Source organism: Luteimonas arsenica, assembly GCF_004352825.1.
GTDB lineage: Bacteria > Pseudomonadota > Gammaproteobacteria > Xanthomonadales > Xanthomonadaceae > Luteimonas > Luteimonas arsenica.
In genome coordinates this window covers 511,353-567,770 of the sequence record NZ_SJRW01000002.1, presented here as the reverse complement: position 1 = coordinate 567,770, position 56,418 = coordinate 511,353, and the positions used below count along the sequence as shown (strand labels likewise).

50 protein-coding genes and 1 other RNA gene (2 of these 51 running past the window's edge) are annotated in these 56,418 nt (G+C 71.7%); 21 read left to right on the top strand and 30 right to left on the bottom strand.

All coding sequences use genetic code 11. The features are described from left to right. Positions 1-848: the 5' portion of a site-specific tyrosine recombinase XerD gene (gene xerD / locus E2170_RS10095; protein ID WP_133000528.1), read on the bottom strand. The gene continues 100 nt to the left of window position 1, outside the view; the window shows 848 of its 948 coding nt (coding positions 1-848); its start codon is at positions 846-848; its stop codon lies off the left edge, out of view. 46 nt (positions 849-894) lie between these two features. Between xerD and E2170_RS10090 the strand changes: the two genes are divergently transcribed. Both E2170_RS10090 and E2170_RS10085 read left to right on the top strand, forming a co-directional pair. Continuing rightward, positions 895-1,395: an RDD family protein gene (locus tag E2170_RS10090; protein WP_133000527.1), complete on the top strand. Its 501-nt coding sequence runs from the start codon at positions 895-897 to the stop codon at positions 1,393-1,395. Positions 1,396-1,400: 5 nt separating this feature from the next. Beyond that, entirely contained in the window at positions 1,401-2,114 is a 714-nt protein-coding gene (locus E2170_RS10085; RefSeq protein WP_133000526.1) for a DsbA family oxidoreductase, read from the top strand. Positions 2,115-2,135: 21 nt separating this feature from the next. Here E2170_RS10085 and E2170_RS10080 read toward each other — a convergent pair whose 3' ends face one another. Beyond that, positions 2,136-4,859 carry a DUF2339 domain-containing protein gene (locus E2170_RS10080; protein ID WP_133000525.1) on the bottom strand — a complete coding sequence of 908 codons (2,724 nt, stop codon included), beginning with the start codon at positions 4,857-4,859 and terminating at the stop codon, positions 2,136-2,138. A 122-nt stretch (positions 4,860-4,981) separates the two neighbouring features. Continuing rightward, positions 4,982-5,986, bottom strand: a complete 1,005-nt coding sequence (gap, locus tag E2170_RS10075; protein WP_133000524.1) for a type I glyceraldehyde-3-phosphate dehydrogenase — start codon at positions 5,984-5,986, stop codon at positions 4,982-4,984. 171 nt (positions 5,987-6,157) lie between these two features. Between gap and E2170_RS10070 the strand changes: the two genes are divergently transcribed. The 6 genes from E2170_RS10070 to modC are packed head-to-tail and all read left to right on the top strand — an operon-like array spanning position 6,158 to position 10,703. Next, complete coding sequence (locus tag E2170_RS10070) at positions 6,158-6,802, top strand: OmpW/AlkL family protein (protein ID WP_133000523.1); 645 nt, start codon at positions 6,158-6,160, stop codon at positions 6,800-6,802. A 45-nt stretch (positions 6,803-6,847) separates the two neighbouring features. Further along, positions 6,848-7,678 (top strand): S1/P1 nuclease, encoded by an 831-nt coding sequence (locus tag E2170_RS10065; RefSeq protein ID WP_243708138.1) that lies wholly within the window; start codon positions 6,848-6,850, stop codon positions 7,676-7,678. 10 nt (positions 7,679-7,688) lie between these two features. Then, positions 7,689-8,561 carry an MBL fold metallo-hydrolase gene (locus E2170_RS10060; RefSeq protein WP_243708182.1) on the top strand — a complete coding sequence of 291 codons (873 nt, stop codon included), beginning with the start codon at positions 7,689-7,691 and terminating at the stop codon, positions 8,559-8,561. A 10-nt stretch (positions 8,562-8,571) separates the two neighbouring features. Continuing rightward, positions 8,572-9,360, top strand: a complete 789-nt coding sequence (gene modA / locus E2170_RS10055) for a molybdate ABC transporter substrate-binding protein (protein WP_133000521.1) — start codon at positions 8,572-8,574, stop codon at positions 9,358-9,360. Positions 9,361-9,378: 18 nt separating this feature from the next. Continuing rightward, positions 9,379-10,083, top strand: coding sequence for a molybdate ABC transporter permease subunit (gene modB, locus E2170_RS10050; RefSeq protein WP_133000520.1), 705 nt, complete (start codon positions 9,379-9,381; stop codon positions 10,081-10,083). Next, positions 10,083-10,703 (top strand): molybdenum ABC transporter ATP-binding protein, encoded by a 621-nt coding sequence (gene modC, locus E2170_RS10045; protein ID WP_133000519.1) that lies wholly within the window; start codon positions 10,083-10,085, stop codon positions 10,701-10,703. Before modB ends, modC begins: the two co-directional genes overlap by 1 nt. 9 nt (positions 10,704-10,712) lie before the next feature. On the opposite strand, the gene E2170_RS10040 is transcribed toward modC, so the two are convergent. Then, positions 10,713-12,179 (bottom strand): TonB family protein, encoded by a 1,467-nt coding sequence (locus E2170_RS10040; RefSeq protein WP_133000518.1) that lies wholly within the window; start codon positions 12,177-12,179, stop codon positions 10,713-10,715. Continuing rightward, complete coding sequence (locus E2170_RS10035; RefSeq protein ID WP_133000517.1) at positions 12,166-12,537, bottom strand: BlaI/MecI/CopY family transcriptional regulator; 372 nt, start codon at positions 12,535-12,537, stop codon at positions 12,166-12,168. The genes E2170_RS10040 and E2170_RS10035 overlap by 14 nt, the downstream gene beginning before the upstream one ends. Positions 12,538-12,705: 168 nt before the next feature. Here E2170_RS10035 and E2170_RS10030 point away from each other — a divergent pair, with 168 nt between their 5' ends. Beyond that, entirely contained in the window at positions 12,706-14,706 is a 2,001-nt protein-coding gene (locus tag E2170_RS10030) for an acetyl-CoA hydrolase/transferase C-terminal domain-containing protein (RefSeq protein WP_133000516.1), read from the top strand. Positions 14,707-14,782: 76 nt separating this feature from the next. Here E2170_RS10030 and E2170_RS10025 read toward each other — a convergent pair whose 3' ends face one another. The 14 genes from E2170_RS10025 to E2170_RS09960 form a co-directional block, all read right to left on the bottom strand. Further along, a complete protein-coding gene (locus E2170_RS10025) occupies positions 14,783-15,886 on the bottom strand; it encodes a PLP-dependent cysteine synthase family protein (protein ID WP_133000515.1) in 1,104 nt (367 codons plus the stop codon). A 23-nt stretch (positions 15,887-15,909) separates the two neighbouring features. Beyond that, positions 15,910-17,898, bottom strand: a complete 1,989-nt coding sequence (tkt, locus tag E2170_RS10020; protein WP_133000514.1) for a transketolase — start codon at positions 17,896-17,898, stop codon at positions 15,910-15,912. Between the two features lie 88 nt (positions 17,899-17,986). Continuing rightward, positions 17,987-19,318: a dicarboxylate/amino acid:cation symporter gene (locus tag E2170_RS10015; protein WP_133000513.1), complete on the bottom strand. Its 1,332-nt coding sequence runs from the start codon at positions 19,316-19,318 to the stop codon at positions 17,987-17,989. A gap of 60 nt (positions 19,319-19,378) precedes the next feature. Continuing rightward, positions 19,379-21,052, bottom strand: coding sequence for a BatD family protein (locus tag E2170_RS10010; protein WP_165942216.1), 1,674 nt, complete (start codon positions 21,050-21,052; stop codon positions 19,379-19,381). Positions 21,053-21,056: 4 nt separating this feature from the next. Next, entirely contained in the window at positions 21,057-22,859 is a 1,803-nt protein-coding gene (locus tag E2170_RS10005; protein ID WP_133000511.1) for a VWA domain-containing protein, read from the bottom strand. After that, a complete protein-coding gene (locus tag E2170_RS10000; protein ID WP_133000510.1) occupies positions 22,856-23,869 on the bottom strand; it encodes a vWA domain-containing protein in 1,014 nt (337 codons plus the stop codon). The genes E2170_RS10005 and E2170_RS10000 overlap by 4 nt, the downstream gene beginning before the upstream one ends. Further along, the gene (locus E2170_RS09995; RefSeq protein WP_133000509.1) at positions 23,866-24,321 is read right to left on the bottom strand and encodes a DUF4381 domain-containing protein; all 456 of its coding nucleotides are present in this window, start codon (positions 24,319-24,321) and stop codon (positions 23,866-23,868) included. Before E2170_RS09995 ends, E2170_RS10000 begins: the two co-directional genes overlap by 4 nt. Next, positions 24,321-25,289 (bottom strand): DUF58 domain-containing protein, encoded by a 969-nt coding sequence (locus E2170_RS09990; RefSeq protein ID WP_133001166.1) that lies wholly within the window; start codon positions 25,287-25,289, stop codon positions 24,321-24,323. The genes E2170_RS09995 and E2170_RS09990 overlap by 1 nt, the downstream gene beginning before the upstream one ends. A gap of 23 nt (positions 25,290-25,312) precedes the next feature. Then, a complete protein-coding gene (locus E2170_RS09985) occupies positions 25,313-26,305 on the bottom strand; it encodes an AAA family ATPase (protein ID WP_133000508.1) in 993 nt (330 codons plus the stop codon). Positions 26,306-26,442: 137 nt separating this feature from the next. Continuing rightward, positions 26,443-28,404: a type IV pilus secretin PilQ gene (locus E2170_RS09980; protein WP_133000507.1), complete on the bottom strand. Its 1,962-nt coding sequence runs from the start codon at positions 28,402-28,404 to the stop codon at positions 26,443-26,445. Between the two features lie 14 nt (positions 28,405-28,418). Continuing rightward, positions 28,419-28,952, bottom strand: coding sequence for a pilus assembly protein PilP (locus tag E2170_RS09975; protein ID WP_133001165.1), 534 nt, complete (start codon positions 28,950-28,952; stop codon positions 28,419-28,421). A gap of 7 nt (positions 28,953-28,959) precedes the next feature. Then, complete coding sequence (locus E2170_RS09970; protein WP_425477875.1) at positions 28,960-29,637, bottom strand: type IV pilus inner membrane component PilO; 678 nt, start codon at positions 29,635-29,637, stop codon at positions 28,960-28,962. 11 nt (positions 29,638-29,648) lie between these two features. After that, positions 29,649-30,386, bottom strand: a complete 738-nt coding sequence (locus tag E2170_RS09965) for a PilN domain-containing protein (RefSeq protein WP_133000505.1) — start codon at positions 30,384-30,386, stop codon at positions 29,649-29,651. Beyond that, entirely contained in the window at positions 30,386-31,444 is a 1,059-nt protein-coding gene (locus E2170_RS09960) for a pilus assembly protein PilM (protein ID WP_133000504.1), read from the bottom strand. Before E2170_RS09960 ends, E2170_RS09965 begins: the two co-directional genes overlap by 1 nt. Positions 31,445-31,690: 246 nt before the next feature. On the opposite strand from E2170_RS09960, the gene E2170_RS09955 reads away from it, so the two are divergent. Both E2170_RS09955 and E2170_RS09950 read left to right on the top strand, forming a co-directional pair. Continuing rightward, on the top strand, positions 31,691-34,171 hold the full coding sequence (locus E2170_RS09955) for a penicillin-binding protein 1A (protein ID WP_133000503.1): 2,481 nt from the start codon (positions 31,691-31,693) through the stop codon (positions 34,169-34,171). Between the two features lie 46 nt (positions 34,172-34,217). Further along, on the top strand, positions 34,218-34,868 hold the full coding sequence (locus E2170_RS09950) for a hypothetical protein (RefSeq protein ID WP_133000502.1): 651 nt from the start codon (positions 34,218-34,220) through the stop codon (positions 34,866-34,868). Positions 34,869-34,937: 69 nt separating this feature from the next. Here E2170_RS09950 and E2170_RS09945 read toward each other — a convergent pair whose 3' ends face one another. The 9 genes from E2170_RS09945 to E2170_RS09905 all read right to left on the bottom strand — a co-directional run bounded on the left by E2170_RS09945 (position 34,938) and on the right by E2170_RS09905 (position 44,565). Next, complete coding sequence (locus tag E2170_RS09945) at positions 34,938-36,212, bottom strand: citrate synthase (protein WP_133001164.1); 1,275 nt, start codon at positions 36,210-36,212, stop codon at positions 34,938-34,940. A 297-nt stretch (positions 36,213-36,509) separates the two neighbouring features. Beyond that, complete coding sequence (locus E2170_RS09940) at positions 36,510-36,752, bottom strand: type B 50S ribosomal protein L31 (protein WP_133000501.1); 243 nt, start codon at positions 36,750-36,752, stop codon at positions 36,510-36,512. Between the two features lie 68 nt (positions 36,753-36,820). After that, the gene (locus E2170_RS09935) at positions 36,821-37,753 is read right to left on the bottom strand and encodes a nucleoside hydrolase (protein WP_133000500.1); all 933 of its coding nucleotides are present in this window, start codon (positions 37,751-37,753) and stop codon (positions 36,821-36,823) included. Between the two features lie 17 nt (positions 37,754-37,770). Then, complete coding sequence (gene recG, locus E2170_RS09930) at positions 37,771-39,891, bottom strand: ATP-dependent DNA helicase RecG (RefSeq protein ID WP_425477853.1); 2,121 nt, start codon at positions 39,889-39,891, stop codon at positions 37,771-37,773. Positions 39,892-39,895: 4 nt separating this feature from the next. Continuing rightward, positions 39,896-40,279 carry a RidA family protein gene (locus E2170_RS09925; protein WP_133000499.1) on the bottom strand — a complete coding sequence of 128 codons (384 nt, stop codon included), beginning with the start codon at positions 40,277-40,279 and terminating at the stop codon, positions 39,896-39,898. Between the two features lie 79 nt (positions 40,280-40,358). After that, positions 40,359-42,515 (bottom strand): RelA/SpoT family protein, encoded by a 2,157-nt coding sequence (locus E2170_RS09920; RefSeq protein WP_133000498.1) that lies wholly within the window; start codon positions 42,513-42,515, stop codon positions 40,359-40,361. A gap of 139 nt (positions 42,516-42,654) precedes the next feature. Beyond that, positions 42,655-42,954 carry a DNA-directed RNA polymerase subunit omega gene (gene rpoZ, locus E2170_RS09915; RefSeq protein ID WP_133000497.1) on the bottom strand — a complete coding sequence of 100 codons (300 nt, stop codon included), beginning with the start codon at positions 42,952-42,954 and terminating at the stop codon, positions 42,655-42,657. A 119-nt stretch (positions 42,955-43,073) separates the two neighbouring features. Continuing rightward, complete coding sequence (gmk, locus tag E2170_RS09910; protein WP_133000496.1) at positions 43,074-43,691, bottom strand: guanylate kinase; 618 nt, start codon at positions 43,689-43,691, stop codon at positions 43,074-43,076. A 13-nt stretch (positions 43,692-43,704) separates the two neighbouring features. After that, the gene (locus E2170_RS09905) at positions 43,705-44,565 is read right to left on the bottom strand and encodes a YicC/YloC family endoribonuclease (protein ID WP_133000495.1); all 861 of its coding nucleotides are present in this window, start codon (positions 44,563-44,565) and stop codon (positions 43,705-43,707) included. 73 nt (positions 44,566-44,638) lie between these two features. Here E2170_RS09905 and rph point away from each other — a divergent pair, with 73 nt between their 5' ends. The 6 genes from rph (at position 44,639) to pepQ (ending at position 51,367) form a co-directional block, all read left to right on the top strand. After that, positions 44,639-45,370: a ribonuclease PH gene (gene rph, locus E2170_RS09900; RefSeq protein WP_133000494.1), complete on the top strand. Its 732-nt coding sequence runs from the start codon at positions 44,639-44,641 to the stop codon at positions 45,368-45,370. A 3-nt stretch (positions 45,371-45,373) separates the two neighbouring features. Further along, positions 45,374-45,967: an RdgB/HAM1 family non-canonical purine NTP pyrophosphatase gene (rdgB, locus tag E2170_RS09895; protein ID WP_133000493.1), complete on the top strand. Its 594-nt coding sequence runs from the start codon at positions 45,374-45,376 to the stop codon at positions 45,965-45,967. Positions 45,968-45,971: 4 nt separating this feature from the next. Continuing rightward, positions 45,972-47,123, top strand: coding sequence for a radical SAM family heme chaperone HemW (hemW, locus tag E2170_RS09890; RefSeq protein ID WP_133000492.1), 1,152 nt, complete (start codon positions 45,972-45,974; stop codon positions 47,121-47,123). 102 nt (positions 47,124-47,225) lie between these two features. Next, positions 47,226-49,616, top strand: a complete 2,391-nt coding sequence (locus E2170_RS09885) for a DUF1631 family protein (RefSeq protein WP_133000491.1) — start codon at positions 47,226-47,228, stop codon at positions 49,614-49,616. Continuing rightward, on the top strand, positions 49,613-49,963 hold the full coding sequence (locus E2170_RS09880) for a PilZ domain-containing protein (RefSeq protein WP_133000490.1): 351 nt from the start codon (positions 49,613-49,615) through the stop codon (positions 49,961-49,963). Before E2170_RS09885 ends, E2170_RS09880 begins: the two co-directional genes overlap by 4 nt. A gap of 66 nt (positions 49,964-50,029) precedes the next feature. Further along, positions 50,030-51,367, top strand: coding sequence for a Xaa-Pro dipeptidase (pepQ, locus tag E2170_RS09875; protein ID WP_133001162.1), 1,338 nt, complete (start codon positions 50,030-50,032; stop codon positions 51,365-51,367). Between the two features lie 48 nt (positions 51,368-51,415). Here the strand turns inward: pepQ and E2170_RS09870 are convergent, their stop codons facing one another. Next, positions 51,416-52,732: an aminopeptidase P N-terminal domain-containing protein gene (locus E2170_RS09870; RefSeq protein ID WP_133000489.1), complete on the bottom strand. Its 1,317-nt coding sequence runs from the start codon at positions 52,730-52,732 to the stop codon at positions 51,416-51,418. Positions 52,733-52,740: 8 nt separating this feature from the next. Then, a complete protein-coding gene (locus tag E2170_RS09865) occupies positions 52,741-53,286 on the bottom strand; it encodes a UPF0149 family protein (RefSeq protein WP_133000488.1) in 546 nt (181 codons plus the stop codon). Positions 53,287-53,401: 115 nt separating this feature from the next. Here E2170_RS09865 and E2170_RS09860 point away from each other — a divergent pair, with 115 nt between their 5' ends. From E2170_RS09860 to ssrS, 4 genes are all read left to right on the top strand, one after another. Continuing rightward, positions 53,402-55,627: a putative bifunctional diguanylate cyclase/phosphodiesterase gene (locus tag E2170_RS09860; RefSeq protein WP_165942214.1), complete on the top strand. Its 2,226-nt coding sequence runs from the start codon at positions 53,402-53,404 to the stop codon at positions 55,625-55,627. A gap of 32 nt (positions 55,628-55,659) precedes the next feature. Beyond that, complete coding sequence (locus E2170_RS09855; protein ID WP_133000486.1) at positions 55,660-55,881, top strand: TIGR02449 family protein; 222 nt, start codon at positions 55,660-55,662, stop codon at positions 55,879-55,881. After that, on the top strand, positions 55,878-56,171 hold the full coding sequence (locus E2170_RS09850) for a cell division protein ZapA (RefSeq protein WP_133000485.1): 294 nt from the start codon (positions 55,878-55,880) through the stop codon (positions 56,169-56,171). The genes E2170_RS09855 and E2170_RS09850 overlap by 4 nt, the downstream gene beginning before the upstream one ends. 108 nt (positions 56,172-56,279) lie before the next feature. Then, positions 56,280-56,418: non-coding RNA, 6S RNA (ssrS, locus tag E2170_RS09845), on the top strand; it runs 47 nt beyond the window's last position.

Here is a 56,418-nt window from a genome sequence, read left to right as displayed (position 1 = left end):
ATCTGCAGCGAACGCAGATCGGCGCCGTGGTTGAGCAGGTGGGTGGCGAAGCTGTGGCGGAGGCCGTGCGGACTGATCCGCCGCGGGTCGATGCCGGCGGCCGCCGCGTGGCGCTTGACCAGGACCCAGAAGGCCTGCCGGGTCAGCGGCTGGGCGCGGGCGGTCAGGAACAGTTCGTGCGGGGCCTGGCTGCCGGCCAGCGCCGGCCGCGAGCGGGCGAGGTAGCGTTCCAGCCAGTCCTGCGCCTCCTCGCCCAGCGGCACCAGCCGCTCCTTGCCGCCCTTGCCGAGCACGCGCAGCACGCCCTGGCGCAGGTTCACCGCCACGGCCGACAGGCCCACCAGTTCGCTCACGCGCAGGCCGCAGGCGTACATCAGCTCGAGCATGGCGCGGTCGCGCAGGCCTTCCGGGGTGTCGACGTCGGCGGCGGCGAGCAGCCGGTCGATGTCGGCCTCGGCCAGGGCCTTGGGCAGCAGGCGCGGCAGCTTCGGCGGCTCCAGCAGGGCGGTGGGATCGTCGGCACGCAGGCCCTGGCGCAGCCGCCAGCCGTAGAAGGCACGCAGCGCCGAGAGCAGGCGCGAATTGCTGCGCGGCGAATACCCTTCCCGGCTGCGCCAGGCCAGGTAATCGAACAGGCCGGCACGATCGGCGGCGGCGATGTCGCCGCGGTCGCGCCAGCGGGCGAAGCCCTGCAGGTCACGGCGGTAGCTGTCCAGGGTCGGCCGGGCGGCGCCCGACTCGGCCCACCAGGCATCGATGAAGCTGTCGATCGCGCGCGCATCGGCATCGCGCAGCGGTGGCAGCCGCATCGCGCGCGTGCGGCGCTCGGCGGGCGTGGACGCGGTCATCGGCCCAGCTTAGCGGCGCGCGGGTCGCGGCGGCTATCCTGTGGCGATGACCACCGACGCGCCGCGCGACTCCCCGCCACCCGCCACCGCAAGCAACGCGCGCCCCGGCGCGCACATCGGCAAGCGGATGCTGGCGATGCTGTACGACCTGCTGCCGGTGTTGTCGCTGTGGTTTCTGCTGGGCTTCGTGTTCGCGCTCGGCTACACCCTGGCCGGGCATGCCCCGCGCGAGAACATCGAACCCTTCAGCCTGCTGCAATGGCTGCTGTGGCTGTGCTGCTGGGCCATCACCGGCGCCTACGCCACGGTCAGCTGGCGGCGCGGCGGGCAGACCCTGGGCATGCGCCCCTGGCGGCTGCGCGTGGTGTCCGCCGACGGCCAGCCACCGACCCGGTCCGCGCTGTGGCGCCGCTACGCGGTGGCCACGCTGTCGCTGGCGGCCGCCGGGCTCGGCTTCTGGTGGGCCTGGTTCGACCGCGACCGCCTGACCTGGCACGACCGCGCGGCAGGCACGCGCGTGCTCCACGAACCGAAAAGGAAGGAATGAAGGCCATGCGCATCGACATCTGGTCCGACCTGGTCTGCCCATGGTGCTGGATCGGCAAGCACCGCCTGCTTCGCGCCCTGGAATTGCTGGGCGACGACGCGCCGGCGGTCGACATCCACTGGCGCCCCTTCCTGCTCGACCCCGAGGCCGACGCCACCCCGGTGCCGCTGCGCGAGGCCTATGCCGCGAAGTTCGGCGGCGCCGACCAGGCCGCGCAGATGCTCGCCCGCACCGCGGACGCCGCGCGCGCCGAAGGCCTGCCGATGGACTTCGACCGCGGCCAGGTCCGGGTCACCACCCTGCCCGGCCACCGCCTGATGTGGCTGGCCGCGCGCGAGGGCGATGCCGCCGCGGTCGGCGAAGCCCTGTTCCGCGCGCACTTCACCGAAGGCCGCAACCTGGCGGACCCCGAAGTGCTGGTCGAAGCCGGCGCGGCCGCTGGCCTCGACGCCGCACGGGTTCGGGCGATGCTGGACTCCGACGAAGGCCTGTCCGAAGTGCAGGCCGGACTGGACCAGGCCCGCGAGCTGGGCATCCGCGCGGTGCCGACCTTCGTCATCGACGGCCGCCACGGCATCCAGGGCGCGCATCCGCCGGAAGCCCTGGCCCAGGCGCTGCGCGAACTGGCGGCAGCGTCCGCCGTGGACGACGCAGGCGACACTGGCGACGCCTGCGGCCCGGACGGGTGCCAGGTCCCGGATCACGCCCCCCGACAGTAAGCGCCGGCCTGGCGGCCTGACTCAGCCTGCCGTCGCCGTGCTCCCGCCTGCCGCCCGCGGCGGCGCAGGCGCGAACCAGCCGACCACGGTGCAAAGCAGGCCGTAGGCCATGAACGAGCCGATGCCCAGCAGGTTGCCCAGGTGCTGGCGATCGACCAGCACCAGCTTCGCCAGCACCAGGCCCATCAGCACCGCGCCGGCCAGCCACAGCACGCGCTGGCCACGGCGCGAGCCTGCGATCCAACCCGCCACGCCGAGCACGCTCCAGACCACCGTCAGCGCCGTCTGCGCGAGGCTGGTCGACCACATCGCCTCGCCCCAGGGCAGGCCGCCCCAGTGGTGGACCGCGCGCAGGGTGATGCAGGTGACCAGCAGGAAGCCGGACGCCGACAGCAGCGCGACCCGCCGCTGCGCGAACGCCAGCGGTGCCTGCGCCGACCACAGCCAGCCGCCGAACAGCGCCAGCGCCGCCAACTGGGCCAGGTCGAGCGGATTGAGCAGGGGCAACCAGGGCAGAGGCGCGCTGCCGCCGGCGTCGCGCAGGGCGCGCAGCCAGCCGAGGCCGACCACGAGCAGCAACACCGTGGACAGGGGCACGCGCATGGCGTCGAAGGCCGCACCCAGCGGCAGCCTCAGCCAGCGCCAGCGAAGCTGCGCGACGGCCAGCAACACCAGCCACGGCAGCGCGGGCGCCGCCAGCCGCCAGCCGCTGCCGAAGGCCTGCCCGCGAACCGCCTCCCAGGCCGACAGCGACAGCACCAGCGCCCACAGCAGCCACCACGCGAACTGCGCCCAGCCCGCAGCGCGCGCGCCCTCCGTGCGCAGGCCGGCGAGGCTGCGCAGGCCGCAGGCCGCGAACAGCAGCCAGGCCACGCCGCCCCAACCCGCGAACGGCTGGCCGTGCGCGTCCATCTGCGCGATCGCCAGCGGCGCGGCCAGGACGAATGCACCCAGCACCGTCATCACCAGCGCCGGCGCCGCCCGACGGCGCTGCACCTCGCCCGCCAGCAGTGCCGTCACCGCGACCACGGCGAGCAGCGCATCGGCACGCAGGCCGGCGGCGACGTGCTCCAGCACCTCGCTCAGCGCGCCCGCGCACCACCAGGCCAGGCCCCAGCCGTAGTACAGCGCAGCCATGCCCTGGCGCCCGGCCGCGCGGTACCACCAGGCGCTGGCGAAGCCCGCCAGCGCCAACAGCAGGAACCCGGCGAAGTACGGGTTGGCCAGCACACGGACGGTCGCCGGCATGTCCACGTAGCCGATGAGGAAGGCCACCGCGGCGGCGGCCTGCAGCGCGGCGCCCGCCCAGCGCGGCAGCCGCCGTCCCGTGCGCAGGCCCAGCCACGCCAGCCCCGCGCCCTCGACCGCGAACACCGCTGCGGTGGCGCTGGCCGACAGCGCCAGCGGCACCGCCAGCGTGGCGAAGCCGGCGGCCAGCAGCACGTAGGACTCTGCCAGCACCGCGTGCGGCCCGCGCCGCTGCCACCAGGCCAGCGCGGCATAGACCGCCGCCAGCCCCAGCGCGCACATCGCCAGCGGCATGCGCGCGCCATCCAGGAGCGTGGCCTGCAGCACGAAGGCCACCAGCGGCGTGCCGAACAGCAGGCCACCGTCGACCACATCGCGCCGCCCCGGAGGCCGCTTGCGCGCATACAGGATCGGCAGTGCCAGGTAGAAGGCGAAGAACAGCAGCAGGAACGGCTGCGTGCTGGCGAACTTCGAAGGCTCGTAGGCCAGTACGCCCCAGGCCACGCCGATGCCCCAGGTGAACGCCCAGCCGAGCAGGTTGAGCTCGCGCCAGGGCCGCAGCCAGGCGATGGCGAAGATCGCCGCGTTGAGCAGCGCGTAGTACGAGAACAGCACCACGTGGTTGCCGCTGCCGGTGGACAGCCAGATCGGCGCCATGAAGCCTGCAAGGATCCCGAACACGGCCAGGGTGCGCGAATCCTGCAGCACCGCCAGCACGCCCAGCGCCGCGACCAGGGCGACGCTGGCGGCGAAGGCGACGCCGGCCGGCAGCAGGCCGTGGAGCTTGAACGCCGCGAACACCACCAGCAGCAGCACGCCGATCGCGCCGCCCTGAACCGCCAGCGCGAAGCTGCGGTGGCGTTCGCGCTTGCGCCACGCGAAGGCCAGCGCCGCCAGCGCCGCCGCGGCGATGGCCGCCAGGCGCAGGCTCATCGGCAGGCTGAGCCAGCCCTGGTCGCTGGCGTACTTCAGCAGCGCGGCCACGCCGGCCAGCAGCACCAGCACGCCGACCTTGACCGGCACGTTGCCCTCGGTGAACCAGCGCTTCACCGCGACCACGAGGCGATCGGCCGCGCCGGGTTCAGACGGCGCCCGGCGGGCAGCGGCGGGCACCGGCTCGATGCGGGAGCGCAGCGGGGCCGACGCGGACGCGGACGCGGCGCGGCCGGGCGCTGGCTGTGGCAGTGGGTGCTGTTGCTGCTGCGGCGGCTGCGGCGGCTGTTGTGGCTGTTGTGGCTGTTGTGGCTGCTTCGGCGGCTGCGCGGACACGGACGCTGGCGCTGGCGCAGGTCCGGATGCGTGCGAAGGCGAAGCCGCCGGCATCGTGCGTGCGACCTGTACCGCTCCCCGCGACGCGGCTTCCGCCCGTAGCCGCCCCACTTCGTCCTCGAGCACCGCCACGCGCTGCTTCAGCTGCCCCAGTCCGACCAGCGCCAGTACCAGCAGCACCGGCACCGCGAGCACCGCCAGCCCCAGGAGCATCAGGATCGATTCCATTCGCCGGCTTCCACAGTCCGCCGCGCCCGCGGCCCAGGCGGCACCTTAGCCCGGAAATCAGCCCGGAAACAGGAAGCCCCGCACGCGGCGGGGCTTCCATCGATCCAGCGTTGGCGTGGCGCCTACTTCGCGGCCACGACCTTGACCAGCTCCAGGCACTTGTTGGAGTAGCCCCACTCGTTGTCGTACCAGCTCACCAGCTTGACGAAGGTGCTGTCGAGCTGGATGCCGGCCTCGGCGTCGAAGATCGAGGTGCGCGCGTCGCCGCGGAAATCGGTGGCGACCACCTTGTCCTCGGTGTAGCCGAGGATGCCCTTCAGCGCACCTTCCGACTGCGCCTTCATCTCGGCGCAGATCTCGGCGTAGCTGGCGTCCTTTTCGAGTTCGACGGTGAGGTCGACCACCGACACGTCCGAGGTCGGGATGCGGAAGCTCATGCCGGTCAGCTTGCCGTTGAGCTCCGGGATCACCTTGCCCACGGCCTTCGCGGCGCCCGTCGACGACGGGATGATGTTCTCGAGGATGCCGCGGCCGCCGCGCCAGTCCTTGTTGGACGGACCGTCGACGGTCTTCTGGGTGGCGGTGGCGGCGTGCACGGTGGTCATCAGGCCGCGCTTGATGCCCCACTTGTCGTTGAGCACCTTGGCGACCGGCGCCAGGCAGTTGGTGGTGCACGAGGCGTTGGAGACGATGGCCTCGCCGGCGTACTTGTCGTGGTTCACGCCGAACACGAACATCGGCGTGTCGTCCTTCGACGGCGCCGACTGGATCACCTTCTTCGCGCCCGCGTCGAGGTGCTTCTGGCAGGTCTCCTTGGTCAGGAACAGGCCGGTGGATTCGATCACCACCTCGGCGCCGACCTCGTCCCACTTCAGGTTGGCCGGGTCGCGCTCCTGGGTCAGGCGGATGCGCTTGCCGTTGACCACCAGGGTGTCGCCGTCGACCGAGACCTCGCCGTCGAAGCGGCCGTGCACGGAGTCGTACTTCAGCATGTAGGCCAGGTAGTCCGGCTCCAGCAGGTCGTTGATGGCGACGACCTCGATGTCGCCGTCGAAATTCGCAAGCGCCGAACGCAGGACGTTGCGCCCGATGCGGCCGAAACCGTTGATGCCTACCTTGATCGCCATGGGATGCTGACTCCGTAGTGCCGCGCTCCGGCGGCAAAGGGTGGGTGGAACACGCGGAACGCCCATTTTAGCAGGCCCGGCGAGGCCCGGCCGGGCGCTTGATCGCGGTCAATGCGGTGGCGAATGGCGGCGCGCACCATGCCGCCATCCTCCCCACGAGAAAACCCCACCATGTCCCGCAAGCCCCTCCTCCTGCTCGCCCTGGCCCTGGCCGGTGCCCTCGCCGCCCCGGCCGCCCTCGCCCAGTCCGCTGGCGACTGGACGCTGGGCATCGGCGTCCACAACGTCGACCCGAAGTCCAGCAACGGCAGCCTCGACGCCACCGCGCTCGGCCTCGGCCCGCTGCCGCCGACCGAAGTGGACGGCAGCGTCCGCCCGACCATCACCGCCGAATACTTCATCCGCGACAACCTCGGCATCGAGGTGCTGGCTGCGCTCCCCTTCCAGCACGACATCAGCATCCGCGGCGTCGGCAAGGTCGGCAGCACGAAACAGCTGCCGCCAGTGGTGTCGCTGCAGTACCACTTCACCAACGGGAGCCAGGTGACGCCCTTCGTCGGCGTCGGCCTGAACTACACCACCTTCTTCAGCGAGGACACCACCGGCGCGCTGGCCGGCACCCGCCTGGAGCTCGAGGACTCCTGGGGCCTGGCGGCGCACGTGGGTCTGGATTTCGCCATCGGCGAGCGCAGCGCCCTGCGCGTGGATGCGCGCTGGGCCGACATCGGGACCGACGTCAAGGTCAACGGCATCAAGCTCGGCAAGGCCGACATCGACCCGCTGGTCTACGGCGTGGCCTACGTCTGGCGCTTCTGAACCACGGCGCGGCGGGCACGGGCGCATGCGGGCTAGAATCGCCGCATGCGCCCGAACAGGAACCGCCCGATGCCACGAACCTTTGCCGTATTCGCCCTCGCGTTCGCATTCTTCGCAGGCGACGCCTTCGCCTGGAGCGCGGAGGGCCACCGCATCGTGGCCCGCATCGCCGAGGCCGGGCTCACGCCCGCCGCCCGCGCCGAAGTCGACCGCCTGCTGGCCGGCGAAGACGATCCGACGCTGGCCGGCGTGTCCACCTGGGCCGATGAACTGCGCGAGACCGATTCCGTGCTCGGCAAGCGCACGGCGAAGTGGCACTACATCAACTTCGACGGCCGCTGCGGCTTCGAGCCGCCGCGCGACTGCCCCGGCAACAACTGCGTGGTCACCCAGACCAACCTGATGTACCGCGTGCTGGCCGACGCCAGCCAGGCCCCCGAGGACCGCGCCAAGGCGCTCAAGTTCGTCGTCCACCTGGTCGCCGACCTGCACCAGCCCCTGCACGCCAGCCCGCGCGACGACAAGGGCGGCAACGACTACCAGGTCAACCTCCACGGCGAAGGCGGCAACCTGCACCGGATCTGGGACGGCACCATCATCAAGCGCCGCGGGCTGGGTTTCGACGACTACGCCCAGGAACTCCTGCAGACCCCACTACCCGACGACCCCACCCTGGCCTCGGACCGCCCGGTGCTGGAGTGGGCGCTGGAATCCTGCCGCCTGGTCGAGGCGGGCGAGGTCTATCCGCCCGAGGGCGAACACGTGATCGACGATGCCTTCCTCGACGCGCGCCTGCCGCTGGCCGAACGCCGCCTGCGCGAGGCCGGCTACCGCCTGGCGATGCTGCTCAACCACGCGCTGGCACCTCCGCGGTAAAGCAGTGAGCATCGCCGCGCCCGTCGTCCACCCGTTCCACCACGCCGGCACCGGCACCTGGAGCTACGTGGTGGCGGACGCGGCCAGCGGCGGGGCCGCGATCGTCGATCCGGTGCTGGACTTCGACATGGCCTCCGGGCGCACCGGCACGGCCTCGGCGCAGGCCCTGGCCGACTGCGTGCAGGCGCACGGCTACGTGGTGCGCTGGCTGCTCGAGACCCACGCCCACGCGGACCACCTTTCCGCCGCGCAGTGGCTGAAGGCGACCTTCTGGCCACGGGTGCCGGTGGCGATCGGCGAAGGCATCCGCAGCGTGCAGGCGCGGTTCCGCGAGGTTTTCGACCTGGGGCCGGGCTTCGCCGTGGACGGCTCGCAGTTCGACCACCTGTTCGCGGCCGGAGAATCCTTCGCGCTCGGCGGCCTCGCCTGCCGCGCGATCCCGGTGCCCGGGCACACCAGCGACAGCAACGCCTACCTCGTCGGCGACGCATTGTTCAGCGGCGACTCGCTGTTCATGCCTGACGGCGGCACCGCGCGCTGCGACTTCCCCGGCGGCAGCGCGGCGACGCTGTACCGCTCCATCCGCCGCCTGTTCGACGAACTGCCCGACGACACCCGCGTCTTCATCTGCCACGACTACGGTCCCGGCGGCCGCGAGCCGGCCTGCGAAACCACGATCGGCGCGCAGAAACGCGACAACATCCACGTCCGCGACGGCATCGACGAAGCCGGCTTCGTGGCCACCCGCGAGGCGCGCGACGCCACCCTGGCCATGCCCGCGCTGATCATCCCCTCGGTGCAGGTGAACATCCGCGCCGGCGCCCTGCCCGCGCCGCGCGGCAACGGCATCCGCTACCTCGATTTCCCGCTGGACACGCTCTAGGCCCCGCTCGATGAATCCCTCCCGCCGCCATGCCCTGGTCCTGTGCGGCCTCGCCGCGATCGCCGCGCTGTGGGGGCCGCGCACGGCGCTGGCCGCCGATGCCCCGCTGACGGTGTTCGCCGCGGCCAGCCTCAAGGAATCGATGGACGAGGCCGCGCGCGCCTACGAGGTCGCCAGCGGGCAGCCGGTGCGGGTGTCCTACGCCGCCAGTTCGGTGCTGGCGCGGCAGATCGAGCAGGGCGCGCCGGCGGACGTCTTCGTCTCCGCCGACCTGGACTGGATGGACGAACTGCAGGGCAGAGGCCTGGTCGACGCCGATACGCGCAGCGAACTGCTGGGCAACACCCTGGTGCTCATCGCGCCCGCAGCCTCGCGCTCGCCGCCGGTCGCGCTGCAGCAGGACCTCGACCTGCGACCACTGCTGGGCGAACGCGGCCGCATCGCCCTGGGCATGGTCGACAGCGTGCCGGCGGGCAAGTACGCCAAGGCCGGCTTCCAATCGCTGGGCCTGTGGGAAGCGCTGGCGCCACGCGTGGCCGGCGTGGAGAACGTGCGCGCGGCGCTCATGCTGGTGGCGCGCGGCGAAGCGCCGCTGGGCGTGGTCTACGGCAGCGACGCACGGGCGGAGCCGCGCGTGCGCGTGCTGGCGACGTTCCCGGCCGGCTCACATCCGGAGATCGTCTACCCGGCCGCGCGGGTGGCCGCCAGCCGCCACCCGCAGGCCGCGGCCTTCGTGCGCTGGCTGCAGGCGCCCGCGGCGCGCGACATCTTCCGCCGCCACGGCTTCAGCCTGCGCTGAGGCGCCGGTCCGCCGCAGATGCCCGACTTCAGCCCCGCCGAACTCACCGCCATCGCGCTGAGCCTGAAGGTGGCGTTTGCCGCAGCGCTGGCAAGCCTGCCGGCCGGCATCGCGGTGGCCTGGCTGCTGGCGCGCAGGCGCTTCCCCGGCAAGGCCCTGCTCGATGCCCTGGTGCACCTGCCGCTGGTGCTGCCGCCGGTGGTGGTGGGCTATGCGCTGCTGGTGGTGTTCGGCAGCCAGGGCGCGGTCGGTGCCTTCCTCGCCGAACGCTTCGGCATCACGTTCGCGTTCCGCTGGACCGGCGCGGCCCTGGCCAGCGCGATCATGGGCTTCCCGCTGATGGTGCGCACGATCCGGCTGTCGATCGAAGCGGTCGACCGCCGCCTGGAGCAGGCCGCGGCCACGCTCGGTGCCAGCCCGTGGCGGGTGTTCGCAACAGTCACCCTGCCGCTGGCCTGGCCGGGCATCGTCGCCGGCGGCGTGCTCGCCTTCGCCAAGGCCCTGGGTGAATTCGGCGCCACCATCACCTTCGTGTCCAACATTCCCGGCGAGACCCAGACCGTGTCCTCGGCGATCTACGAGCTGATGCAGGTCCCCGGCGGCGAGCTGGGGATCTGGCGGCTGGCGCTGGTGGCGGTGGCGATCTCGCTGCTGGCGCTGCTGGCCTCGGAGTGGCTGGTGCGCCGCCAGCACGGCCGCCGCGACGACGGGGACGAGGCCTGATGCTGAGCCTCGATGTCCAGCTCAGGCGCGGCCGCTTCGAGCGCCAGGTGCGCATCGAGGATGCCGCGCGCGTGGTCGCGCTCACCGGGCCCTCGGGTGCCGGCAAGACCACCGTGCTCAACGCGATCGCAGGATTGGTGAAGCCACGCGCGGGGCGCATCGAAGTCGACGGCCGGGTGCTGTTCGACAGCGCGCGCGGCATCGACCTGCCGGCGCACCGGCGGCGCGTGGGCTACGTGTTCCAGGACGCGCGCCTGTTCCCGCACCTGGACGTGCGCGGCAACCTGCTCTACGGCCGCCATGCGGCGGCGGGGGCCGGCCCGCGCTTCGACCTCGAGACCGTGGTCGCGCTGCTCGGCATCGAGGCGCTGCTGCAGCGGCGCACCGCCAACCTGTCCGGTGGCGAGGCGCAGCGCGTGGCCATCGGCCGCGCCCTGCTGTCGCAGCCGGCGATCCTGCTGTTCGACGAACCGCTGTCCGCGCTCGACCAGGCCCGGCGCGAGGAGCTGATCCCCTGGCTGCAGCGCGTGCGCGACGAGGTGCGGCTGCCGATGCTCTACGTCAGCCACCACCCGGAGGAAGTGCACCGCCTGGCCGAGGCGGTGCACCACCTCGACTAGTCGCAGTGGTCAGTTCCGCGGCGCGGACGCCGTGGCCACGCCGCAGTACACGGTCGAGGAGTCCAGCTCTTCCATCGCCAGTGTGTCGCAGGTGAGTTCCTTGACCGGCATGTCGGCTTCCATGTCCAGCTTGATCCAGCCCAGGTCCTTGCCCTCGGCAGGTCGGGGCACCGGCACGGGCGCCTCGAAGTCGACCGGCACGCGTACCCAGCCCTCCACCGGCCGGCCGTCCTCGATCGCGGGCTTGAGCACCCACTTCCTCGCGGCCTCGACGGTGGCGACGTCGAATACGCCCGCGGGCTCGGACTGTTCCACCACGACGTCCTTGACGCTGCCGTCGGTCGCGACCAGGAGCTTCAGCACCACCCGGCCACTCTGTCCCGCCGCGGCCGCATCGGCGGGATAGCGCGGCGGCGGCATGGCGGGCGGCGCGGGTGGGGCAGGAGGCACGGGCACAGTGCCTGAGGGAGGCGCGGGAGGTGCTGGCGGCGCGGCCGGGGCCGGCTGCGCCTCGGGGGCTGCAGGCACCGCGGGTGCCGGCGGCGCAGGCGGGGCATCAGGGGCCGCGGCGGGGCGCACAGCCCAGGCGGCATAGCTGCACGCGGACAGCGCCAGGCCCAGCGCCGCGAGGCCGGCCCGCCGGCGACCCGCGCCGGGTTGCGGTTGCTTCAACATGAGGATTCGCTCCTTGAGGGATTGGCTGGACTGCCAATGGCAGCCGACCGGCAGTCCAGGGACGGCCAGCTGCACGTTCAACATCGCGTCCGCATAGCGGCGGCGGGCGTGGGGATGGCGCGCGAGCACGGCGGCGTCGCAGGCCAGTTCCTGGTCGAGGCGGAAACGGCGTTCGGCCAGGTGCAGGAGCGGGTTGAACCACTGCAGGCAGCGCAGGGCGACCGCGAGCAGGTTGGCGCGGGTGTCGCCGCGGGCGAGGTGCGCGCGCTCATGGGCCACGATCAGGGCGACCTCCTCCGGCGCGTGGCGCGCTTCGAAATCGGCGGGCAGGACGATGCGCGGGCGCAGGGCGCCGACCACGGCCGGGCCTTCCACGCGATCGCCGCGCCAGTGGCCTCCGGCATCGCGTTCCAGCCGGCCCATCCGCGCGAGGTAGCGACGCTGCTGGCGCACGAAGCCCAGCGCCGCGAACACGGCACCGAGCAGCCACAGGCCGGCCAGGGCCGGCATCCAGTCGATGCCCCCGCCCGCAGCCGGGTCCGGCAGCGACTCGGCCGCCGCGGTGACCAGCAGGCCCGGGTGCAGCGCCACCAGCTCCGGCGCCAGCATCCGTCCGGCCTCCGGTCGCGGCAGCGCGGCCGCGAGCAGGGCCAGCGGCACCAGCGCCCAGGCCGCATAGGCCACCTGCGCACCGAAGGCCCGGCGCAGCGGGCGCCGGAGGGCCAGCACCAGCAGCAGCGCCGCGCTGGCCGCCAGGCTGCCGTCGACCAGCCAGCGCAGCAGGGCCTCAGCGCTGCCCATCGTCGAGCTCCCCGATCAGGCGGCGCAGTTCGTCGATGTCGGCCTGGCTGAGCTTGCCGCGCTCGCTGAAGTGCGCCACCAGCGGCGCCACGCGGCCGCCGAACAGGCGCTCGACGAAGCCCTCGCTCTGCCGCGCCACCCAGGCCTCGCGTTCGAGCACGGGCGAGTACAGGTAGCGGCGGCCGTCGCGCTCGGCGCGGATCGCGCCCTTGTTCAACAGCCGGTTGAGCAGGGTCTTGACCGTGGGTTCGGCCCAGTCGCTGCGCTCGGCCAGGAGCGCGACCACCTCGTCGGCGCCCAGCGGGTGGCGCTGCCAGAGGACCTCCATCACCATCGCCTCGGAATCGCTGATCGACATTTCGATTACGCCTGTAATTTTTATTGATTACATGCGTAAACGATTCGACTGTCAAGCCCGCGATCATCGGCCATGCGTGAGCCGTCCCGGCCACGGTCCAGGCCAACCAGGTCGCCATCGCCGCCTCCACAGGCACGGCCTTAACGGCGCGGTCCCTACCCTGCCGCGATGCCTGAAATCATCCAGTCGCTGGACCTCGCGGTCGACCGCATGCTCGCCGCCATCGACGGGCCGCTGCACGTCGGCGCGCCGCTTGGCCTGGGCAAGCCGCACCGGCTGCTCAACGCCCTGTACGGCCGCATCGGGCGCGACCCGGGACGCCGCCTGCACCTGTACACCGCGCTGTCGCTGGACCCACCCGATGCCGGCAGCGACCTCGAGCGCCGCTTCATGGCACCGTTCGTCACCCGCCACTTCGGCGAGGACTTCCCCCGGCTCGACTACGTGCAGGCGCTCAAGCGCGACGCGCTGCCCGCCCACGTCGAGGTCGAGGAGTTCTACCTGCAGTCCGGCGCGATGCTGCGCTCGAAGCAGGCGCAGCGCCGCTACGCCAGCCTCAACTACACCCACGTCGCGCGCGCGCTGGCCGACCGCGGCCTCAACTGCATCGTGCAGAAGGTCGCGGCCAGCGGGGACGGCACGCGGCTCTCGCTGTCGTCGAACACCGACCTGAGCTTCGACGCCATCGATGCGCTCGCCGCCGCCGGCCGGCCGCGGCCGCTGATGGTGGCCGAGATCGACCCGCGGCTGCCATGGCTGGGCGGCGAGGCGGCGGTCGACGCCGGCTTCTTCGACCTGGTGGTGCTGCCCCCGGCGCCCTACCCGCGGCTGTTCGCGCTGCCGCGGCAGCCGGTGGGCGATGCCGAACACGCCATCGGCCTGTACGCCAGCGCCCTGGTCCGCGACGGCGGCACCCTGCAGATCGGCATCGGCGCGCTGGCCGATGCGCTGTGCCACGCCCTGGCGCTGCGGCACACCGACAACGCTGCCTACCGGCGCGTGCTGCAGGCGCTCGATCCGGGGCTGGAGCAGCATCCGGCCGTGGTCGCCAGCGGTGGCCTGGGCCCCTTCGAAGCGGGACTGTACGGCTGCAGCGAGATGATCAACGAAGGCTTCAAGCGCCTGGTCGAAGCCGGCGTCATCCGCCGCAAGGTGGTCGACAAGCTGCCGCTGATGCAGCGCATGAACGATGGCAGCGCCAGCGCGCTCGACCACGAACTGCTGGAGCGCGACGGCGAGTTCCTGCACGGCGCCTTCTACCTCGGCTCCGGCGAGTTCTACGACTGGCTTCAGGGGCTCGACGACGACACCCGCCGCGGCATCGGCATGAAGCGCGTCGGCGAGATCAATCAGCTCTACGGCGGCGACGAGGGCCTGGAGCGCGCGCAGCGCCGCGAAGCGCGCTTTTTCAACAGCTGCATGATGGCCACCGCGCTCGGCGCGGCGGTGTCCGACGGCCTGGACGACGGCCGCGTGGTCTCCGGGGTCGGTGGCCAGTACAACTTCGTCGCCATGGCGCACGCCCTGCCCGATGCGCGCTCGGCTCTGATGCTGCGCGCCACCCGCGATGCCGGCGGCCAGGTGGAATCCAACCTGCGCTGGAACTACGGGCACACCACGATCCCGCGGCACCTGCGCGACCTCTACATCAGCGAGTACGGCATCGCCGACATCCGCGGCAAGGTGGACGAGGACTGCGTAGTGGCGATGGCAGGGATCGCGGACGCGCGATTCCAGGGCGAACTGCTCGACGCCGCGCGCGGCGCGGGCAAGCTCGGCGACGGCAAAGCGACCCCTCGCCCGAGTGGCATGCCCGGCGCATCCGACGCGTCCGACGCGTCCGGCGAGCAGGCCGCCACACCCAACACGCCACGACACCTGCGCGAGGCACTGGCGCCGTTCCGCGCCGACGGCACCCTGCCCGACTTCCCGCTGGGCAGCGATTTCACCGAGGTCGAACAGCGGCTGCTGAAGGCGCTGGGCTGGCTGAAGACGAACACCTCGACCACCACGAAGAAGCTGCGCACCCTGGCCGCCGCGCTGGCGTCGCGCGGCACGCCCGACGACGAGGCGATGGCGCGGATGGACCTGGCGCAGCCGCGCGGCCTGAAGGAGGTTCTCGCCGCGAGGCTGGTGGGCCACGCCCTGGCGCGAGCGGGCAAGCGCTAGCGCAGGCGCGCCGACGACGCAGTCGCGTCACGCGCGCAGTCGCAGCGACGCGGCCGTCGCGACGCGACTTCCTCGCTCAGGCCTCGCCGAGCGGATCCAGCCCCTGGATATCACCGCCGGCGACGGCCGCGGCGATGGTGGCATCGGAGTCCACGGTGTCGATGCCGTTGGCGGCATACCAGGCCGGCGCGTAGTAGCTGTGCGCGTAGCGCCCGCCGCTGTCGCAGAGGATGGTCACGATCGAGCCATCCTGCCCGGCTTCGTGCATCCGCCGCGCCGCGTGCAGCACGCCGACGAAGTTGGTGCCGGTCGAACCGCCCACTCGGCGGCCAAGCGTCGCGCTGACGTGGCGCATCGCCGCCAGCGCCAGCGCGTCGGGCACCTTGACCATGCCGTCGATGCAGCTGGGGATGAAGCTCGGCTCCACCCGCGGACGGCCGATGCCTTCCACGCGCGAACCGCAGGGGTGGGTGAAGCCGCGCCAGGGCTCGCCCGCCAGCGCCGCGCGGTAGGCGTCGTGGAAGACGGACTCCTGCGGGTCGGCGCAGAGCACGCGGGTGTCGTGGCGGCGGTAGCGCGCGTAGCGGCCAAGCGTGGCCGCGGTGCCGCCGGTGCCCGGGCTACAGACGATCCAGGCCGGCACCGGGTGCGGCTCCTCGGCCATCTGCCGGAAGATCGATTCGGCGATGTTGTTGTTCGCACGCCAGTCGGTGGCGCGCTCGGCGTAGGTGAACTGGTCCATGAAGTGGCCGCCGGTCTCCGCGGCCACGCGGTGCGATTCGGCGTCGAGGTCGCAGGCGCGCTCGACCAGGTGGCAGCGGCCGCCGTGGAACTCGATCGCGGCGATCTTCTCCGGCGAGGTGCTGGCCGGGATCACCGCGATGAAGGGCAGCCCGAGCAGGCGCGCGAAATAGGCCTCCGACACCGCGGTCGAACCGCTGGACGCCTCCACCACCGGCCGCCCCTCGCGCAGCCAGCCGTTGGCCAGCGCGTACAGGAACAGCGAGCGCGCCAGCCGGTGCTTGAGGCTGCCGGTGGGGTGGCTGGACTCGTCCTTGAGGTAGACGTCGATGCCCGCGTAGCCGGGCAGCGGCATCGGGATCAGATGCGTGTCGGCCGAACGGTTGAAGTCCGCCTCGATGGTGTGGATGGCATGCGCCACCCACTCGCGCTGTGCCATGTCGCCCGCCCTCCCCGCGCGCCTTACAGCGCGCGCGCGGCGTCGACCACCGCGTCGACGGTGAAGCCGAAGTGCGGGAACAGCACCTCCGCCGGCGCGCTGGCGCCGAAGCGGTCGATGCCGACCACCGCGCCGTCGAGGCCGACGTACTTGCGCCAGAAGTCGCTGATGCCGGCTTCGATGGCGACGCGCTTGCGGCAGGCGTTGGGCAGCACGGATTCGCGGTACGCGGCGTCCTGGCGGTCGAAAACGTCGGTCGAGGGCATCGACACCACGCGCACGGTGTCGCCAAGCTGCGCGGCGGCGTCCATCGCCAGGCCGACTTCGGAGCCGGTGGCGATCAGGATGATCTCCGGCGCGCCGACCGAATCCTTCAGCACGTAGCCGCCGCGGGCGATGGCCGCGACCTGGGCCGCGTCACGCTGCTGCGGGGCCAGGTTCTGGCGCGAGAACACCAGGCAGCCGGGGCCGTCGCGGCGCTCGATGGCGGCCTTCCAGCACACGGCGGATTCGACCGCGTCGCAGGGACGCCAGACGTCGTTGCCCGGGATCGCGCGCAGGCTGGCCAGGTGCTCGATCGGCTGGTGGGTCGGGCCGTCCTCGCCCAGGCCGATGGAGTCGTGGGTGTAGACGTGGATCGCGTGCGCGCCCATCAGCGCGCTCATGCGCACGGCGTTGCGCGCGTAGTCGCTGAACACCAGGAAGGTGGCGTCGTAGGGAATGAAGCCGCCGTGCAGCGCGAGGCCGTTGGAGATCGCGGTCATCGCGAACTCGCGCACGCCGTAATAGACGTAGTTGGCGTCCGGATCGTCACCGGCGACCGACTTGCTGCCGCTCCACAGGGTGAGGTTGGAGCCGGCGAGGTCGGCCGAACCGCCGACGAGTTCGGGCAGGTGCGGCGCGAAGGCCTCGATCGCCATCTGCGAGGCCTTGCGCGAGGCGACCTTGGGGCTGTCGGCCTGCAGCTTCGCGATGTACGCGTCGGCTGCGGCGGCGAAGCCGTCCGGCAGCTCGCCGTGCGAGCGGCGGGTCAGCTCCGCGGCCAGCTCCGGATGGCGCTGCGCATAGGCGTCGAACAGGCGGTTCCACTGGTCCTCGCGCACGGTGCCGGCGTTGTTGGCACGCCAGCCGTCGTAGATGGCCGCGGGAATCTCGAAGTCGCCGTGCTCCCAACCCAGCGCCTTGCGGGTGGCGACGATCTCGTCACGGCCCAGCGGCGCGCCGTGCGAGGACTCGCTGCCCGCCTTCGCCGGCGAACCGAAGCCGATCGTGGTGCGGCAGCACAGCAGCACCGGCTTGCTGTCGTCCTGCATCGCCTGGTCGATCGCGGCCTTGATCGCCTTGGCGTCATGGCCGTCGACGCCGCGGATCACGCGCCAGCCGTAGGCTTCGAAGCGCGCCGGGGTGTCGTCGGTGAACCAGCCCTCGACGTCGCCGTCGATCGAGATGCGGTTGTCGTCCCAGAACGCCACCAGCTTGCCCAGGCCCCAGGTGCCGGCCAGCGAGGCGGCCTCGTGGCTGATGCCCTCCATCAGGCAGCCGTCGCCCAGGAACACCCAGGTGCGGTGGTCGACCACGGCGTACTCGGGGCGGTTGAAGCGCTGCGCCAGCAGCTTCTCGGCCAGCGCGAAGCCCACCGCGTTGGCGAAGCCCTGGCCGAGCGGGCCGGTGGTGGTCTCGACGCCGTCGGTGACGAAGTTCTCGGGATGCCCCGGGGTGCGGAAGCCGAGCTGGCGGAAATTCCTGAGCTGCTCGATCGGCAGGTCGTAACCGGCCAGGTGCAGCAGCGCGTACTGAAGCATCGAGCCGTGGCCGTTGGAGAGCACGAAGCGGTCGCGGTTGAACCACTTCGGATTGCCCGGGTTGTGGTTCAGGTAGTCGTTCCACAGCACCTCGGCGATGTCGGCCATGCCCATGGGCATGCCCGGATGCCCGGAATTGGCCGCCTGGACGGCGTCCATGGCGAGGATGCGGATGGCGTTGGCGAGGTCGCGGCGGCTGGGGCTGGTCATGGTCTCGGGGCTGGGGACGGCGGGCGAAGCCGCCATTGTCCCACCCCTCGCCCGCGGAGTCTCCCGCGGCGGCGACGGATTCCCGGCCTCAGGCCACGGTTCCGGGCTCCGGCCCGAGCTCGGTCGGCGCATCCACCTCGCCCTTGGACACGATCGCCGCGATGCCCAGGTCGCCGGTCACGTTCACCGTGGTCCGGCACATGTCGAGGAAGTGGTTCACGCCCAGGATCAGGCCGATGCCCTCCGGCGGCACCCCGACCATGGCGCAGATCAGCGCCACCACCGGCAGCGAGCCCGAAGGCACGCCGGCGGTGCCGATGCCGCCCAGGATGCAGACCAGCATCACCATGAACTGCTGGCCCAGGGTCAGGTCCACGCCGAAGAACTGCGCCAGGAAGATCACCGTCACGCCCTCGAACAGCGCGGTGCCGTTCTGGTTGGCGGTGGCGCCGATGGTCAGCACGAAGCGCGAGACCTTGCCCGGCAGCCCCAGCTCCTCGTCGGCGACGCGGAGCGCGGTGGGCAGGGTCGCGTTGCTCGACGCGGTGGAGAAGGCCATCAGCATCGCCTCCTGCACGCCGCGGAAGAACTTCGCCGGCGAATAGCCGCCGACGAACTTCAGCGCCAGCGAATACGTCACCACCATGTGCAGCACCAGCGCACCGACCACCACCAGCACGTACATGCCCAGCTTCATCAGCAGGTCCCAGCCGAACAGCACGGCCAGGTTGAACATGAAGCAGAACACCGCCGCCGGCGCGAGGCGGATGATCAGCCCGATCAGGGTCATCGAGATCTCGAAGATGCCCTCGATGCCGCGGCGCAGGGTGCGGACCGGAGCGGTGTCCGGGCTCATCACGATGCCTACGCCGAACATCAGCGCGAAGAACATCAGCGCCAGGATGTTGGCGTTGTTGGCCGCGGCGCCGACCACGTTCTGCGGCACGATGTCGAGCAGCATCTGCATGCCCTTGGGCTGCTCGCCGCTGTCGCGGACGATGGCGGCGGTGCGCTCGGCGCCCTCGGCCAGCAGCTGCTGCGCCAGCACCGGGTCGACGCCGGCGCCGGGCTTGAACAGGTTCACCATCACCAGGCCCAGCAGCACCGCGATGCCCGACAGCACCACCGTGCAGGCCAGGGTCTTCCAGCCGATGCGCCCCAGCGACTTCACGTCGCCCATCTCGGACACGCCGACCACCAGCGCCGAGAACAGCAGCGGCACGATCATCATGAAGATCAGGCTGAGGAACAGGGTCGACAGCGGCTGGGTGAGGTACTGCGTGAGGCCCTGCACCCAGGCCGCCTCGCGGCCAATGCCGTAGTGCACGAACAGGCCCAGGACCAGGCCGGCGACGAAGCCGATGGCGATCTTCCAGTGCAGCGGCATGCGCTGCCGGGTGGGCGCGGTCGGCTCGGTCATGCGGTCTTCCCGGGTGCGGTGTGAGGGGCGGAGCTTAGCAAAGCGGCCCAGGGCGACCGCTCAGCGCGGATAGTGCGGCGGTATCGGGCCCGCTTCGTCGTCGGCGGTGACGAGCCAGTCAGGGCCCTTCGCGAAGGCCTCGCGCACGGCGGCACGCGCAGCGGCCGCCCCGCCCTCGTCCTGGCCCCAGCGCGCGCGCTGCAGGGCCGCGACCGCGGCGCGCTGCGGACCCGGGGCCAGCAGCGCCGCGAACGCCTCGAGGTCGCGGGCCGGTGGCGAAGCCAGCGCGCACAGCGCCGCGGCCACGTCGCCCAGGTCGCCGGTGTCGAGCGCCCGGCGCAGGCCACGGTCGGGTCCGGATCGACGCTGCGGCGCCACCCCTTCCGGCACGCCGCCCTTGCCCACCGGGGCCGGCGGACCGGCTTCGTTCGCGCGCTGCCGCCAGCGCAGCGCCCAGGCCAGGGTCAGCAGCCACAGCAGGGCGAAGACCACGGCCGCCAGGGCCCAGCCGCCGACTTCGCCCTGGACACCGGGCACGCGCACCCGGGTCTCGCCGGCGCCGGCACTGTCCACGCCCCGATTGCCCCTTGCCGGCGCGACCTCCAGCTCCAGCGGCGGCAGCGTGGCGGTTCGGGCGCGGTCGGCGCCCACGTCCCACCATTCGATCCCCGGCGCCTCGATCCGCAGCGGGCCTTCGCGCGCGGGCAGCACCGAGAAGCGGCGCACCATGCGCACGCGCGGGCGCCCGTCCTCGACCGTCTCGTCGTGCTGCGGCGGATCCGGGAACACCTGCGCGCCCTGGTCGGCCACGAGCGACCGCGGCTCGAGCTGCGCGGCGATGGCGCCATCGGCCACCAGCTCCAGCTCGACCGTGAAGGCATCGTCCGCGCGCGCGGCGTCCGGCGTATCCAGCCAGCGCATCTGCAGGCCGTGCAACGGCAGCCAGGGCCGCGACGCCGCGCCGGGCACCGGCTTCACCTCCAGCGACAGCGCCGGACCATCGGCCGCGAGGGAGCGCTGGCCGTTGCCGAACAGGTCGTTCAGCCACCCGCCCACGCCGCGGCCGCGGAAGGTGGCCGCGGGCAGCGCGATCCGTCCGCTGCGCTCGGGCACCAGCACGTAGCGGCGTTCGATCACCTGCACCCGGCGGCCTTCGACCTCGCGCGTGTACTGCAGGTCGCTGCCCACGCGCTGCAGCGCGATGCCGTCGGGCGCGGGCTGGTCGAGCTGGCCGGACACCAGCTGCACCGAGTAGTACAGCCGCAGGCGCAGGCCCACGGCCTGCTGCACGTAGGGCGCGGGATCATCGAGTTCGGCTTCGATCCAGGCCGGGCCGCGGCTGCGCGCGGGCGTCGCGGCGGGCGCATCGACGGTCAGCGTGACCGGCGCGGTGCGCTCGCCGCCCACCCTCAGCGCCGGGATCACCTGCCGACCCTCGCGCTTGGGCTGCAGCGCGACCGCATGCAGGGTTCGCGAGACCGACTGGCCGTTGCGGCGCTCCCAGGACTGCCGGCTGCTGCGCTGCTCGATGGCGAAGTCGTCCTCCAGCGGTGCGTAGTCCGGACGCGCCCCGCTGTCGGTCTCGATGTTGAGGGTGACGGTCTCGCCCAGTCCGATGCGGTCGCGGTCGAGCCAGGCGCGGGTTTCGGCCAGCGCCTGCGCCATAGGCAGCAGGAGCAGCAGCGCCAGCAGGCAGCCGACAAGGCGACGGGCGGTGGAAGGACGTTCGGGCATGCGGTCAGCGCTCCCCGGCGCGGCGGCGCAGGTGTTCGTTGCGGAAGCGGGCGCGCAGCAGCGCCCCGGGATCATCGGGCACGCGGCGCAGCCAGGCGGCGTTGGCCTGCTCGCGCTCCTGGGCGGCGGTGTCTTCGCGGCGCTCGGCGGCGCTGCGCGGGTCGCCGGCGTTCTCGCCTTCGCGGCTGCTGGCGCCGTCCTCGAGGGCGCGCTGCATGGCTTCGCGCTGGGCCTCGTCGGCGGCCCGCTGGCGGGCTTCGGCCTCGGCGTCGGCGTCGGGGGACGCAGGGGGCTCGCCGGCATCGTCCCCGCCTTCCGGCGGTTCAAGCGGCGTGGGCTCCTCGCCTTCGGGCGTCCGCCCGGCTTCGTCGTCCGGGGGCGCGCGGCCGTCGTCGCCGCGCTCGCCGCCTTCGCTGCCCGCACCCTGCCCGTCCTCGCCGCCATCGGGCGGCCTGTCGCCGCCGCGGCCGCCACCCGGCGGCGGCGGTTGCCGGCGCATCGCCGCCTCGACCGCGGCGCGGTTGGCGACGGCGTCGGGCATGTCGGCTGCCTGCCGCAGGGCCTCGTCGTAGGCGGCGATGGCTTCCTCGTAGCGGCCGGCGCGGGCCAGGGCGTTGCCGCGGTTGTAGGCGGCGTCTGCGCCGGGAAGGCCGGCGAAGCCGCGCGCGGCCGCGGCGAAATCACCCTCGCGATAGGCCTGCTCGGCCTCCACGCTGCGCGCATGCGCGGCCTGGTCGGCGCGGCGCCAGGCGCTGGCCGCCGGCGCCTGCGCCTCGGCCGCACGGGCCTGCGGGAACGGCAGCGGCAGGCACAGGCACAGGACCAGCGCGGCCAGCACGCCGCCGCGGCGGAATGCGAACAGCAGCAGGAACATCGCCGGCGGCAGCAGCCAGTAGCCACCGTCCTCGCGGATCATGCCCGTCGCCGATGCGGAGGCCGCGCCGGCCTCACGGCCGGTGTCCACTCCGCCGCCGAGGGCGGCCACCAGCGCCTGCGGCGGTTGGCTCCAGTCGTGGACGCGGCCACCGCCGGCCGCCGCAAGCGCGGCCAGCGCCGCCGGATCGAGCGCGCTGCGGCTGATCCCGCCCCCGCGGTCGCGGTAGCCGGCGCCCGCGGTCGTCCCCATTGCCAGCACCGACACGCGATGGCCGGCGGCCGCGGCCCGGGCCGCGGCGCGCACGGCGGCCTGGCCCGCATCCGGCGCCAGCAGCAGGATGTCGCCGCGGGAGTGGCCCGCCTGGGCCAGCAGTTCGCCCGCGAGTTCGATCGCGCGCTCCGGGCGCTGCCCGTCCACCGGCATGACGTCCGGCCCCAGCGCATCGAGGAATACGGCGACGTTGGCCGCGTCCGCGGTGAGCGGCGACACCACGAAGGCGTCGTCGGCATAGGCGACCAGGGCAACGTCTCCGGCGTGCGCGCGCAGCAGGGCGTCGATGCGCGCCCGCGCCTGCACCAGGCGCGAGGGCTGGAGGTCGTTGGCCTGGACCGCCGACGACAGGTCGAGCGCGATCACCAGGGCGCGACCTCCGCCCTGCAGCGGCTGCGGAATGCCGCGCCAGCTCGGGCCGGCGAGGGCGAGGATCGCCAGCGCCAGCCCCGCGAGCACAGCGTGGCCCTCGAACGAGGCCGCCGTCCGCGCGCCGCGGCGCTCCAGAAGGTGCGGCAGCAGGTGCGCATCCACCGCCGATCGCCAGACGCTGCGGCGCTGCGCCCGGCGCTGCCAGGCCCAGGCCAGCAGCGGCAGGAGCAGCAGCGCCAGCAGCCAGGCCGGGCGCAGGAACTGCAGGTCGGCAAAGCCCGCGGTCACGGCCCGGCCCTCCGCAGCGACAGGCCCGCGGCGAGCAGTCCCGCCAGCAGCGCCAGCGCGAGCGGCCACGGATAGCGCTCCAGCCGCGGACGCAGCGCCTCGCCCGGCGCCTCGACCGGTTCGATGCGATCGATCTCGGCGTAGATACCGGCCAGGGCATCGACGTCGCGGGCGCGGAAGCTGCGGCCGCCGGTCATTCCGGCGATCGCGGCCAGCCCCTCCTCGTCGATGTCGCTGCCGCCGGACGGCAGCCGGAAACCGAACACCGACAGATCCTCGCCTTCGCCGCCGAAGGCGATGGTGTGGATGCGCACGCCCTCGTCGCGGGCGATCTCGGCGGCCTTCATCGGATCGAGTACGCCGGCGGTGTTGACGCCGTCGGTGAGCAGGACCAGCACGCGCTCGCCGCCGCGCTGCGCCTGCAGGCGCTTCACGCCCAGGCCGATGGCATCGCCGATCGAGGTCTCGCGGCCAACCATCGCCACCTCGGTCGCCAGCAGCTGCGTACGCACGGTGTCGAGGTCGGCGGTGGCCGGCGCCAGCACATAGGCACCCCGGCCGAACACCAGCAGGCCGACGCGGTCGCCCTCGCGGCGATCCAGGAAGTCGGCGATCACCGCCTTGGCCGCGGTGAGCCGGTCGACCAGCTGCTGCCCCATCCACATGTCACGCTCGCCCATGCTGGCGGACAGGTCGACGGCCATCATCAGCTCGCGCGAGGTCTGCGGCGGCTGCACGGCTTCGCCCCAGGCCAGCGGGCGCGCCGCGGCCAGGCACAGCAGGCACCAGCCCAGCCAGGCCAGCCAGGGCTGGCCGCACAGGGCCGCGCGCGCGCCCGGCGCGGCGGCGGCGACTTCGGCCAGGCGGGCGCCCCAGGGCACGCGCAGCGCCGGGCCGGCATCGCGCACCGGCGCCAGCAGCGCGCGCAGCAGCCAGGGCAGCGGCAGGGCCAGCAGCGCCCAGGGCCAGGCGAAGCCCGCGAACGTCGGCCAGAGCGCGGCCAGGCTCATCCGCGGCCCTCCATCCATTGGATGAAGCGTTCGCGCGCGGCCGCACGCAGGCGGACGACGTCGGCGGGATCCGCATCGCGGCGGAACGGCCCCTCCAGCAGCAGGGTGCCAACGGCGCCATGGAAGCGGGCGGACGCGGCACCCGCGTCGAGGAAATCGAGCCAGGCCTGGCCTTCGAGGCGATCGGCCGCGGGATCATGCCGCCGCGCGGCGCGGCGCAGCAGGGACGAGATCGCGGCCAGCGCACCGGCCGGGTCTGCGGCGGCATCCACCTCGGCGTCGAACAGGGCCAGCAGCCGGCGGCGCCGGCGCGCGCGCAGCAACCGCCACGCGACCACCGCGGCCACGACCAGCAGCAGGGCCAGGGCCAGCAGCCACCAGCCCGGTGCCGGCGGCCACCACGACGGTGCCGTCGAAACGTGGATGTCGCGCAGGACCAGGCCGTCGCCCATCAGCGGCGTCCCGTGCCCAGGGCACCCAGCCAGGCGTCGCTGGGCGCGTCGCAGGACAGCGGCACCGCGCGCACGCCGCGCGCGGCGAGGTTCGCCACGGTGGCCGCGACATCGTCGGCGAAGGCGGCCCGCCAGCGGCCACGCGGGCCCGGCGCAGCGAGATCGAGGTCGATGCGGGTCCCTGCCCCATCCGCCTGGCCGCCCGGCGCCGCCGGGGCGAAGGCGAGCAGGGCCTCGGGCGGCGCCATTTCCAGGGGATCGGTCAGCAGCAGCACCACCACCTCGTGATGCGCGGCCAGCCCCGGCCAGCGCGCCGCCGGGATCGAGGCGAGGCTGGACGGATCGGCCAGCACCAGCAGCCGGGAACCCGGCCGCAGCAGGCGCTGCGCATGGTCGAGCGCAACCTCCAGCCCGGCGTCGTCCGCCTGCGGCTGCGCGTACCAGCGCACCAGGGCGTCGAGCACGCGCAGCGCCCCGCGGGCGCCCGAGGCCGCCGGCACCGGCGGCGAGGACGCGCTGCCGCGCAGCGCGGCGATGCGATCGCCATCGGCCACTGCCCGCCACGCCGCCACCGCGCCCGCGCGCGCGGCCTGCACCGACTTGAAGCGCACCCGGGTGCCGAAGTACAGCGCCGGCGCGGTGTCGGCGACCAGCAGGGTGAGGCGCTCGCGCTCGGCCTGGAAGAGCTTGGTGTGCGGCTTCCCGCTGCGCGCGGTCAGGCGCCAGTCGATGTGCCGCGCATCATCGCCAAGGGCATAGCCGCGGGATTCGGCGTACTCCATGCCGCGACCGCGCGCCATCGAAGGCGCCTGCGCGCGCAGCCCGGAGGTGCCGCGCCGCGCCGCGCCGCGGGCGTGCGCCAGCCCGCGCAGCGCGATCAGCTCGGCCAGCGTGGGGGCGATGCCCTCGCCATCGGCGCGCCGCGCGTCGGGTTCCGCGACATCGCCGGCCGGCCGCCGCGCCCGCATGGCGGCGGACACCGCCGCGCGGATCACGGCAGCGGCACCTGCGCCAGCAGGGCCTGGACCAGGCGCTCACCGTCCCAGCCCTCGGCCGTGGCCTCGTAGCTGGGCAGCACGCGGTGGCGGAGCACGTCCGGGGCCACCGCACGCACGTCGTCCGGGGTCACGAAGTCGCGGCCGGCCAGCCACGCATGCGCGCGGGCGCAGCGCTCCAGCGCGATCGAGCCGCGGGGGCTGGCGCCCCAGGCGATGCGCCGCGCCAGCGCGGCGTCGTAGCGACCCGCATCGCGCGAGGCCAGCACGATCTCGACCAGGTAACGCTCCACCGCCGGCGCCAGGTGCAAGGCCAGCACCGCCGATCGCGCGGCCATCACGTCGGCCTGCGGAATCCGCTCCGCCGGCACCGAGGGCGCCTCCAGCATCGCGACCGCGCGCTCCCGCGCCAGGCGCAGGATCGCGGTCTCGGCCTCGGCCTCGGGATAGCCGATGCGCACGTGCATCAGGAAGCGGTCGAGCTGGGCTTCGGGCAGCGGGAACGTGCCCTCCTGCTCGATCGGGTTCTGGGTCGCCATCACCAGGAACAGCGGCGGCAACGCATAGGTCTGCCGGCCCACCGTGACCTGGCGCTCGCCCATCGCCTCCAGCAGGGCCGACTGGACCTTGGCCGGCGCGCGGTTGACCTCGTCCGCCAGCAGCAGGGAATGGAACACGGGGCCCGGCAGGAACTCGAAGCGCCCGTCCTGCGGGCGCCAGACCTCGGTGCCGGTCAGGTCGGCCGGCAGCAAGTCGGGAGTGAACTGGACGCGGGCGAAGTCGGCCTCGATGCGCGCGGCCAGCGCCCGGATGGCACTGGTCTTGGCCAGGCCCGGCGCACCCTCCACCAGCAGGTGGCCGTCGGCGAGCAGCGCCACCAGCAGGCGCTCGACCAGGGCCGACTGGCCGATGATCTCGGCGGCCAGCGCCTCGCGCAGTGCGCTGAACAGGCCATGCAGGCGGGCGCCGTCGTCGTGCGTGGTATCCATGGAGAACCGGTTTGCGGCGCGGGCTGCGCCGGGGGCCAGTTTGACCCGAACCCGGGGCATTGGTTCAAGCGAAGCCGTCCCGGAAACGGCGACGGGGCCCGAAGGCCCCGTCGCGCGCATTGCCTTTCAGGCAGGTATCAGTAGCCGCGCGGCGCCACGCGCAGCACGCGCGGGGTCACGAAGATCAGCAGCTCGGCCTTGTCCTTGGAGCGACCCTTGGTCTTGAACAGATTGCCGATGACAGGCAGGTCGCCCAGGAAGGGCACCTTGGACAGTTCGTTGCGATCCGAGAACTCGTACACGCCGCCGATGACCACGGTCTGGCCGTCCTCGATCAGCACGGCCGTGGTGACTTCGCGCTTGGCCAGGTTAGGCACCGCGCCATAGCCGGCGATGGTGGTGTAGTCCTGCACCTCATCCTTCTTGACCGCGAGGTTGAGGAACACGCGACCGTCGGCAGTGATGGTCGGCGTCACCTTCAGCTCCAGCAGCGCTTCCTTGAACTGGACGCTCGGCTGGCTCGAGCCCTGGCTCGACTGGATGGTCATGTAGCCGACCTCGCGGCCCTGGCGGATGACCGCCTCGCGCTGGTTGCTGGTGACCACGCGCGGGTTGGACACCACCTCGCCGCGGCTTTCCTGCTGCAGCGCCTGCAGCTCAAGATCCCAGTCGATGGTGTTGCCGAGGATGGTGAAGGCGATCGAGCCCGGATTGAGGTCGCTGATGGTGAAGTTGTTGTTCAGCGACTGGCCGATCGTGCCCCACGACGGCCTGCCATTGCCATCGATCGCGTCGAGGGTCGTGTTGACGAGGTTGCGGTTGCTCTCGAGGCTGCCGGAGGTGATGAAGCGGTCCTTGGCCGCACGGACGCCGAAGCGCGCGCCCAGGTCGCGGGCGAAGGACTCGTTCGCGATCACGATGCGCGACTCGATCACGACCTGGTCGACCGGCTTGTCCAGGGTCTCCACCAGGCGCTTGATCTCGTCCACGCGCTGCGGGATGTCGATCACCAGCAGGGTGTTGGTACGACGGTCGTGGCTGAGGCTGCCACGCTGGGACAGGAAGCCGCGGCTCTGGCGCCCCTGACCACCCTGGCCACCCTGGCTGCCCTGGCTGCCCTTGCTTTCCTCGGTCAGCAGCTTGGCGATGTCCTCGGCGCTGCCGTAGGAGATCGGGATGTACTCGGTGATCATCTCGGCGCTCTCTTCGAGCGCGATGCGGGCATTGGCGATGTCCTGTTCGAACTTGGCGATCTCCGCCTGCGGCGCCACCCAGACCACGTTGCCGCTGCGGCGCTTGTCCAGCGACTTGGCCTGCAGGACGATGTCCAGGGCCTGGTCCCACGGCACGTTGATCAGGCGCAGGGTGACGTTGCCGGTGACGTTGTCGCTGGCGACGATGTTGAGGTCCGACAGCTCAGCGATCAGCTGCAGCACGGTACGCACCGGCACGTCCTGGAAGTTGAACGTGACCGGGCGGCCGCGGTAGGCGCGGGTGTCGCCCTGCGCCGCGGCCTGCGCCGCGGTCTGGCCGGTGGCCGCCACGGTGTTTGCCGCGGCGGCGCCCACGGCGCGGGTCGGGGTCTCGGCGCGCGGCACGATTTCGACGATGTAGTCGCGGCCGGTCTGGTAGGCCAGCGGCTCGAACGCACCCTGCGTGCTCAGCACGATCTGGGTGCCCTTGGCGCCCTGGTTGGCGTCGATGCGCTGCACCGGGGTGGCGAAGTCGGTGACGTTGAGCGGCTTCTGCAGCGCGGCCGGCAGCGAGGCGTTGCCCACGTTGACGATGACCTGGCCACCTTCGGTGCGCAGGTCGGGCGCGGCGCCCTCACCGTCGAAGCGGAGCACGAGCTTGCCCGCGCCGCCGTCGCCACGCTTGAAGTCGATGCCGGCCACGGCCACGTCGGCCGGGAGCTGCTTGGCCGGATCGACCGCGACCGCGGAGGACTGCGCGAAGCTGGCCACGGGCACGCCCGGATTGGGCGCGGCGTTGACCGAGCCGAAGGCGGCGACCAGGCCGGCGAGGAGACCGCAGGCGCCTGCCCGGAGGGGCAGGGCCCGCTGGGTCGACGAACGGCGATGCGCGTTGGTGAAGGTCATCTGGGTTCCCCTAATCAATTGTCATCGAGCGCGATCGACGCCGGCCTTTCCAGCCAGCCACCCGAGCCGTCGGGCACGAGTTCGACGAGTTCGATACGGTCTTCAGAAACGCTGGTGACGCGGCCGTCGTTCTGGCCCATGTACACGCCCGGGCCGACCCGGTAGGTGACCTTGTCCGGCGCCATCACCAGCGCCGTCAGGCTGCTGCCCGCCCCCAGAGACCCGACCATGTCGAGGCTGTCGAGCGGAAACTGTTCGAGCGTCTGCTTGCGCCGGTTGGAGTCCGGGCGCGGCCCGCTGCCGCCGCCTTCGTTGCTGAAGGCGGCGCTGAACGGATCGCGCATGCCCTGGGCGGCGTATTCGAAGGTCTCGAACTGCTGCATGACGGGCAGCGGATCGAGCGGCGGCGCGGGACGGGCGCGCACGTTGGCGGCCCATTCCTCGAGGTTCGGCGCACCACCAGGTTCGCTGGTGATGCCGCGGCCGCAACCGGCCAGCGCCGCGATGGCGACCAGGCAGGCCAGGCCCCGGAAGGCGTTGAAAGTCATGCCCATGTCAGCGCTTCCTCCTGCTGCCGGATGCCTCGGCCTCGGCGGCCGCAGCGGCGGCCTCCTGGGCGGCCGCTTCTTCCTCGTCCAGATAGCGGTAGGTCTTCACCGTACCGGCCAGCTCGAGTGCGGAGTTGGGCCGGATGCCGGCGCGCGGATCCTTGTCGCCACCGCGCGGCTTCAGCTGGATGTCGTGCATGGTCATGATCACCACGCGCGGCAGCGAGGCCACGCCGCTGACGAAGGCGCCGAACTGGTGGTAGGTACCCACCATCCGCAGCGCGATCGGCTTCTCGGCGTAGAACTCCTTCGGCGTCTCCGGGCCCGGCTGGAACAGGTCGTTCTGGATGCCGGTGGCCAGCGCGGTCTGCGAGATGTCGACGATGAGATCGGGCATCTCGGTGCGGCTGGGCAGCTGGCGCAGCATCTGCTGCAGCTGCTGCTCCATCTGCGCCAGCTGGAGCTTGAGCGGCTCCAGGTTCGCCGCGCGGCCCTGCTTGGTCTCGAATTCGGCGCGGAGGTCGGACTCGGTGCGCTCCAGGCCTTCGAGCTGGTCGCCCTTGTCACGGGTCAGGACCCACCAGAGCAGACCGAAGATCAGCAGACCCACGATCACGCAGAAGCCGATCTTGTACTCGCGCGGCCAGGAGCCGATGTTGTTGAAGTCCAGTTCCTTGAGCGACATCCTGCGCTTGCTCACGATGCGGCTCCTTCTTCAGCGACAGGCGCGGACTCGACCGCCGGCTCGGCGTCCACGGCGTCCACGGCGGGCCCGTCACCGGTCGCTGCCGGGGTTGCGGCCTCGGCCGCCGGCTCGACAGCGGCTGCCGGGGCGGCATCGACCGGGGGCACCGCATCCGGAATACCGTCGCCGTCCTCGTCCACGGGCGCGTTCGGGTTGGCCAGCTGCACGCCCAGGGTGAAGGCATACGGCAGGCCGGCGACGCCGTCGCGGGCTTCGATGATCGAGAGGTCGGGCTTGGTCATCCAGCCGGAACCCTCCAGGTTGCGCATGTAGGTACTGACGCGCGCATTGGACTGCGAGCGCCCTTCCAGGGTCAGCCGCTCGCCGACCTGCTTGATCGAGGTCAGGACCACGCCGTCCGGGATGGTGCGCACCAGCGAATCGAACAGGTGGACCATCTGCGAGCGGTTGGCCTGCAGTTGCTCGATCACTTCCTTGCGCGCCAGCAGGCGGGCCTTCTGGCGGTCGAGTTCGTCGATCTCGGTGATCCGCGCCTCGACCTGCTTGATCTGGTCCTGCAGGTAGCCGTTGCGCTCCTTCTGGCCGTCGATCTGCGCGTTGTAATAACCGTTGACGAGGAACCACAGCACCACGCCAGCCAGGGCGGCGAAGGCCAGCATGACGCCGAATTCCTTCTGCCGCTGCTTGCGGCGCTCGGCGCGCCACGGGAGGAGATTGATGCGTGCCATCAGTCGAAGCTCCTCAAGGCCAGTCCGCAGGCGATCATCATCGCCGGCGCGTCCTGCGCCAGCGCGTGGGCCTGCACGCGCGAGCCCAGGGTCATCTGGGCTAGCGGGTTCGCCACCACGGTCTGCACGCCGAGCTGCTCCTCGACCATCGCGGCGATGCCGCCGATGGAGGCGCAGCCGCCGGCGAGCACCACCTGGTCGACGCGGTTGAACTCGCTGCCGGCGTAGAAGAACTGGAGCAGGCGGCTGATCTGCTGGACCAGCGCCTCCTTGAAGGGCTCGAGCACTTCGATCTCGTAGCTCTCGGGCAGGCCGCCCTGGCGCTTGGCGAGACCGGCTTCCTCGTAGGACAGGCCGTAGCGGCGCATCACCTCGTCGGTGAGCTGCTTGCCGCCGAAGACCTGCTCGCGGGTGTAGAGGCTGCGGCCGTTGCGCAGGATGCTGAGCGTGGTCATGGTCGCGCCGATGTCGACCAGGGCGACGATGCCGTCGCGCGGCACGCTCAGGGTGTTGGCGAGCAGGGCGAAGGCGTTCTCGATCGCGAAGGCCTCGACGTCCATCACCCGGGCGGTCAGGCCGCCGAGCTCGAGCGCCGAAGCCCGCATCTCCACGCTCTCCGAGCGCGAGGCGGCCAGCATCACCTGGACCATCTCGGGGTTGCCGGGCATCGGGCCCAGCACCTCGAAGTCGAGGTTCACTTCCTCGATCGGGTATGGAATGTAGTTGACCGCCTCAAGCTCGACCTGGGACTCCATCTCGTCCTCGTCGAGTTCGGCGGGCATCGGGATCAGCTTGATGATGACCGCGGAGCCAGCCACGGCGGCGGCGGCATGCTTCGCCTTGCTGCCCGAACGCGCCATCGCCCGGCGGATGGCCTCACCGACGGCCTCGACCTCGACGATGCCCTTCTCGACCACCGCGTTCGGCGGCAGCGGCTCGACGGCGTAGTGCTCCACCTTGTAGCGGTCGCCCGACCGCGACAGCTGCAACAGCTTCACTGCCGTCGAACTGATATCGACCCCGACAAGCGGTGCCTGGCTTTTTGTGATCAGCCCCACGCTATTCTCCCCATGTCACGGGCGCTTACGTGCGCTTCGTGCCCCGCCGCATTAAATAACGGAGTTTTTACCGGATGGCAACAAGCGGCACACGAAACCGTGCCGCAATGCGCTATTGGTCACGCCTTGACGCTTTGCGTCACCCCCGCCCCTGCCGGACTACCCTCGGGCCTGCCGGTACACCTATATATACTGCGCGACTCTCCACGCCCCGCCAAGGCCCCGTCCGGCCCAGGATCCAACCCGATGTCACGTTTCCGCCGTCTGCTCCGCTGGCTGCTGCTGCTGGCCATCATCGCCATCGTCGTCGGCCTGCTGGCCGCGGGTGCCCTCTACTCGGTGGTGTCCTCGCGCCTGCCGGAGGTTGAAAGCCTCCGCAACATCGAGCTGCAGGAGCCGATGTACGTCTACGCCAACGACGGTCGCCTGATGGCGCTGTTCGGCGAGATGCGGCGCTACCCGGTCGACATCGCCGAGGTCCCCGAGGTCGTGAAGCAGGCCTTCATCGCGATCGAGGACAACCGCTTCTACGAGCACGAGGGCATCGACTACAAGGGCGTCGCCCGCGCGGTCTGGCTGATCGCCAAGACCGGCTCCAAGGAAGGCGTGCCCGGCGGGTCGACCATCACCCAGCAGGTGGCGCGCCAGTTCTACCTCAGCCCCGAGGTGAGCTACACGCGCAAGTTCGAGGAAATGCTGCTGGCGATGAAGATGGAGCGCGAGCTCAGCAAGGACGAGATCTTCCAGCTTTACCTCAACAAGAGCTTCTTCGGGAACCGCGCCTACGGCGTCGCCGCCGCGGCGGAGTTCTACTACGGCAAGCAGCTGGCCGAACTGGATCTCGACGAGGTCGCCTCGCTGGCCGCGATTCCGAAGTTCCCCTCCAGCGGCAACCCGATCTCCAACCCCGAACGCGCGAAGATCCGTCGCGACTACGTGCTCGAGCGCATGGCCGAGCTCGGCTTCGTCAGCCGCTCGGAGGCCGCCGCGGCGCAGGCGGCGGAGATGCACGCCCGCCCGCACGAACGCCCGGTGGAGGTCTATGCCCCCTACGTGGCGGAGATGGTCCGCCAGGAGATGATCGAGCGCTTCGGCGGCGATGTCCTGACCCGCGGCTACCACGTCACCACCACGATCGACCCGGTCAAGCAGGCCGCCGCCGAACAGGCGGTGCGCAGCGGGCTGCAGGTGTACGACCACCGCCACGGCTGGTCCAAGGTCGAACAAAGCTTCGAACTGGCCGCCGACGAGGACGCCGCCACCGTGGCCGCGCGCCTGCGCGGGATCCCGGCGCAGTCGGGCCTGCTGCCGGCGGTCACCCTGCGCGCGGACGCGGGTACCGCGGACGTGGTGCTCTCCGACGGCACCGTGGTCACGCTCGACGCCGCCTCCAGCCGCTGGACCGGCAAGAACCCCGCCGCCCTGCTCAAGCGCGGCGACCTGACCCGCGTCCGCCGCATCGAGCCCAAGGGCAAGGACGGCGCGCCGGCCCCGGCCGACGCGAAGCCGACCTGGCAGCTCGACCAGTTGCCGCGCGCGCAGTCCACCCTGGTCTCGCTGGAATACGACACCGGCGCGCTGCGCGCCCTGGTCGGCGGCTTCAGCTTCGCCGGGCAGAAGTTCAACCGCGCCACCCAGGCCCGGCGCCAGCCCGGCTCGAGCTTCAAGCCCTTCATCTACGCCGCCGCCTTCGAGCGCGGCTTCAACCCGGCCTCGATCGTGCTGGACGCGCCGGTGGTGTTCCGCATGCGCCGCGGCCAGGACTGGCGGCCGCAGAACGACGATGGCCGGTTCGCCGGCCCGATGCGCCTGCGCGAGGCCCTGGTGCGCTCGCGCAACCTGGTCTCGGTGCGCCTGCTCGATGCGATCGGCGTCGACTACGCGCGCCGCTACATCAGCCACATGGGCTTCGAGGAATCGGAGCTGCCGCCCAACCTGTCGATCTCGTTGGGCACGCCCTCGCTGGCGCCGCTGGACATCGCGCGCGGCTACGCGGTGTTCGCCAACGGCGGCTTCCGGGTCACGCCCTGGTTCATCGACGAGGTCCGCGACCGCGACAACCAGGTGGTCTTCAAGGAAAACCCGGCCATCGCCTGCCGCAGCTGTGGCGCCGACGGCCAGCCGGGGGTGCCGTCCACGGTGGTCGATGGCTTCAACCTGGGCCCTGCGGCGCCCGCCCCGTCTGCGGTCGAGGAAACCAGCACCGCGCAACCCCGGGAGGCGCCCGATCCCGACGCCGTGATCGCCCCGCGCGCGATCGACCCGCGGGTGGCCTACCAGCTGGTGTCGATGATGCGCGATGTCGTCCAGCGCGGCACGGGCACCCAGGCCAAGGTGCTCGGCCGCGAGGACGTGGGCGGCAAGACCGGCTCCACCAACGACCACCGCGATGCCTGGTTCTCCGGTTTCGGCGGCAGCCTGGCGACCGTGGTGTGGGTGGGCCGCGACGACAACCGTTCGCTGGGCTACCGCGAGTACGGCGGCCGCGCCGCCCTGCCGGTCTGGATCGATTACATGCGCGTGGCCTTGCAGGACATGCCGATCGCTCCCAACGAACCACCGGAGGGCATGGTCAAGGTCTCGGTCAGCGCCAGCGGCCGGCTCCTCCCCGCCGGCGAGGGCGGGATCACCGAATGGGTGAAGGCCGAGGACCTGGAGCGCATGGAAACGACCTTCGACGACTTCGGAGAGGACGTGCCGGCGGAAGAGGCCTTCGACATCTTCTGACGCACCTCATCCGGTAGGCTTGCGGGGTCCGCAAGGAGGGCCCCGCATGCACCGCGCCCGACAGCACGCCGAGCGACGCACCCGCGAACGCCGGCACCGCCTCGCCCACGAGGCCGCCCGGCTGATGGCCGAAGGCGGCATCCGCGACTACCACCAGGCCAAGCTCAAGGCCGCCGACCGCCTGGGCATCCACGACGACGCCTCGCTGCCGCGCAACCGCGAGATCGACGAGGCGCTGCGCGAATACCAGCGCCTGTTCCTGGGCGACACCCAGGGCGAGGCGCTGCGCCTGCGGCGCGAGGCGGCGCTGCAGGCGCTGGAGTTCTTCGACCGCTTCCGGCCGCGCCTGGTGGGCCGGGTGCTGGACGGCACCGCCGACGCGCACACGCCGGTGGCCCTGCACCTGCACGCGGACGACCCGGACGAGGTGGCGCGCTTCCTCGCCGATGCCGGCATTCCGGGCGAAGCGAGCTGGCGGCATGTCCGCCTGGACCGGGTGCGCGAGCACGATGCGCCGGTGTGGGTGTTCAGCGCGGACGGACTCGCCTTCGACCTCACGGTATTGCCGCTGGACACCCTGCGGCAGGCACCGCTGTCGGGCATCGACGAGCGACCGATGCCACGCGCTTCGGCCAGCCAGTTGCGGGAACTGCTGGCCGAAGGGGAAGTGGCCGCGTTCGAGGCCGCCGGCGGCTGATGCTTCCATAGCCTGGAAGCAGAACGCCCCGCGAGTGCGGGGCGTCCTTACTGCTGCCGGGGGCGGGGTTCAGCGCTTGCCGGCAGGCACGTAGTCGCGCGAGGCCGCGCCGGTATAGATCTGCCGCGGACGGCCGATCTTGAACTCCGGGTCGGTCTGCTGCTCGAGCCAGTGCGAAACCCAGCCGGCGGTGCGCGCGATCGCGAACATCACCGTGAACATCTCGGTCGGGATCTTCAGCGCCTTGTAGATGATGCCGCTGTAGAAGTCGACGTTGGGGTAGAGCTTGCGCTGCACGAAGTAGTCGTCCTTCAGCGCCGCCTCTTCCAGGCGCATCGCGACCTCGAGCATCGGGTCGTCGATGCCGAGTTCGCCCAGCACCTTGTGGGTCATCTCGCGGATGAGCTTGGCGCGCGGGTCGAAGTTCTTGTAGACGCGGTGGCCGAAGCCCATCAGGCGGAAGCCCGACTCCTTGTCCTTGGCACGGTCGACCGCGGACTGGACGTTCTTCACGTCGCCGATCTCGGCCAGCATCTTCAGCACGGCCTCGTTGGCGCCGCCGTGCGCCGGGCCCCAGAGCGCGGCCACGCCAGAAGCGATGCAGGCATAGGGATTGGCGCCGGTGGAACCGACCAGGCGGACGGTCGAGGTCGAGGCGTTCTGCTCGTGGTCGGCGTGCAGGATGAAGAGCAGGTCCATCGCCTTGGCGGCGACCGGCGACAGCTCCAGCGGGCCGCTGGGCACTTCGAACATCATGTGCAGGAAGCGCTCGACGTAGCCGAGGTCGTTGCGCGGGTAGTTCAGCGGCCAGCCCATGGAATAGCGGTAGCAGGCGGCGGCGATGGTCGGCAGCTTGGCGATCAGGCGGACGCCGGCGAGGCGGCGCTGCTCGGGATCATCGTAGTCGAGGTCGTTGTGGTAGAAGCTCGCCATCGAGCCGAGCATGCCGACCAGCATCGCCATCGGATGCGCGTCGTGGCGGAAGCCGCCGATGAAGCTCTTGAACGCCTCGTGCATCATCGTGTGATGGGTGACGTCGTGCTCGAACGAAGCCATCTGCCTGGCGTCGGGCAGTTCGCCGTTCATCAGCAGGTAGGCGACCTCGAGGAAGTTCGAGTGCTCGGCCAGCTGTTCGATCGGGTAGCCGCGGTACAGCAGCACGCCCTCGTCGCCGTCGATGTAGGTGATCGCGGACTTGCAGCTGGCGGTGGCGGTGAAGCCGGAATCGTAGGTGAAGCGGCCGGTGGCCTTGGGCAGCTTCGAGATGTCGATGCACTCGTTGCCGAGGGTCGGCTTCAGCACGGGCAGCTCGGCGGTCTTGCCGTCGACCTGCAGGGTCGCGATGGTCGGCTCGTCGCCGGCCTTGTTCTCGTTGGCGGACACTGTCGCACTCCTTCTTGGGTCCCACCCCGGCGCAGCAGCGCGCGGGCAGGCGGGGAATCAGGCGGATCACGGCCATGCCGCGATGCGGCAATTATCGCATAGCGACGTGCGCCGCCGTATCCATGGATTCGACCGGCCAACGGGACGAAGCGTCCGCGCCCGGCGACCCGCGCCATCCGGCCAGGCGGTGGCGGAGCAGGTCCGGAAACGCGAACGGCCGCCTTCCGGCGGCCGTCGGGACTTGCGCTGGCGCGGAGCTTACTTGGCGTAGCGCTTGCGGAACTTGTCGACGCGGCCGCTGGTGTCCATCAGCTTGTTCTGGCCGGTGTAGAACGGGTGCGAGGCCGAGCTGACTTCGATCTTGATCAGCGGGTACTCGTTGCCGTCCTCCCACTTCACGGTCTCCTTGCTGGAGAGCGTGGAACGGGTGAGGATCTTGAAATCCGAGGTCACGTCCTGGAAGACGACTTCGCGGTATTCGGGGTGGATGTCGGCCTTCATGGCGGGCACCAGAGTGAGCGGGGAAAGAGCGGCATTGTAGCCGGTGATCCCCTGCACCGCAAGCGGGCTCAGGCCAGTGCTTCGCGCACCCGGGCCTCGAAGGCCTCCTGGTCGTAGCGCAGCAGGATCCGGGCGCGGTCCGGGCGCCCCAGCTGGCGCTGCCAGTCCACCAGGGTCGCGCCGCGGGCCGGGGAGTGCCCCAGGACCACCTCCACCGGCCGTTCGGCCGCCTCGACCACGCCGTCCGGCCGCAGCGCCATCGCCATGGCCAGCGCGTCGGCGCAGAACCAGCGGTCGCCACGCGCGTCCTCGGACCAGCGCCGCGTGTGCCGGGACACCGCTTCGTAGAACGCCGCCACCGGGCCCGGCGCCGCCAGCCAGCGCTCGACGTCGTCGTGGAGAAAACCGTGGGCGACGGTGGCCTCCCAGTCGCTGAGGTCGAAGCGCTCGAAGGCCTCGAACACGATGTGCGCGGCCTCGGGATCGAAGAAGACGTTGAACTCGGCCGAAGGCGTGATGTTGCCGTGGCCGGTGACCGCGCCACCCATCACCACCAGTCGGGCGATGCGCGAAGGCAGCGTCGGATCCAGGCGCAGGGCCAGGGCGATGTTGGTCAGCGGCCCCAGCGCCACCAGCAGCAGGCGGCCGGCATGCCGGTGCGAGAGTTCGATGATGGCCTCGGCGGCATGCCGCGCCTCGGCACCGCGCGCGGCCGGCGCCAGACCGGCATCACCGAGGCCATCGGCGCCGTGCACGTAGGCGGCGTCGGGCGCGGCATGCAGCAGCGGCCGGTCGCAGCCCGGGAACACGGGCACGTCGTCGCGCCCGGCGACCTCGCAGACCTTCAGCGCGTTGGCGACGGTGTGGTGCAGGCCGACGTTGCCGGCGGCGATGGTGAGCCCGACGACTTCGTGCCGGATGTCGGCGAAGGCCATCAGCAGGGCCAGCGCGTCGTCCACGCCCGGGTCGGTGTCGATCAGCAGCGGGATGCGTTCGTCCATCGCCGGATTATCCCCGATCAGGCCGAGGCGTACCGGGCGGCGCCGCCGACCCAGCGTTCCACCAGACGCTCGGCCAGGACGGGATCCTCCTGCAGCAGGCGTTCGCCGACCTCGTGCACCATCGGCAGCAGGCCCGCGTCGCGCGCGAGGTCGGCGACGCGGAAGGCGGCCAGGCCGGTCTGGCGCGTGCCGAGCAGCTCACCCGGGCCGCGCAGCTCCAGGTCCTTTTCGGCGATGACGAAGCCGTCGCCGGTTTCGCGCAGGGTCTCCAGGCGCTCGCGCGCCATCCGCGACAGCGGCGGCTGGTACAGCAGCACGCAGCTCGACGCCGCGCTGCCCCGCCCCACCCGCCCGCGCAGCTGGTGAAGCTGGGCCAGGCCCAGGCGTTCGGCGTTCTCGATCACCATCAGCGAGGCCCGGGGCACGTCCACGCCGACCTCGATCACGGTGGTGGCCACCAGCAGGTCGGCTTCGCCGTCCTTGAAGGCGCGCATTGCCGCCTGCTTTTCCGCGGCCTTCATGCGCCCGTGCACCAGGCCCACGCGCAGTTCCGGCAGCGCGGCGGACAGGCCTTCGAACGTCGCCTGCGCGGCCTGGGCGACGACCTCGTCGGACTCGTCGATGATCGTGCACACCCAGTAGGCCTGGCGACCCTCGGCGCAGGCGGCGCGGATGCGCTCGATCAGCTCCGGGCGGCGACCCGCGGCCAGCACGACGGTGGTCACCGGCGTGCGCCCAGGCGGCAGTTCGTCGATCGCGGACACGTCGAGGTCGGCGTAGGCGGCCATCGCCAGGGTGCGCGGGATCGGGGTCGCGGTCATCACCAGCTGGTGCGGCACGCGGCCGCCCTCGCCGCCCTTGTCGCGCAGGGCCAGGCGCTGGTGCACGCCGAAACGGTGCTGCTCGTCGACGATCGCCAGCGCGAGGTCGTGGAAGGCCACGCCCTGCTGCATCAGCGCGTGCGTGCCGACCACCACCTGCGCACGGCCGTCGGCGACCGCGGCCAGCGCGCTGCTGCGGGCACGGCCGGTGACCTTGCCTGCGAGCCAGGCCACCTCGATGCCCAGCGGCTCCAGCCAGGCGCGCAGGTTGGCGAGGTGCTGTTCCGCCAGCAGTTCGGTCGGCGCCATCAGCGCGGCCTGGCGGCCGTCGGCGACCGCCATCAATGCGGCCATCGCCGCGACCACGGTCTTGCCGGAGCCGACGTCGCCCTGCACCAGGCGCAGCATCGGCACCGGGCGCGCGAGGTCGGCGCGCACTTCGGCGAAGACGCGCTCCTGCGCTGCGGTGAGCGTGAACGGCAGCCCTGCGCGCAGGCGTTCGGCCAGCGTCGCATCGGCCAGCGGCGAGGCGGCATGCGCCTGCCGGGCGATGCGCTGGCGGCGCATGCTGAGGTGGTGGGCGAGCAGCTCCTCGACCGCCAGCCGGCGCTGGGCGGGATGGGTGCCGGCCAGCAGGGCCTCGACGTCGGCATCGCGCGGCGGCCGGTGCACGGTGAGCAGGGCCTCGCGCAGTCCGTGCAGGCCTTGCCCGCGCAGCAGCGCCGACGGCAGCAGTTCCAGGACCTCGTCGCCGGGCAGGCGGTCGAGCGCCTGCGCGATCAGGCGCTTCAGCGTCGCCGGGCCGACGCCTTCGACCGCGGGATAGACCGGATCCAGGCGATCGCCCAGGTCGGCCTCGTCGTCATCTCCAAGCACCGTGTAGCTGGGATGCACGATCTCCAGCCCGCGCTGGCCTGGCCGCGGCGTGCCGTAGGCGCGGATCCGCGCGCCGGGCTGGAACTGCGCCGCCTGCGCGGCGCGGAAGTGGAAGAAGCGCAGGGTCAGGATCGCGCGGGAGTCGTCGCCGAGCGCGACGCGCAGCATCGGCCGGTAGCGGAAGCCGCGCTCGACCGCTTCCACCCGGCCCTCGACCTGGGCCGCCACGCCCGGCTGCAACAGCCGGATCGGGGTCAGCGCGGTGCGGTCCTCGTAGCCGCGCGGAAGCTGCAGCCACAGGTCCTGCAGGGTTTCCAGGCCGCGTGCGGCGAGCTTCTCCGCGACCCGCGGACCGACCCCGGCCAGCGATGACAGCGCGGTCGCACCGTCCGGCGCGAGTCCGGGCGCCGGCGTGCCGCGCGTGCGCCTCGCCGTCGCCACCGCCTCAGTCGAGGACCATCACCGCGTCGACCTCGAACTGCGCGCCCTTGGGCAGCGCCGACACCTCGATGGTCGAACGCGCGGGATACGGTTCGCTGAAGTACTCGGCCATCACCGTGTTGACCACCGCGAACTGCGACAGGTCGGTGAGGTAAAGGCCGACGCGGGCGACGTCGTCGAGCGAACCGCCGGCGGCCTGGCAGACCGCGCGGAGGTTGTCGAAGGCGCGCCGCGCCTGCGCGGCGAGGTCGCCCGCGACGATCTCGCCGGTGCCCGGATCCAGCGGGATCTGCCCGGACAGGAACACGGTGTTGCCGCAGCGCGTGGCCTGCGAATACGGGCCGATCGCGGCGGGCGCTTCGGCGGTGCTGACGGGTTGCCTGGGCATGCGCGTTTCCATGGTGCGTGGCCGGTGATTATGACCTCCACCCGCGCCCGCGGCCATCGGCGGACCGCGCCCCGCGGCGTCAGAGCCGCTGCACCCCGTGCACCACCCCCAGCCTGCGCGTGCGGCGGATGACGTCGGCGAGGTGGGTCCGGTCGCGGACCTCGATCGCGAACTGGATCACCGCGACGTTGGTGTCGCGCTCCAGGTACTCGACCGCGTCGATGTTGGACTCGGCCTTGGCCACCGCCGCCGCCACCTGGGCCAGCACGCCGGGGCGGTTCTCGACCTGGAAGCGCAGGGCCACGTTGTAGTCGCCGGTGACCTCGCGGTCCCAGCCGATGTCGACCCAGCGCTCGGGCGACTTGCGGTATTCGGCCACGTTCGGGCATTCGATCCGATGCACCACCACGCCGCGGCCGGCGGTGTGGTAACCCATGATGTCGTCGCCCGGGATCGGCATGCAGCAATTGGCGAAGGTCACCACGCCGCGCTCGGCGCCGGTGATCAGGATGCGCTCGTGGGTACGCGGCGCGCCGCTGGGAGGCGCCTTGTGGGTGAGCGACTGCGCGACCTGCGCCGGCATCCGGTTGCCCAGCGCGACGTCGGCCAGCAGCGCCTCCAGCCGCGGATAGCGGTGTTCGGCCAGGTAGGCGTCGAGCTGGGTCGTGGGCAGGCGTTCGAGCGAGCTGTCGAGGTCTTCCAGTGCGCTGTCGAGCATGCGATGGCCGAGCTGCACCGCGTCCTCGTGCTCGAGCTGCTTGAGCTGCTGCCGGATCGCGGTGCGCGCCTTGCCGGTGACCACGAACTCCAGCCACTGCGGTCGCGGTTGCGAGGACTTGGCGGTCACGACCTCCACCGTCTGCCCGCTGGCCAGGCGCGTGCGCAGCGGCACCAGCCTGCGGTCCACGCGCGCAGCCACGGCGCGGTTGCCGATGTCGGTGTGGACTGCGTAAGCGAAATCCACCGCGGTGGCGTTGCGCGGCAGCGACATGATCGCGCCCTTGGGCGTGAACAGGTAGACCTCGTCGGGGAACAGGTCGACCTTGACGTTCTCCAGGAACTCCAGCGAGGAGCCGGTCCCGCTCTGCGCCTCCAGCAGGCCGGAAATCCACGAATGCGCGCGCTGCTGGGCGCTGTTGGGGCCGCCGCCGCCATGCTTGTAGGCCCAGTGCGCGGCGATGCCGCGTTCGGCGATCAGGTCCATCTCCTCGGTGCGGATCTGGACCTCGATCGGCGATCCGTAGGGCCCGAACAGCACCGTGTGCAGCGACTGGTAGCCGTTGGCCTTGGGGATGGCGATGAAGTCGCGGAAGCGGCCGTCCACCGGCTTGTACACCGAGTGCGCCACGCCGAGCGCGTGGTAGCAGTCGGCGACCTTGTCCACGACCACGCGGAAGCCGAACACGTCGATGACCTGGGCAAAGGTCTTCGTCTCGGTGCGCATCTTGTTGTAGATGCTCCAGGGCGACTTGACCCGGCTGACCAGGCGGTAGCTCAGGCCCTCCTTGGTCAGCCGCTGGGCGAGCTGGGCCTCGATCTTGGCCATGGCCTCGCGGCGCAGCATCGGCTGGGCGCGGATGTGCTTGTCCAGGATGCGGTGGCGCATCGGGTGCAGCGCGCGGAAGCCGAGATCCTGAAGCTCGGACTTGATCAGGTTCATGCCCAGGCGCTGGGCGATCGGCGCGTAGACCTCGAGCGTCTCACGGGCGATGCGCCCGCGCGCCTCGCCCGACTGCGCGCCCAGGGTGCGCATGTTGTGCAGGCGGTCGGCGAGCTTGATCAGGATCACGCGCAGGTCGCGCGCCATCGCCAGCATCATCTTGCGGAAGCTTTCCGCGTCGGCCTCGCGGCGGCTGGCGAACTGCAGCTTGTCGAGCTTGGTGACGCCTTCGACCAGCTCGGCCACAGTTTCTCCGAACTCGGCGGCCAGCGCGTCGCGGGTCAGCGGCGTGTCCTCGATGGTGTCATGCAGGACCGCCGCAACCAGGGTCTCGACGTCGACCTTCTGTTCGGCCAGCACGCAGGCCACCGCCACCGGATGGGTGATGTAGGGCTCGCCGGACTTTCGCAGCTGGCCTTCGTGCGCCGCCGCGCCGACCGCCCAGGCGCGGCGGATCAGTTTCAGCTGCTCTTCGGGCAGGTAGGCCGCAGCCCTCTCCAGCGCGCGCATGTACTCGGGGACGTCCTCGTCCCCGGGCACGGGCACCCTGACCAGCGCGAGCTCTGCGGCATTCATGGCTTGAGCCTACGCGCGCGCCTGCGGGCCGGCAACGGAGGCCCCGCCGTCCGCGCCGGGGCCACAACGGCAACGGCCCCGCCAGGGCGGGGCCGTCGCTGCGACCGGACGCGGCGCCTGGTGGCGCGCGCGCAGGGAATCAGTCGTCGCCCTTGGACAGGTCGTCGTCGGCCACCACCTCGGCGGCAGCCCACTCCAGCGCCTCGCGCTCGCGGCGCTCGCGCTCGGACTTCTCGACGGCCTCGACGTAATCGGCGTCGATGCGGCGGGCGGCGATCTCGCGCAGCGCCAGCACGGTCGGCTTGTCGTCGTTCTCGCTGTTGTCGAGCTGGGCGTCGACGCCGTTGGCGAGCTGGCGGGCGCGCTTGGCGGCCATCATGACCAGCTCGAAGCGGTTGTCGATGACTTCGAGGCAATCCTCGACTGTGATGCGGGCCATAAATCTCCGGGCGGCCGGCAGGCCGTCGATGCGGTTCAAGGGACCGGAAATGATAGGGCAAGACCGCGCATCGCGCAAGCAAACCAAGCCAAATCAGGCACTTGGGATGAATCCCGGCCCTACCCCTCGGCCAACAGCGCCGCGATCAGGTCGCCATGGCGCCTGGACTGGGCCTCGCGGCGCAGCCGGCTGGCGGTGAACACCGCGCACATCTCGTCCACGGCGGTGTCGAAGTTCTCGTTGACGATGACGTAGTCGAACTCGTCGAAGTGCGACATCTCCTCGCGCGCGGCGGCCAGGCGCCGGGCCATGACCTCCTCGCTGTCCTGGCCGCGCTTGCGCATGCGCTGGTCGAGCGCGGCGCGCGAAGGCGGCAGGATGAACACACCCACCGCATCGGGCACCGCCGCGCGCACCTGGCGCGCGCCCTGCCAGTCGATCTCCAGCAGCACGTCGCGGCCGGCGGCCAGCTGCGGCTCCACCGACTGCCGCGCGGTGCCCTTCCAGTCACCGTGCACGCGCGCATATTCGAAGAAGTCGCCGGCCTCGATCATGCGCTGGAACTCGGCGTCGTCCACGAAATGGTAGTGCTCGGCGTGCCGCTCGCCCGGCCGCGGCGGGCGCGAAGTGAACGAGATCGACAGGCTGATGTTGCGGTCGCGCGCCAGGCAGGCGTTGACGATGCTCGATTTCCCGGCACCCGAGGGCGCCGCGACGATGAACAGGGTTCCGCGCATGGGGACCTGGCCGCTATTCAATGTTCTGCACCTGTTCGCGGATCTGGTCGATCAGTACCTTCAGCTCGACCGCGGCCTGGGTGGTGCGGCGATCGACCGACTTCGAACCCAGCGTATTGGCCTCGCGGTTGAACTCCTGCAGCAGGAAGTCCAGCCGCCGGCCCACCGGCTCCTTCTGGGTGAATACGTGGCGGATCTCCTCGACGTGGCTGCCGAGGCGATCGAGCTCCTCATCGACGTCGAGCTTCTGCAGGGCCAGCACCAGTTCCTGCTCCACGCGCCCGGGGTCTGCGGCCTGCGCCAGCTCGGCCAGGCGCGATTCCAGCTTCGCGCGCTGCCCCTCGCGGATGGCCGGAACCAGGCTGCGCACCTCGGCGGCGACCCGTTCGATGCCGTCCACGCGCTCGAGCATGGCCGCGACCAGCTTGCCGCCCTCGCGCTCGCGCGCGGCGACGAAGGCGTCGAGCACCTCGTCGAGCAGCGCCATCACCTCGGCCTGCAGCGCCTCCGGCTCCGGCGCCGCCGAGCGCAGCACGCCCGGGAACTGGAGCAGGTCGGTGAACTGGGTGCGCAGGCCGGGGAAGCTGGCATCGGCGTCGCGGGCAAGCGCCGCCAGCTGGCCAAGCAGCGCCTGGTCGACGTGCAGCGAGGCCGCGCCCTCCGCGGGCCGCAGGCGCAGCGACAGGTCGACCTTGCCGCGCGAGACCCGCGCCGAGACCCGCTCGCGCAGCCGGGGCTCGAGCACCCGCAGCTCCTCGGGCGCGCGCAGGCCGACTTCCAGGAAGCGGTGGTTGACCGCGCGCAGCTCGCAGGCCAGCGTGCCCCACGGGGTGGCGCGCTCGCCGGAGGCGTAGGCGGTCATGCTGCGGATCATGCGGGCATCCGGTGATAAACAGTGGCAACGGGTGCCGATGGTAAACTCGCGCGCCATTCCAGCGGTAATCGCCATGTCCCAGACTCCCCGCCCCAGCGGCCGCGCGCCCGACCAGATGCGCGAGGTCCGCATCGAGCGCGGCTTCACGCGCCACGCCGAGGGCTCGGTGCTGGTCGCCTTCGGCGAGACCCGGGTGCTGTGCACGGCCAGCGTCGAGAACCGGGTTCCCGGCTTCCTGCGCGGCAAGGGCATGGGCTGGGTCACCGCCGAGTACGGCATGCTGCCGCGCGCCACCAACACCCGCACCGACCGCGAGGCCGCGCGCGGCAAGCAGGGCGGGCGCACGCTGGAGATCCAGCGCCTGATCGGCCGCTCGCTGCGCGCCTGCGTCGACCGCGACGCGCTCGGCGAGCGCACCATCACGCTCGACTGCGACGTGCTGCAGGCCGACGGCGGCACCCGCACCGCCGCCATCACCGGCGCCTACGTGGCCCTGGTCGATGCCGTGCGCTGGCTGCAGAAACGCGGCGACGTGAAGCGCGACCCCGTGCATGGCGCCATCGCCGCAGTCTCGGTCGGCGTCCACGCCGGCGTGCCGGTGCTCGACCTCGACTACGCCGAGGACAGCGCCTGCGACACCGACATGAACGTGGTGATGAACGACGGCGGCGGCTTCATCGAGCTGCAGGGCACGGCCGAGGGCCATGCCTTCCGCCGCGACGATCTCGACGCGATGCTGGCCCTGGCCGACAAGGGCTGCCGCGAGCTGTTCGCCGCACAGCAGGCCGCACTGGCCGGAGCCTGATCCGTGGACCTGGTGCTGGCCAGCGGCAATGCCGGCAAGCTCGCGGAGCTGCGTGAACTGCTGGGCGGCGACGGCCTCAGGCTGCGCGCACAGTCGGAGTTCAACGTCGAAGACGTCGAGGAAACCGGTCTTACCTTCGTCGAGAACGCGCTGCTGAAGGCCCGCCATGCGGCGGAGGCCACCGGCCTGCCGGCGCTGGCCGACGATTCCGGCCTGTGCGTGGACGCGCTCGGCGGCGCGCCCGGGCTGTACTCCGCGCGCTACGCCGGCCCCGGCGGCGATGCCGCGCGCAACATCGAACGCCTGCTGCGCGAACTCGACGGCGTGCCCGACGAGGCGCGCGGCGCCAGCTTCCACTGCTGCATCGTGCTGCTGCGCCACGCCACCGACCCGAAGCCGCTGGTGGTCGAAGGCGCCTGGCGCGGGCGCATCCTGCACGCCCCACGCGGCGACGGCGGCTTCGGCTACGACCCCGTGTTCCTGGATCCCGACAACGGCCTGACCGCCGCCGAGCTGCCGGCCGTGCGCAAGAACGCGATCAGCCACCGCGGCCGCGCCCTGGCCCTGCTGCGCGCGCGCCTGCACGAACCCGCCTGACGCAATGCTGGTGCCGCCGCCGCTGTCGCTGTACGTGCACCTGCCCTGGTGCGTGCGCAAATGCCCCTACTGCGACTTCAACTCGCACGAGCAGCGTGGCGCCCTGCCCTTCGCCGACTACGTGCGCGCGCTGGTCGCCGACCTCGAGCACGACCTGCCGCTGGCCTGGGGCCGCACCGTGCACAGCGTGTTCTTCGGCGGCGGCACCCCCTCGCTGTTCCCGGCCGACGCCATCGACGACTTCCTGCAGCAGGCCAGCGCGCGACTGCGCTTCGCGCCCGCCTGCGAGATCACGCTGGAAACCAATCCCGGCACCGCCGAGCACGACCGCTTCGAAGGCTACCTGGCCGCCGGCGTGAACCGCCTGAGCTTCGGCATCCAGAGCTTCGACGACGGCTGCCTGCAGCGCCTGGGCCGCATCCACGACAGCCGCGAGGCCGAGGCCGCGGTGAAGCTGGCCCAGGACGCGGGCTTCGACAACATCAACCTCGACCTGATGTACGCCCTCCCCGGCCAGGATCTGGCCGGCGCCGAGGCCGACCTCGAGCGCGCCTTCGCGCTGCAGCCGGCGCATGTCTCGCACTACCAGCTGACCCTGGAGCCGAACACCCTGTTCGCCGCGCGGCCGCCGCAGGGCATCCCGGACGAGGACTCGGCCTGGGACATCCAGGAGCACTGCCAGGCGATGCTGGCCGACGCCGGCTTCGAACACTACGAAGTCAGTGCCTACGCCCGCCCCGGGCGGCAATGCGCGCACAACCTCAACTACTGGCGCTTTGGCGACTACCTGGGCGTCGGCGCCGGCGCGCACGGCAAGATCAGCCTGGGCGCGGCGCAGACGGTGCGTCGGCGCTGGAAGCTCAAGCATCCCGCCGCCTGGATGGCCGCCGCCGGCACCGCGGCCGCGCTCGGCGGCGACGAGGACGTCGAGGCCGGGCGCCTGCCGTTCGAATACATGCTCAACGCCCTGCGCCTGCACGAGGGCTTCGCGCTGGCCGACTTCGAGGCGCGCACCGGCCTGCCGCGCTCGGCGATCGCGGGCGAACTCGCCGAAGCCGTTTCCCGTGAATGGCTCCAGGTCGACGGCGATCAGGTGGTGCCGACCGCGCTGGGGCGCCGGCTGGGCAACGACGTCGTCTCCCTGTTCCTGCGCTGAGCCCTGCCGCGGGGCACGTGGCCGGCAGCGGACGGATACTCCGTGCTGGCCGTCACACCTTGCCCGTGGTATGAAGCCCACCGGGGAACCCGCATCGCACACATGTCATTGACGACACACCACAACGACGGCCATGCCCGGCGCAGCCTTGCCGCTGCCGACCTGCCGCGGCGCGTACGCAAGGCGCTCGACGCGGCCCTGTCGCTGGTGTCGATGGAGCTCGACCCTTTCCTGGCAACGCTCCTCGACGAGTACGAGCAGGAGCTCTTCCGGCTGGCCGAACGCGCCCGCCACCCGGGTAGCGAATCCGCCTACGTCCAGGCCCTGCGCAGCTTCCGCGTGAACCGTGCGGACCTCGTGCCCCAGTTCATGCTCGAGCTCGAGGCGGGCCTGGCCGGGCTGCGGGCTCCGGCCGGCGCGGCCGATCCGGCAGCGCCGGCGCCGACGGCACACACCGTGGGCCGCGTGCTGAGCCTGGTCGACGATTCAATGATCGACGAGGAGACCTTGCTGCGCGAGATCGCCACCCGCCAGGAGGGCCGCGCCAGCCTGCCGATCCACCTGCTCGGCCAGCGCTTCGGTGTGCTCGCGGGCACGCCCGCGCTCGATGCCGAACGCCTGCCGCTGGGCCCCCAGGGCATATGCCGCGCGCTGCGCAACGCCTGCCGCTCGCTGCAGATCGACAGCGAGGCGCGCGAACTGCTGTACCGGCTCTTCGACCGCCTCGTCATGGCCCACTACGCGCCAGTGCTGGAAAAGCTCGATGCCACCCTCGACCAGGCCGGCATCCTCAAGGGCCTGACCTACGTCCCCGTCCGCCTGCGCGCCTCGCCGCGCAGGCAGGCCGAGGAGGCCGCCGAGATCGCCTCGCCGGAGCAGGCTTCCAGCCGCGCGGCGCGTGGGTCCACCGGGGGTGCGAGCGGCGGCGCTGGCCATGCGGGCGGTCGCGGCGGCGGTTCCGGCCACGATGGCGCCACGGGCGGACACTCCGGGATCCAGCCTTCCTCCGCCGGGGAGCCGCACACGGGCTGGATGGCCGAAACCAGCACCGCGCTCGCAGGCAGCGACGAAAAAGCGTCCTACGCTGCCCTGCAACAGCTGCTTGCCGGCCGCAGGGCGCTACTCGGGAAGCTGCGCTCCCCCGCCCGCACCCCGGGGGGCCCGACGGCCACCCTGGGCACCAGCGAGCTGATGGGCGCACTGGGTGCGCTGCAGCGCCAGTCCCCCGGCCCCGGCGGCAGCCAGCCCAGCCTGATGGATGTGCGCCAGATGCTGCTGGCGCAGGCGCGGCAGCGGCTCGGCCAGGGCGCCACGTTGTCCCAGCGCGACAACGACACCTTCGAACTGCTGCACCTGCTGTACGGCCAGCTCGAAAGCGAGATCCGCTCAGACGCGCCGGCCGCCGCGCTGATCCGGCGCCTGCAACTGCCGCTGCTGCGGGTCGCCCTGCAGGACCAGGCCTTCTTCGTCCAGGCGACCCACCCTGCGCGCGAACTGCTCAATACCGTGGCCGAGACCGCGGCCAGCTGGCTCGACAAGGACGACCTGGACCCGCAGCTGCTGCTGCCCCTGCAGCAGGCCGTCACCGACGTGGTCGAACGGTACGACGGCGACAACGCCGTCTTCGAGACCAGCAACGACCAGTTGCAGTCGCACCTGCAGGCGCAGGTGCGCAAGGCCGAGATGCTGGAGCGCCGGCACGTCGAGGCCGCCCGCGGCAAGGAAAAGCTCGAGGTCGCCAAGCTGCAATCGACCGCCGCACTCGAGAAGCTGATCGGCGACCAGCGGATCCCGAAGTTCTCGCGCGCCCTGCTCAACCAGGCCTGGGCGGACGTGCTGACCCTGACCCTGCTGCGCCAGGGCGAGGACTCGCCTGAGTGGAAAACCCAGCTCGATGCCACCCGCCGGATCATCGACGCCTGCGCACGCGGCGAGGAAACCGCCGACCCTGCGCTGACCAGCCACATCGAATCGGCGCTCTCCCAGGTCGGCTACCACGCCGACGAGGCCGGGATCATCGCCGCCCGCCTGACCAGCAGCCGCAGCGACGAAGACGATCCGGCCTCGCGCACCGAACTGGCGATGAAGCTCAAGGCGCGTACCCGCCTGGGCGAGGACGCCGAGCGCGCGAAGCGCCCCGAGCTGCCACCGCGCACGCCCGAGGAACAGGCGCGCTACGAGCAGCTGCGGGTGATGCCCTTCGGCACCTGGATCGAATTCACGACCAACCAGCAGGGCGACGTGGTCCGCCGTCGCATGTCCTGGTTCAGCCCGGTCACCAACAACGCCCTGTTCGTGAACCAGCGCGGCCAGCGCGTGGGCGAATACTCGCTGGACTCGCTGGCGCGCATGATGGTGGCGGGCCAGGCACGCATCGTCACCGCGGAGCGCGGCCGCCTGGTCGACCGCGCATGGCAGGCGGCGCTGCGCACCCTGCGCAGCTTCGCCGGCCGCGGCGAGGATCTGCCGCTGGAAGGGGACGCCCACGCATGATCAACGAGTTCCGCCGCGCACGGCGCCGCAAGGCCTCCGACACCATCCTCGTGGTCGACGCCATGACAGAGCGGGTGGTGGGCCGCATCGGCAACCTGTCCGAGACCGGCATGCTGCTGATGGCCGGCGCGCCCCTGGTCGACGACGCGCTGTACCAGTTCTGCTTCAACCTGCCCGCCGACGGCGGCAGCGAATCGACGGTCGAGATCGGCGCACACCTGCTGTGGATCGACCAGGCCAGCGCGCCTGGGCAGGTGTGGGCGGGCTTCCGCTTCATCGGCCTCACCGAGCACCAGGCCGGGCCGCTGCGCGCCTGGATCGACGCGCCCGGGAGCCGCTACGAGTAGGCGACCCGGGCGGCGGCGCTCCGGTCGATGCGGCAGAATGGGGAACCCCCCGCCCGCATGACCGCCATGACCACCGAAATACCCGCCGCCCTTTACGCCGACCACCTCGAAACCCTCTCCGTCCGCACCGCGACGGCGCTGGAGCGCGCTGGATTCGACCACCTGGTGGTGCCCAGCGGCACCCTGCACTACCAGGTCTTCGACGACCGCGACTATCCCTATGCGGTGAACCCGCAGTTCAAGGCCTGGGTGCCGCTGGTGCGCAACCCCGGAAGCTGGCTGGTCGCGACCCCGGGCGAACGCCCGAAACTGGTCTACCTGCAGCCGCGCGACTACTGGCACGTGGTGCCGGAGGCGCCGTCGGGCTACTGGGTCGAACACTTCGACATCGAGGTCATCCGCACCCCGGACGAGGCCCTGCAGCACCTGCCGCGCAACGCCACCCGCTGCGCCATCCTCGGCGAGCCGCAGAGCGCGCTCGGCCGCTACGGTGCCTTCGCGCCGAACAACCCGCAGCCGGTGGTCGACTACCTGGAGTACCACCGCGCGTACAAGACGCCCTACGAGATCGCGATGATGCGCGAGGCGCAGCGGCGCGCCGTGCGCGGCCACCGGGCCGCCGAGCGCGCCTTCCGCGCCGGCGCGAGCGAGTTCGGCATCCACCTCGCCTACTGCCAGGCCGTGGGCCAGGACTCCAACGAACTGCCCTACGGCAACATCGTCGGCCTCAACGAGCACGGCGCGGTCCTGCACTACACCGAACTCGACCGCCTGCCGCCGAAGCCCGCGCGCAGCTTCCTGCTCGACGCCGGTGCCAGCCATGGCGGCTACGCCGCCGACATCACCCGCAGCCACGCCATGGACCGCGGCGGGGAGTTCCAGGCCTTCATCGACGCGGTCGACGCCGCCGAGCTGGCGCTGTGCGACCGCGTCCGTGCCGGCGTGGACTACCGCCAGATCCACCTCGATGCCCACCTCGCCCTGTCGGGCGTGCTGAAGGAGTTCGGCATCATCCGCTGCGGCGCCGAGGAGGCCGTGGCCAGTGGCCTGAGCTCGAGCTTCTTCCCGCACGGCGTCGGCCACGGCATCGGCCTGCAGGTGCATGACGTCGCCGGCTTTGCCGCCTCCGACGCCGGCGGCACCATCGACAAGCCCGAAGGCCATCCCTACCTGCGCCTGACCCGCGAGCTGGCGCCGGGCATGGTGGTGACGATCGAACCGGGCCTGTACTTCGCCGACATGCTGATGGAAGACCTCAAGGCCAGCGACAACGCCGGCCTGGTCGACTGGGACCGTGTCGAGGCCTTCCGCCCCTTCGGCGGCGTGCGCATCGAGGACAACGTGGTCTGCACCGACGGCGAGCCGGTGAACCTGACGCGCGAAACGTTCGCCGCGCAGGACTGAGCGTGGTGATGGCCGGCCGTGTGCGGACGTCGCATGCGGCCGCCGCACTCAACCGGCCATGAAGGCTTCGATCTCGTCGGCGCTGCGGGCCAGCCCCGCGGTCAGCACCTCGTGGCCATCGCGGGTGACCAGGACGTCATCCTCGGTGCGGACGCCGATGCCGCGCCACTTCGCGGCGACGCCGGTGGCATCGGGCGGGACGTAGATGCCCGGCTCGATGGTGTAGACCATCCCCGGTTCGAGCAGGCGCGACTCGCCGTCGATGCGGTAGTCGCCGACGTCGTGCACGTCCAGGCCGATCCAGTGGCCGGTCTTGTGCGGATAGAAGCGCTTGTAGGTGCCGTCGGCGACCACCTTCTTCAGGCTGCCCTTGAGCAGGCCCAGCGACAGCATGCCCTCGGCCAGGACCTCGACCGCGGCGTTGTGGCCGGCCTCGTACGGCACCCCCGGCCTGGCCTGGGCCATCGCCGCGGCGTAGGCGGCATCGACCAGGTCGTGCAGGGCGCGCTGCTCGCGGCTGAAGCGGCCGTCGACCGGGAAAGTGCGGGTGATGTCGGCGGCATAGCCGCGGTATTCGGCGCCCGCATCGACCAGGACCAGGTCCCCACGGCGAGCGACCGCGTTGTTGGCGCGGTAGTGCAGCACGCAGGCGTTGGTCCCTGCGCCGACGATGCTGGCGTAGGCGGGCTCGGTGCCGGCTGCACGGAACACGCGTTCGAGCTCGGCCTGCAGCTCGTACTCGTGCATCCCCGCGCGCACCGCGCGCATCGTCGCCTGGTGCGCCTGGATGCTGATCTTCGCCGCGCGCCGCATCAGCTTCAGCTCGTCGGCGCCCTTGAACAGGCGCATCTCGTCAAGCAGGTGGCCCAGTTCCAGGAACTCGTGCGGCGGCTGCGCGCCATGTCGCACCTGGGCGCGGACGCGGTTCACCCAGCCGATCAGCTTGAGGTCGAAGTCGGTGTCGCGACCGAAGTGGTAGTAGACACGGCTGCGACCCTCGAGCAGGCCGGGCAGGATCTCGTCGAGGTCATCGATGGCATAGGCGTCGTCGACGCCCAGCGCGTCGGGCGCCCCCTCGGGGCCCACGCGCGGGCCGTCCCAGGCCTCGCGCCCGGGATCGCGTTCGCGGCAGAACAGCAGGCTTTCGCCGTGCTTGCGTCCGGGCACCAGCACCAGGACCGCCTCCGGCTCCTCGAAGCCACTCAGGTAGAGAACGTCCGAATCCGGCCGGTAGGGATGGAAGGTGTCGCGGCTGCGCACGCGTTCGGGCGCCGCGGGCAGGACCAGGATGGCATCCTCGCCGGCCATGCGCATGAGCTGGCGGCGGCGGCGCCTGTAGCTGGCAATGGACGTGGCGAGGGCCATGTGGCAGTTCAATTGAGGCTGTTGCGATGCCTGGCCGCGAGGGCGCAGTCACCATGCAGCAGCAGGGCGGCGACGCGGACGAACTCCTCGATCTCGGCAAGCGCCTCCTCGTCCTCCTCGTCGCCGTCGTCCTGGGCGGTGACGCGTGCCAGGCGCGCGAGGTCGGCCAGGGCCTCCTGGCCCTCTTCCGACAGCCGCGGTTCGCTGCCGGCGGCCAGCCCGAAGGCGCCCACGAAGCCGCGGCACCAGTCGAACAGCGCGCCGCTGCGCGCGGCCAGCGACGCGTCGTCATCGGGACCCAGCAGGGCCAGGCCGAAATCGCGGTCCTCGAACTGCGCGAGGGTCGCCGCATGCAGCCGCGCCAGGGCCGAACCCTCCACGGGTGCCGCAAGGTCGTCGTCGACCATCACCCGTGCCAGCCAGTTGCCGCCGGGATCGCCGCCGCCAGCCAGCCAGCCGCACAGTCCGCCATGGAGTTCGGGCGCGGGCGTCGCGAGCCCCGCCTCGCGGCAGGCCTGTTCGATTTCAGGGAAGGAGGGCAGAGGCTCGGACATGGCGTAGGGGTCATGGATAAGCCGGCGCAGTGTACCGCTGGCGGCCGCTTGTTGCCGGCCTGTCGACATGCCTACACTCCGGGGACCGCCGGGGAGGCGGACGGGGAACCACACCTTGCCAGTCGCCGCTGAAACGGGGTTGGCGATCGCCCTGGCGATCGTGCTGCTGCTGGCAGCCACATGCGTCGCGCTTCTGGCGCGCGCGCGCAGCGCGCGCGGCGGCCTCGACAGGCTGCGCCAGCGCGAGCGCGGCTTCCGACTCGCCCTGTGGGCCAGCGGCCAGCGTTACTGGGATTTCCACGTCCCCACCGGCCGCCTGCGCTATCTCGTCGCCCGCGACGACGCCATCGGCCAGCAGCACGACTTCAGCTCTGAGCCCGCCGACCCCGCGGCGGTGATCCACCCCGACGACCTGCCTGCAGTGCTCGATCGCATGCATCGCTACGTCGCCGGCGAAACGCCGGAGTTCTCATCGGAACATCGCGTACGCGCGGACAGTCCCACCACCACCCGCGGCCACTGGGTCTGGATCCGCGCCCGCGGCCGCGCGATCGAGCATGCCGCCGATGGCACGATCCTGCGCCTGGCCGGCACGTCGCTGGACATCGACCGCAGCCGCGCGGCGGAGCGCGAGAACCGCATCGCCAGCGAAGTGCTGCGCAGCATGAACGAGGCGGTGGCGGTGCTCGACAGGCACTTCCGCTTCCTCTCGGTCAACCCCGCCTTCACCCGCATGTCGGGCTACCCCGCGGCTGCCGTCGCAGGTCGCGGCGCCGAGATCCTGGACAGTATCCAGCACGAGCCCACGCGCGGGCGCGTCATGCGCGACGTGGTCGAGCGCGAGGGCCGCTGGTCGGGCGAGACGTGGCTGCGGCGCGACAACGGCGAGGAGATCCTCTGCACGGTCGAGGCTGCCACCGTGCTCGGCAGCGAGGCCCAGGGCGAGCGCATGTACGTGCTGATGGCCACCGACATCACCCTGCACAAGCGCGCCGAGGAGGAGCTGCGCTACCTCGCCAGCTTCGACTCGCTGACCAACCTGCCCAACCGCTCGCTGCTGGCCGAACGGCTTTCGCGCGCCATCGTCCGCGCGCGCCGCGAGGGGTCGAGGGTGGCGGTGCTGTTCCTCGACCTCGACCGCTTCAAGGACATCAACGATTCGCTCGGCCATGCCGCGGGCGACCGCATCCTGCGCGCGGTGGCGACCCGGCTGCAGCAGGCGGTGGGCCATGGCCAGACCGTGGCGCGCCTGGCCGGCGACGAGTTCACCGTGGTTCTCGAGGACCTGACCGGGCCGGAGGATGCCGAGCGCGTCGCACGCGAGATCATCATGGCGTTCGAGGCGCCGCTGGAACCCGACGACGGCCAGGAAGTGTCGGTGTCGCCCTCGATCGGCATCAGCCTTTACCCGGACCATGCCCAGCTGCCGACCGAACTGCTCAAGCGCGCAGACGCCGCGATGTACCAGGCCAAGGCCGCGGGGCGTCGCACCTACATGCGCTACGACGACAGCATGGAATCCGAGATCCGCCGCCGCGCGACCCTCGCCGGCGCCCTGCACAAGGCCCTGGACCGCAGCGAACTCCGCGTCGTCTACCAGCCCCGCAAGTCGCTCGAGAGTTCGCGAATCACCGGTGCCGAAGCCCTGCTGCGCTGGACGAGCCCCGAGCATGGCGAGATCGCGCCCGCGGACTTCATTCCGCTGGCGGAAGAGAACGGCATGATCCTGGAGATCGGCGAATGGGTGCTGCGCGAAGCCTGCCTGGCGCTGCAGCGGTGGCGCCAGCACGGCCTGTCGGATCTGACCGTATCGGTGAACATGTCGGTGCTGCAGCTCCTGCGCGGCGACTTCGCCGAAGTCGTGCGCCGGGTCCTGGACGACACCTGCGTGCCGCCGTCCGCACTCGAGCTGGAGCTGACCGAAAGCGTGCTGATGGCCAACGCGGCGCAGACCGCGATCAAGCTGCAGGCCTTCCGCGAACTCGGCGTGTCGCTGGCGATCGACGACTTCGGGACCGGCTACTCCTCGCTGGCCTACCTCAAGCGCCTGCCGATCACCACGATCAAGATCGACCAGACCTTCATCGCCGACCTCGGGCACGACCCCGAAGGCGCCTCGATCACGACCACGGTGATCGCCATGGCGCACGGCCTGGGCCTGATGGTCGTCGCCGAAGGCGTGGAGACCGAGGCGCAGGCGCGGTTCCTCGCCCAGCACCGCTGCGACGAGATCCAGGGCTACTGGGTGTCACCGCCGCTGGACGCCGTGGCGTGCATGGCCCTGATCCGCAATCGCCAACCGCCGGGCAGCCAGGCGCCGCTCGCCGCCGGCGCGCCTTGACCGCCCCCCTCCGCCTGCCTATCGTGCCGGGAATGGACACCCAAGACGTGCTGGCCCAGCTGCAGCGGCTCTCCGAACGCTTCGACGAGCTGGCCGTGCGCACGCGCAGGCTGGCCGACGAGAACCGCAGCCTGCGGCAGCAGCACGAGCAGGTCTCCGGCGAACGCTCCCAGTTGCTGGCCAAGAACGAGCAGGCGCGCAGCCGGGTCGAGGCGATGATCGCGCGGCTGAAGTCGCTGGAGCAGCACACATGAGCGAGACCGAGGCCGTCAGCATCCGCGTGCTCGACCGCGAATACACGGTCGGCGTGGGCAGCGGCGAGGTCGATGGCCTGATGGCTGCCGCCCGGCTGCTGGATACGCGCATGCGCGAGGTCCGCGGCGCCAACCGCATGGCCGCGATCGACCGCGTCGCCGTGCTGGCCGCCCTCAACCTCGCGCACGAACTCGAGCAGGTGAAGAGCGCGGGCGAACAGCGCGACCGCGAACTGGCACGCACCCTGTCCTCGCTGCAGGCCAAGCTCGACGCCCTGCTCGATGCCTGAACGCGCGCGCTGCGCCCGCGCGGCCATACCCGGGGCGGTCTTGCGCAAGGTGAACAACTGCCGACGGATGGCCGCGGTGCGTGTCGGCGGCGGGGTATACTGCATGCGCGTCCTCTGCCGTGACCGACGGCGCGCACAAACATTCGCCTTGTCCCTTAATGACGACCACGGGGACGCGACGGAAGCCTGGCGCGCATGTCCGCCCACGAGCGGAAAGCCCGAAGGCCGCCAAGCGTTCCCACTTGAA

Excerpts from the sequence above, each read along its gene's own strand:
- E2170_RS10080 (WP_133000525.1), bottom strand. The coding sequence starts at position 4,859 with ATGGAATCGATCCTGATGCTCCTGGGGCTGGCGGTGCTCGCGGTGCCG.
- hemW (WP_133000492.1), top strand. The coding sequence starts at position 45,972 with ATGCTGGTGCCGCCGCCGCTGTCGCTGTACGTGCACCTGCCCTGGTGC.
- E2170_RS09925 (WP_133000499.1), bottom strand. The coding sequence starts at position 40,279 with ATGCCCAGGCAACCCGTCAGCACCGCCGAAGCGCCCGCCGCGATCGGC.
- E2170_RS09980 (WP_133000507.1), bottom strand. The coding sequence starts at position 28,404 with ATGACCTTCACCAACGCGCATCGCCGTTCGTCGACCCAGCGGGCCCTG.
- E2170_RS09850 (WP_133000485.1), top strand. The coding sequence starts at position 55,878 with ATGAGCGAGACCGAGGCCGTCAGCATCCGCGTGCTCGACCGCGAATAC.
- E2170_RS09990 (WP_133001166.1), bottom strand. The coding sequence starts at position 25,289 with ATGCGGGCGCGGCGGCCGGCCGGCGATGTCGCGGAACCCGACGCGCGG.
- E2170_RS09935 (WP_133000500.1), bottom strand. The coding sequence starts at position 37,753 with ATGGACGAACGCATCCCGCTGCTGATCGACACCGACCCGGGCGTGGAC.
- E2170_RS09855 (WP_133000486.1), top strand. The coding sequence starts at position 55,660 with ATGGACACCCAAGACGTGCTGGCCCAGCTGCAGCGGCTCTCCGAACGC.
- E2170_RS09920 (WP_133000498.1), bottom strand. The coding sequence starts at position 42,515 with ATGAATGCCGCAGAGCTCGCGCTGGTCAGGGTGCCCGTGCCCGGGGAC.
- E2170_RS10070 (WP_133000523.1), top strand. The coding sequence starts at position 6,158 with ATGTCCCGCAAGCCCCTCCTCCTGCTCGCCCTGGCCCTGGCCGGTGCC.
- E2170_RS10030 (WP_133000516.1), top strand. The coding sequence starts at position 12,706 with ATGCCTGAAATCATCCAGTCGCTGGACCTCGCGGTCGACCGCATGCTC.
- gap (WP_133000524.1), bottom strand. The coding sequence starts at position 5,986 with ATGGCGATCAAGGTAGGCATCAACGGTTTCGGCCGCATCGGGCGCAAC.
- gmk (WP_133000496.1), bottom strand. The coding sequence starts at position 43,691 with ATGCGCGGAACCCTGTTCATCGTCGCGGCGCCCTCGGGTGCCGGGAAA.
- E2170_RS09885 (WP_133000491.1), top strand. The coding sequence starts at position 47,226 with ATGTCATTGACGACACACCACAACGACGGCCATGCCCGGCGCAGCCTT.
- E2170_RS09905 (WP_133000495.1), bottom strand. The coding sequence starts at position 44,565 with ATGATCCGCAGCATGACCGCCTACGCCTCCGGCGAGCGCGCCACCCCG.
- E2170_RS10010 (WP_165942216.1), bottom strand. The coding sequence starts at position 21,052 with ATGCCCGAACGTCCTTCCACCGCCCGTCGCCTTGTCGGCTGCCTGCTG.
- E2170_RS10090 (WP_133000527.1), top strand. The coding sequence starts at position 895 with ATGACCACCGACGCGCCGCGCGACTCCCCGCCACCCGCCACCGCAAGC.
- E2170_RS09995 (WP_133000509.1), bottom strand. The coding sequence starts at position 24,321 with ATGGGCGACGGCCTGGTCCTGCGCGACATCCACGTTTCGACGGCACCG.
- modA (WP_133000521.1), top strand. The coding sequence starts at position 8,572 with ATGAATCCCTCCCGCCGCCATGCCCTGGTCCTGTGCGGCCTCGCCGCG.
- E2170_RS10085 (WP_133000526.1), top strand. The coding sequence starts at position 1,401 with ATGCGCATCGACATCTGGTCCGACCTGGTCTGCCCATGGTGCTGGATC.
- E2170_RS10025 (WP_133000515.1), bottom strand. The coding sequence starts at position 15,886 with ATGGCACAGCGCGAGTGGGTGGCGCATGCCATCCACACCATCGAGGCG.
- E2170_RS09880 (WP_133000490.1), top strand. The coding sequence starts at position 49,613 with ATGATCAACGAGTTCCGCCGCGCACGGCGCCGCAAGGCCTCCGACACC.
- E2170_RS09965 (WP_133000505.1), bottom strand. The coding sequence starts at position 30,386 with ATGGCACGCATCAATCTCCTCCCGTGGCGCGCCGAGCGCCGCAAGCAG.
- E2170_RS09870 (WP_133000489.1), bottom strand. The coding sequence starts at position 52,732 with ATGGCCCTCGCCACGTCCATTGCCAGCTACAGGCGCCGCCGCCGCCAG.
- E2170_RS09975 (WP_133001165.1), bottom strand. The coding sequence starts at position 28,952 with ATGACTTTCAACGCCTTCCGGGGCCTGGCCTGCCTGGTCGCCATCGCG.
- tkt (WP_133000514.1), bottom strand. The coding sequence starts at position 17,898 with ATGACCAGCCCCAGCCGCCGCGACCTCGCCAACGCCATCCGCATCCTC.
- E2170_RS10000 (WP_133000510.1), bottom strand. The coding sequence starts at position 23,869 with ATGAGCCTGGCCGCGCTCTGGCCGACGTTCGCGGGCTTCGCCTGGCCC.
- E2170_RS10035 (WP_133000517.1), bottom strand. The coding sequence starts at position 12,537 with ATGTCGATCAGCGATTCCGAGGCGATGGTGATGGAGGTCCTCTGGCAG.
- E2170_RS10015 (WP_133000513.1), bottom strand. The coding sequence starts at position 19,318 with ATGACCGAGCCGACCGCGCCCACCCGGCAGCGCATGCCGCTGCACTGG.
- E2170_RS09865 (WP_133000488.1), bottom strand. The coding sequence starts at position 53,286 with ATGTCCGAGCCTCTGCCCTCCTTCCCTGAAATCGAACAGGCCTGCCGC.
- E2170_RS10040 (WP_133000518.1), bottom strand. The coding sequence starts at position 12,179 with ATGGGCAGCGCTGAGGCCCTGCTGCGCTGGCTGGTCGACGGCAGCCTG.
- E2170_RS09970 (WP_425477875.1), bottom strand. The coding sequence starts at position 29,637 with ATGTCGCTCAAGGAACTGGACTTCAACAACATCGGCTCCTGGCCGCGC.
- E2170_RS10065 (WP_243708138.1), top strand. The coding sequence starts at position 6,848 with ATGCGCCCGAACAGGAACCGCCCGATGCCACGAACCTTTGCCGTATTC.
- modC (WP_133000519.1), top strand. The coding sequence starts at position 10,083 with ATGCTGAGCCTCGATGTCCAGCTCAGGCGCGGCCGCTTCGAGCGCCAG.
- modB (WP_133000520.1), top strand. The coding sequence starts at position 9,379 with ATGCCCGACTTCAGCCCCGCCGAACTCACCGCCATCGCGCTGAGCCTG.
- pepQ (WP_133001162.1), top strand. The coding sequence starts at position 50,030 with ATGACCACCGAAATACCCGCCGCCCTTTACGCCGACCACCTCGAAACC.
- E2170_RS09985 (WP_133000508.1), bottom strand. The coding sequence starts at position 26,305 with ATGGATACCACGCACGACGACGGCGCCCGCCTGCATGGCCTGTTCAGC.
- rph (WP_133000494.1), top strand. The coding sequence starts at position 44,639 with ATGTCCCAGACTCCCCGCCCCAGCGGCCGCGCGCCCGACCAGATGCGC.
- E2170_RS09940 (WP_133000501.1), bottom strand. The coding sequence starts at position 36,752 with ATGAAGGCCGACATCCACCCCGAATACCGCGAAGTCGTCTTCCAGGAC.
- E2170_RS09955 (WP_133000503.1), top strand. The coding sequence starts at position 31,691 with ATGTCACGTTTCCGCCGTCTGCTCCGCTGGCTGCTGCTGCTGGCCATC.
- rpoZ (WP_133000497.1), bottom strand. The coding sequence starts at position 42,954 with ATGGCCCGCATCACAGTCGAGGATTGCCTCGAAGTCATCGACAACCGC.
- E2170_RS09950 (WP_133000502.1), top strand. The coding sequence starts at position 34,218 with ATGCACCGCGCCCGACAGCACGCCGAGCGACGCACCCGCGAACGCCGG.